Source organism: Aeromonas sp. Prich7-2 (genome assembly GCF_017939255.1).
Taxonomy (GTDB): Bacteria; Pseudomonadota; Gammaproteobacteria; order Enterobacterales; family Aeromonadaceae; genus Aeromonas; species Aeromonas caviae.
This window is the reverse complement of the sequence record NZ_JAGKRI010000005.1, coordinates 55779-111575: the sequence shown is the minus strand read 5'-3', so window position 1 is coordinate 111575 and position 55797 is coordinate 55779. Positions and strand designations below refer to the sequence as shown.

Annotated in this window: 55 protein-coding genes, 2 tRNA genes and 1 pseudogene (2 of these 58 running past the window's edge); 32 read left to right on the top strand and 26 right to left on the bottom strand. The window is 61.2% G+C overall.

What is annotated here, in order from left to right; genetic code table 11:
* The 4 genes from J9892_RS01600 to J9892_RS01585 all read left to right on the top strand — a co-directional run.
* Nucleotides 1–1235, top strand: partial view of an ABC transporter ATP-binding protein gene (locus J9892_RS01600; RefSeq protein ID WP_010675387.1) — the 3' portion only. The gene continues 490 nt to the left of window position 1, outside the view; only the last 1235 of its 1725 coding nucleotides appear in the window; its start codon lies off the left edge, out of view; it ends in the stop codon at nt 1233–1235.
* A 58-nt stretch (nt 1236–1293) separates the two neighbouring features.
* Complete coding sequence (locus tag J9892_RS01595; protein WP_161469848.1) at nt 1294–2850, top strand: ABC transporter substrate-binding protein; 1557 nt, start codon at nt 1294–1296, stop codon at nt 2848–2850.
* 96 nt (nt 2851–2946) lie between these two features.
* The gene (locus J9892_RS01590) at nt 2947–3921 is read left to right on the top strand and encodes an ABC transporter permease (RefSeq protein WP_039040297.1); all 975 of its coding nucleotides are present in this window, start codon (nt 2947–2949) and stop codon (nt 3919–3921) included.
* Nucleotides 3922–3924: 3 nt separating this feature from the next.
* Nucleotides 3925–4866, top strand: coding sequence for an ABC transporter permease (locus tag J9892_RS01585; protein ID WP_029314771.1), 942 nt, complete (start codon nt 3925–3927; stop codon nt 4864–4866).
* Between the two features lie 230 nt (nt 4867–5096).
* Here the strand turns inward: J9892_RS01585 and dxs are convergent, their stop codons facing one another.
* From dxs to xseB, 3 genes are read right to left on the bottom strand one after another with little or no spacing between them, the layout of a single operon-like run.
* A complete protein-coding gene (dxs, locus tag J9892_RS01580) occupies nt 5097–6962 on the bottom strand; it encodes a 1-deoxy-D-xylulose-5-phosphate synthase (protein ID WP_161469849.1) in 1866 nt (621 codons plus the stop codon).
* Between the two features lie 21 nt (nt 6963–6983).
* On the bottom strand, nt 6984–7874 hold the full coding sequence (gene ispA, locus J9892_RS01575) for a (2E,6E)-farnesyl diphosphate synthase (protein WP_041215676.1): 891 nt from the start codon (nt 7872–7874) through the stop codon (nt 6984–6986).
* Nucleotides 7875–8126 (bottom strand): exodeoxyribonuclease VII small subunit, encoded by a 252-nt coding sequence (gene xseB / locus J9892_RS01570; protein WP_010675381.1) that lies wholly within the window; start codon nt 8124–8126, stop codon nt 7875–7877.
* A gap of 234 nt (nt 8127–8360) precedes the next feature.
* On the opposite strand from xseB, the gene pomA reads away from it, so the two are divergent.
* The 3 genes from pomA (at nt 8361) to greA (ending at nt 10645) form a co-directional block, all read left to right on the top strand.
* Nucleotides 8361–9119: a flagellar motor protein PomA gene (pomA, locus tag J9892_RS01565; RefSeq protein WP_029314770.1), complete on the top strand. Its 759-nt coding sequence runs from the start codon at nt 8361–8363 to the stop codon at nt 9117–9119.
* 10 nt (nt 9120–9129) lie between these two features.
* Complete coding sequence (locus J9892_RS01560; protein WP_042878323.1) at nt 9130–10023, top strand: flagellar motor protein MotB; 894 nt, start codon at nt 9130–9132, stop codon at nt 10021–10023.
* 145 nt (nt 10024–10168) lie between these two features.
* A complete protein-coding gene (gene greA, locus J9892_RS01555; protein WP_010675378.1) occupies nt 10169–10645 on the top strand; it encodes a transcription elongation factor GreA in 477 nt (158 codons plus the stop codon).
* Between the two features lie 47 nt (nt 10646–10692).
* Here the strand turns inward: greA and J9892_RS01550 are convergent, their stop codons facing one another.
* Together J9892_RS01550 and yhbY are read right to left on the bottom strand one after the other, a co-directional pair.
* Nucleotides 10693–11286 carry a PilZ domain-containing protein gene (locus tag J9892_RS01550; RefSeq protein ID WP_161469850.1) on the bottom strand — a complete coding sequence of 198 codons (594 nt, stop codon included), beginning with the start codon at nt 11284–11286 and terminating at the stop codon, nt 10693–10695.
* 105 nt (nt 11287–11391) lie between these two features.
* On the bottom strand, nt 11392–11688 hold the full coding sequence (gene yhbY / locus J9892_RS01545) for a ribosome assembly RNA-binding protein YhbY (protein WP_010675376.1): 297 nt from the start codon (nt 11686–11688) through the stop codon (nt 11392–11394).
* Nucleotides 11689–11785: 97 nt separating this feature from the next.
* Here yhbY and rlmE point away from each other — a divergent pair, with 97 nt between their 5' ends.
* The 16 genes from rlmE to J9892_RS01465 all read left to right on the top strand — a co-directional run bounded on the left by rlmE (nt 11786) and on the right by J9892_RS01465 (nt 28564).
* Entirely contained in the window at nt 11786–12415 is a 630-nt protein-coding gene (gene rlmE / locus J9892_RS01540; RefSeq protein ID WP_010675375.1) for a 23S rRNA (uridine(2552)-2'-O)-methyltransferase RlmE, read from the top strand.
* Nucleotides 12416–12460: 45 nt separating this feature from the next.
* A complete protein-coding gene (gene ftsH / locus J9892_RS01535; protein WP_010675374.1) occupies nt 12461–14413 on the top strand; it encodes an ATP-dependent zinc metalloprotease FtsH in 1953 nt (650 codons plus the stop codon).
* Nucleotides 14414–14497: 84 nt separating this feature from the next.
* Nucleotides 14498–15343: a dihydropteroate synthase gene (gene folP, locus J9892_RS01530; protein WP_029314768.1), complete on the top strand. Its 846-nt coding sequence runs from the start codon at nt 14498–14500 to the stop codon at nt 15341–15343.
* Nucleotides 15344–15361: 18 nt separating this feature from the next.
* Nucleotides 15362–16696, top strand: a complete 1335-nt coding sequence (glmM, locus tag J9892_RS01525; RefSeq protein WP_010675372.1) for a phosphoglucosamine mutase — start codon at nt 15362–15364, stop codon at nt 16694–16696.
* A 131-nt stretch (nt 16697–16827) separates the two neighbouring features.
* A complete protein-coding gene (gene tpiA, locus J9892_RS01520) occupies nt 16828–17592 on the top strand; it encodes a triose-phosphate isomerase (protein WP_010675371.1) in 765 nt (254 codons plus the stop codon).
* A complete protein-coding gene (gene secG, locus J9892_RS01515) occupies nt 17593–17919 on the top strand; it encodes a preprotein translocase subunit SecG (RefSeq protein WP_010633113.1) in 327 nt (108 codons plus the stop codon).
* Nucleotides 17920–17926: 7 nt separating this feature from the next.
* Nucleotides 17927–18011, top strand: a tRNA-Leu gene (locus J9892_RS01510).
* Nucleotides 18012–18102: 91 nt separating this feature from the next.
* A tRNA-Met gene (locus J9892_RS01505) sits at nt 18103–18179 on the top strand.
* Between the two features lie 166 nt (nt 18180–18345).
* Nucleotides 18346–18804, top strand: a complete 459-nt coding sequence (gene rimP, locus J9892_RS01500) for a ribosome maturation factor RimP (protein ID WP_182954849.1) — start codon at nt 18346–18348, stop codon at nt 18802–18804.
* A gap of 14 nt (nt 18805–18818) precedes the next feature.
* Nucleotides 18819–20321 (top strand): transcription termination factor NusA, encoded by a 1503-nt coding sequence (gene nusA, locus J9892_RS01495; protein ID WP_039040286.1) that lies wholly within the window; start codon nt 18819–18821, stop codon nt 20319–20321.
* Between the two features lie 20 nt (nt 20322–20341).
* Nucleotides 20342–23044 (top strand): translation initiation factor IF-2, encoded by a 2703-nt coding sequence (gene infB, locus J9892_RS01490; RefSeq protein ID WP_210537938.1) that lies wholly within the window; start codon nt 20342–20344, stop codon nt 23042–23044.
* A 55-nt stretch (nt 23045–23099) separates the two neighbouring features.
* Nucleotides 23100–23534 carry a 30S ribosome-binding factor RbfA gene (rbfA, locus tag J9892_RS01485; protein ID WP_010675366.1) on the top strand — a complete coding sequence of 145 codons (435 nt, stop codon included), beginning with the start codon at nt 23100–23102 and terminating at the stop codon, nt 23532–23534.
* Nucleotide 23535: 1 nt separating this feature from the next.
* Nucleotides 23536–24486, top strand: a complete 951-nt coding sequence (truB, locus tag J9892_RS01480) for a tRNA pseudouridine(55) synthase TruB (protein WP_010675365.1) — start codon at nt 23536–23538, stop codon at nt 24484–24486.
* A gap of 135 nt (nt 24487–24621) precedes the next feature.
* Complete coding sequence (gene rpsO / locus J9892_RS01475) at nt 24622–24891, top strand: 30S ribosomal protein S15 (protein ID WP_010675364.1); 270 nt, start codon at nt 24622–24624, stop codon at nt 24889–24891.
* A gap of 180 nt (nt 24892–25071) precedes the next feature.
* Nucleotides 25072–27210 carry a polyribonucleotide nucleotidyltransferase gene (pnp, locus tag J9892_RS01470; protein ID WP_103243615.1) on the top strand — a complete coding sequence of 713 codons (2139 nt, stop codon included), beginning with the start codon at nt 25072–25074 and terminating at the stop codon, nt 27208–27210.
* Nucleotides 27211–27352: 142 nt separating this feature from the next.
* On the top strand, nt 27353–28564 hold the full coding sequence (locus J9892_RS01465) for an MFS transporter (RefSeq protein ID WP_042880137.1): 1212 nt from the start codon (nt 27353–27355) through the stop codon (nt 28562–28564).
* A gap of 3 nt (nt 28565–28567) precedes the next feature.
* Here J9892_RS01465 and J9892_RS01460 read toward each other — a convergent pair whose 3' ends face one another.
* Entirely contained in the window at nt 28568–28921 is a 354-nt protein-coding gene (locus J9892_RS01460) for a DsrE/DsrF/TusD sulfur relay family protein (RefSeq protein ID WP_010675361.1), read from the bottom strand.
* Nucleotides 28922–29081: 160 nt separating this feature from the next.
* On the opposite strand from J9892_RS01460, the gene J9892_RS01455 reads away from it, so the two are divergent.
* The gene (locus J9892_RS01455; RefSeq protein ID WP_171864897.1) at nt 29082–29474 is read left to right on the top strand and encodes a DUF1090 domain-containing protein; all 393 of its coding nucleotides are present in this window, start codon (nt 29082–29084) and stop codon (nt 29472–29474) included.
* A 302-nt stretch (nt 29475–29776) separates the two neighbouring features.
* Here the strand turns inward: J9892_RS01455 and J9892_RS25165 are convergent.
* The 3 genes and pseudogenes from J9892_RS25165 to yegQ all read right to left on the bottom strand — a co-directional run.
* A pseudogene (locus tag J9892_RS25165) lies at nt 29777–29869 on the bottom strand (ferredoxin); the annotation flags it as partial.
* Nucleotides 29870–29890: 21 nt separating this feature from the next.
* Entirely contained in the window at nt 29891–30139 is a 249-nt protein-coding gene (locus J9892_RS01450; protein WP_041212510.1) for a YfhL family 4Fe-4S dicluster ferredoxin, read from the bottom strand.
* 1 nt (nt 30140) lies between these two features.
* Complete coding sequence (yegQ, locus tag J9892_RS01445) at nt 30141–31505, bottom strand: tRNA 5-hydroxyuridine modification protein YegQ (protein ID WP_010675357.1); 1365 nt, start codon at nt 31503–31505, stop codon at nt 30141–30143.
* Between the two features lie 443 nt (nt 31506–31948).
* On the opposite strand from yegQ, the gene J9892_RS01440 reads away from it, so the two are divergent.
* Nucleotides 31949–32875, top strand: a complete 927-nt coding sequence (locus J9892_RS01440) for a L,D-transpeptidase family protein (RefSeq protein ID WP_010673738.1) — start codon at nt 31949–31951, stop codon at nt 32873–32875.
* Nucleotides 32876–32946: 71 nt separating this feature from the next.
* Here the strand turns inward: J9892_RS01440 and J9892_RS01435 are convergent, their stop codons facing one another.
* From J9892_RS01435 to fldB, 4 genes are all read right to left on the bottom strand, one after another.
* Nucleotides 32947–33324: a VOC family protein gene (locus tag J9892_RS01435; protein ID WP_010673739.1), complete on the bottom strand. Its 378-nt coding sequence runs from the start codon at nt 33322–33324 to the stop codon at nt 32947–32949.
* A 142-nt stretch (nt 33325–33466) separates the two neighbouring features.
* Nucleotides 33467–34807 carry a metallopeptidase TldD-related protein gene (locus J9892_RS01430; protein WP_210537937.1) on the bottom strand — a complete coding sequence of 447 codons (1341 nt, stop codon included), beginning with the start codon at nt 34805–34807 and terminating at the stop codon, nt 33467–33469.
* Nucleotides 34808–34913: 106 nt separating this feature from the next.
* Nucleotides 34914–36314 (bottom strand): TldD/PmbA family protein, encoded by a 1401-nt coding sequence (locus tag J9892_RS01425; protein WP_045525639.1) that lies wholly within the window; start codon nt 36312–36314, stop codon nt 34914–34916.
* A gap of 401 nt (nt 36315–36715) precedes the next feature.
* A complete protein-coding gene (gene fldB, locus J9892_RS01420) occupies nt 36716–37234 on the bottom strand; it encodes a flavodoxin FldB (protein WP_045525638.1) in 519 nt (172 codons plus the stop codon).
* A gap of 183 nt (nt 37235–37417) precedes the next feature.
* Here fldB and xerD point away from each other — a divergent pair, with 183 nt between their 5' ends.
* Entirely contained in the window at nt 37418–38317 is a 900-nt protein-coding gene (gene xerD / locus J9892_RS01415) for a site-specific tyrosine recombinase XerD (RefSeq protein WP_042014490.1), read from the top strand.
* Nucleotides 38318–38390: 73 nt separating this feature from the next.
* On the opposite strand, the gene mscL is transcribed toward xerD, so the two are convergent.
* Nucleotides 38391–38801: a large-conductance mechanosensitive channel protein MscL gene (gene mscL / locus J9892_RS01410; protein ID WP_010673746.1), complete on the bottom strand. Its 411-nt coding sequence runs from the start codon at nt 38799–38801 to the stop codon at nt 38391–38393.
* Nucleotides 38802–39060: 259 nt separating this feature from the next.
* Here mscL and J9892_RS01405 point away from each other — a divergent pair, with 259 nt between their 5' ends.
* The 6 genes from J9892_RS01405 to nqrE all read left to right on the top strand — a co-directional run bounded on the left by J9892_RS01405 (nt 39061) and on the right by nqrE (nt 44739).
* Nucleotides 39061–39768, top strand: coding sequence for a disulfide isomerase DsbC N-terminal domain-containing protein (locus tag J9892_RS01405; RefSeq protein ID WP_210537936.1), 708 nt, complete (start codon nt 39061–39063; stop codon nt 39766–39768).
* Nucleotides 39731–41461 carry a single-stranded-DNA-specific exonuclease RecJ gene (recJ, locus tag J9892_RS01400; RefSeq protein ID WP_048207086.1) on the top strand — a complete coding sequence of 577 codons (1731 nt, stop codon included), beginning with the start codon at nt 39731–39733 and terminating at the stop codon, nt 41459–41461. The genes J9892_RS01405 and recJ overlap by 38 nt, the downstream gene beginning before the upstream one ends.
* 150 nt (nt 41462–41611) lie before the next feature.
* Entirely contained in the window at nt 41612–42793 is a 1182-nt protein-coding gene (locus J9892_RS01395; protein WP_210537935.1) for a MerR family transcriptional regulator, read from the top strand.
* A gap of 39 nt (nt 42794–42832) precedes the next feature.
* A complete protein-coding gene (locus J9892_RS01390; protein WP_210537934.1) occupies nt 42833–43336 on the top strand; it encodes an N-acetyltransferase in 504 nt (167 codons plus the stop codon).
* 306 nt (nt 43337–43642) lie between these two features.
* Nucleotides 43643–43936 (top strand): hypothetical protein, encoded by a 294-nt coding sequence (locus J9892_RS01385; protein ID WP_010673751.1) that lies wholly within the window; start codon nt 43643–43645, stop codon nt 43934–43936.
* A gap of 203 nt (nt 43937–44139) precedes the next feature.
* Complete coding sequence (nqrE, locus tag J9892_RS01380; protein ID WP_167824705.1) at nt 44140–44739, top strand: NADH:ubiquinone reductase (Na(+)-transporting) subunit E; 600 nt, start codon at nt 44140–44142, stop codon at nt 44737–44739.
* Nucleotides 44740–44772: 33 nt separating this feature from the next.
* On the opposite strand, the gene J9892_RS01375 is transcribed toward nqrE, so the two are convergent.
* From J9892_RS01375 to nadD, 12 genes are all read right to left on the bottom strand, one after another.
* On the bottom strand, nt 44773–45261 hold the full coding sequence (locus J9892_RS01375; RefSeq protein WP_210537933.1) for a GNAT family N-acetyltransferase: 489 nt from the start codon (nt 45259–45261) through the stop codon (nt 44773–44775).
* Between the two features lie 145 nt (nt 45262–45406).
* On the bottom strand, nt 45407–46372 hold the full coding sequence (lipA, locus tag J9892_RS01370; protein ID WP_210537932.1) for a lipoyl synthase: 966 nt from the start codon (nt 46370–46372) through the stop codon (nt 45407–45409).
* 85 nt (nt 46373–46457) lie between these two features.
* Nucleotides 46458–47150 (bottom strand): lipoyl(octanoyl) transferase LipB, encoded by a 693-nt coding sequence (gene lipB, locus J9892_RS01365; protein WP_010673755.1) that lies wholly within the window; start codon nt 47148–47150, stop codon nt 46458–46460.
* Between the two features lie 93 nt (nt 47151–47243).
* Nucleotides 47244–47507 (bottom strand): DUF493 family protein YbeD, encoded by a 264-nt coding sequence (ybeD, locus tag J9892_RS01360; protein WP_010673756.1) that lies wholly within the window; start codon nt 47505–47507, stop codon nt 47244–47246.
* A gap of 279 nt (nt 47508–47786) precedes the next feature.
* Nucleotides 47787–49016: a D-alanyl-D-alanine carboxypeptidase family protein gene (locus J9892_RS01355; RefSeq protein ID WP_039041110.1), complete on the bottom strand. Its 1230-nt coding sequence runs from the start codon at nt 49014–49016 to the stop codon at nt 47787–47789.
* Nucleotides 49017–49181: 165 nt separating this feature from the next.
* Nucleotides 49182–50105: a septal ring lytic transglycosylase RlpA family protein gene (locus J9892_RS01350; RefSeq protein WP_128318132.1), complete on the bottom strand. Its 924-nt coding sequence runs from the start codon at nt 50103–50105 to the stop codon at nt 49182–49184.
* Nucleotides 50047–51045, bottom strand: a complete 999-nt coding sequence (gene mltB, locus J9892_RS01345; RefSeq protein ID WP_210537931.1) for a lytic murein transglycosylase B — start codon at nt 51043–51045, stop codon at nt 50047–50049. Before mltB ends, J9892_RS01350 begins: the two co-directional genes overlap by 59 nt.
* Entirely contained in the window at nt 51045–52148 is a 1104-nt protein-coding gene (rodA, locus tag J9892_RS01340; RefSeq protein ID WP_010673760.1) for a rod shape-determining protein RodA, read from the bottom strand. Before rodA ends, mltB begins: the two co-directional genes overlap by 1 nt.
* Nucleotides 52145–54058: a penicillin-binding protein 2 gene (mrdA, locus tag J9892_RS01335; protein WP_010673761.1), complete on the bottom strand. Its 1914-nt coding sequence runs from the start codon at nt 54056–54058 to the stop codon at nt 52145–52147. Before mrdA ends, rodA begins: the two co-directional genes overlap by 4 nt.
* A 64-nt stretch (nt 54059–54122) precedes the next feature.
* Nucleotides 54123–54590 carry a 23S rRNA (pseudouridine(1915)-N(3))-methyltransferase RlmH gene (rlmH, locus tag J9892_RS01330; protein ID WP_005298242.1) on the bottom strand — a complete coding sequence of 156 codons (468 nt, stop codon included), beginning with the start codon at nt 54588–54590 and terminating at the stop codon, nt 54123–54125.
* Between the two features lie 21 nt (nt 54591–54611).
* Nucleotides 54612–54953: a ribosome silencing factor gene (gene rsfS / locus J9892_RS01325; RefSeq protein ID WP_010673762.1), complete on the bottom strand. Its 342-nt coding sequence runs from the start codon at nt 54951–54953 to the stop codon at nt 54612–54614.
* 212 nt (nt 54954–55165) lie between these two features.
* On the bottom strand, nt 55166–55797 hold the 3' portion of the coding sequence (nadD, locus tag J9892_RS01320; RefSeq protein ID WP_210537930.1) for a nicotinate-nucleotide adenylyltransferase. It continues 22 nt past the right edge of the window; only the last 632 of its 654 coding nucleotides appear in the window; its start codon lies beyond the right edge, outside the window; it ends in the stop codon at nt 55166–55168.

The window sequence follows — 55797 nt, the reverse complement described above, 5'->3', positions numbered from 1 at the left end:
TCGCCATCGCCCTCTCCGGGGATCCCGAGCTCATCATCGCCGATGAGCCGACCACGGCGCTGGACGTCTCCATCCAGGATCAGATCCTCCAGCTCATCCGCAACCTGTGCAAAGAGCGCCAGGTAGGCTGCATGCTGGTGACCCATGACATGGGGGTGGTCTCCAACGTCACCGACAAGGTGGCGGTGATGTACCGCGGCGATCTGGTGGAGTTCGGCACCACGGAACAGGTGCTGGGCCGCCCCAATCACCCCTATACCCGCAGCCTCATCTCGGCGGTGCCCCGCTCGGATGTGAAGCTGGTGCGCTTCCCCCTGGTCTCCTATATCGAGGATGCCGGTGCGGCGGATACCAGCATCGATCTCAAAACCCACTGGCTCGGCCAGAGTCAGGACGAGCGCACCTATGAAGGCGCGCTGTTGCGGGTGGAGAACGTGGATCTGAAGTTCGTCACCAAGGATTCCATCTTCCCGAGCCGCCGCCAGTACGTGCGCGCCTGCAACAACATCAGCTTCGAGATCTTCGAGGGTGAGACTTTCGGTCTGGTGGGGGAGTCGGGCTCCGGTAAATCCACCATCGCCCGTGCCATCACCGGGCTCTATCCGCCCGACACCGGCAAGATTGTCTTCGAGGGGATCGATCTCACCGCCCTGAAAGGGGAGCACGAGCGTCGCCCCCTGCGCCGCCAGATGCAGATGGTGTTCCAGAACCCGTACTCTTCGATGAACCCGCGCATGAAGGTGCGTGACATCATCGCCGAGCCGATCCGCTTCCACCGCCTCGCCGAGAGCGAGCGGCAGATAGAGCAGATCGTCGGGGACCTGCTGGATCATGTGGGCCTGGGCCGCGGCGCCGGGGTCAAGTATCCCCACGAATTCTCCGGTGGTCAGCGCCAGCGCATCTCCATTGCCCGCGCCCTGGCGACCCGCCCGCGCTTCCTCATCTGCGACGAGCCCACCTCGGCGCTGGATGTCTCGGTGCAGGCCCAGATCCTCAACCTGCTCAAAGACTTGCAACAGGAGCTTGGGCTCACCATGCTGTTCATCAGTCACGATCTGCCGGTCATCCGCCAGATGTGCGACCGCATCGGTGTGATGCAGCACGGTCATCTGGTGGAAGTGGCCGAGACCGAGAAACTGTTCACCAATGCCGAGCATGAGTACAGCCGCAAGCTGATCTCCCTTATGCCGGAATTCAAGGGAATGTCCCGCGAGGGGCTGGAAATCGCAAGCTAGGAAAGCACCGGTTCGCCGGTTTGTCTGTCAATAAAAAGCCAAAAGCATGGAGAAAGACATGAAGAAAGGATTATCCAAGATCGCCATGGCGCTGTTCGCCGCTGGTCTCGCGTTCAACGTTTCTGCTGCCGACATCAAGGTCGCCGTCGCGTCCGACGCCACCTCTCTGGACCCGCAGGAGCAGCTCTCCGGTCAGACCCTGGAGATGTCTCACCTGGTGTTCGACCCCCTGATGCGTTACACCCAGGATCTGCAGTTCGAGCCGCGTCTGGCCGAGAAGTATGAGCGCATCGACGACAAGACCGTCCGTTTCCACCTGCGCAAGGGTGTGAAGTTCCACTCCGGCAACGACTTCACCGCCGATGACGTGGTATGGACCGTCAACCGTCTGAAGGCCTCCCCGGACTTCAAGGCGATCTTCGACCCCATCGCCGAAGCCAAGAAGGTGGATGATTTCACCGTGGATCTCGTCACCGCCAAGCCGTTCCCGCTGGTGCTGCAGACCGTCACCTACATCTTCCCGATGGACTCCAAGTTCTATAGCGGCAAGACCGAGGCGGGCAAGGACAAGGCCGAGATCGTGAAGAACGGTGACTCCTTCGCCTCCACCAATGTCTCCGGTACCGGTCCGTTCAGCGTCAAGTTCCGCGAGCAGGGCGTGAAGCTGGAATACGTGCGCAACGCCAACTACTGGGACAAGGCCTCCAAGGGCAACGTCGACAACCTGACCGTGGTACCGATCAAGGAAGACGCCACCCGTGTTGCAGCCCTGCTGGGCGGCGACGTGGACATGATCTACCCGGTTGCCCCGAACGATCTGGAGCGCGTGAAGAACGGCAAGGATTCCCAGCTGGTCACCCTGTCCGGTACCCGTGCCATCATCATCGAGCTGAACCAGAACACCAACCCGGCGCTGAAAGACAAGCGCGTGCGTCAGGCGATCAACTACGCCATCAACCAGGTGGGCATCGTCGACAAGATCAACAAGGGCTTCGGTACCCCGGCCGGCCAGCTGAGCCCGAAAGGCTACGCAGGCTACAACGAGGCGCTCAAGCCCCAGTATGATCTGGCCAAGGCCAAGGAGCTGATGAAGGAAGCCGGTTACGAGAAGGGCTTCAAGATGAGCTTCATCTCCCCGGCTGCCCGCTACGTCAACGACGTCAAGATTGCCCAGGCCGTCTCCGCCATGCTGTCCAAGATCAACATCAAGGTGGATCTGAAGACCATGCCGGTGGCCCAGTACTGGCCGGAGTTTGACAAGTGCGCCGCTGACATGCAGCTGATCGGCTGGCACTCCGACACCGAAGACAGTGCGAACTTCTTCGAGTTCCTGACCTTCACCAAGGATGCCAAGACCGGCATGGGTCAGTACAACTGCGGCGGTTATGCCAACGCGGAAGCTGACAAGATGGTGATGGAAGCCAACACCGAGACCGATCCTGCCAAGCGTGCCGCCATCCTGCAGAAGGTGGAAGCCATGCTGATCGACGACGCTGCCTATGTGCCGCTGCACTGGGAAGACCTGGCCTACGGTGCCAAGAAGAACGTCGACATCAAGCCGGTGGTCAACGTGATGAACTTCCCTTATCTGGGTGACCTGGTGGTCAACAAGTAAGCGAAGCGTTTAAGGAAGGACCCGGCGGGGCACCCATGGTTGCCCCGCCATTAACAGAAGCCTGTGCCAAGACACAGGCCACGTAGAAGGACAAGCATGTTTACATTCCTGCTGAAACGGTTCTATCAGGCCGTGATAGTGATGTTCGTCATCAGCCTGGTCGCCTTCTCCATCCAGGACAACCTGGGGGATCCGCTGCGCGAGCTGGTGGGACAATCCGTCTCCGAGTCCGTGCGCCAGGAGCTGCGCGACAAGATGGGACTCAATGATCCCTTCCTCGTGAAATACAGCCGCTTCTTGAAGAACGCGGTACACGGGGATCTGGGCACTTCCTATTTCTTCAAGCGACCAGCCCTCGAGGTTATCCTCGACAAGCTGGTGGCTACCCTTGAGCTGGTGTTTGCCGCCGCGCTCATCATCGTCGTGGTCTCCATTCCGCTGGGGGTTTATTCGGCGATAAGACCGCGCAGCATCCTCACCAAGGTCATCATGGCGGTGAGCAGCATCGGCATCTCGATCCCGGTCTTCCTGACCGCCATCATGCTGATGTACCTCTTCTCCATCCAGCTGGGCTGGCTGCCGGCCTATGGCCGTGGCGAGACCTACAACCTGCTGGGCTGGGAGTCGGGCTTCTTTACCTGGGACGGTATCCTGCACCTGGTGCTGCCTGCGGTCTCCCTCTCCTCCATCATGCTGCCGCTGTTCATCCGGCTGGTGCGCTCGGAGATGCTGGAGCAGCTCTCCTCCGAGTACGTCAAGTTTGCCCGTGCCAAGGGGCTGGACAACAACAAGGTCTACTACCAGCACGCCCTGAAGAACACCATGCTGCCGGTCATCACGGTGGGCGGTGTGCAGATCGGGACCATGGTGGCCTACACCATCCTGACCGAGAGCGTGTTCCAGTGGCCGGGGACCGGCTTCCTCTTCCTTGAGGCGATCCACCGGGTCGATACGCCGCTGATCACCGCCTACGTCATCTTCGTCGGCCTCATTTTCGTGGTGACCAATACCCTGGTCGACCTGCTCTACGGGTTGATCAACCCGACCGTCAACCTGACCGCCAAGGGGTAACAGATGACTAATGCTGTAACTGCAAGCCCAAGCCGTTGGGCACGCTTCAAAAATTCCGACATCGTCTACTACTTCCTGCGGGACAAGGTAGCCATGTTCAGCTTTGCGGTGTTTGTGGTCTTCGTGCTGGCGGCCCTGCTGGCACCCTGGATCGCACCGCACAACGTCTATGACCAGACCAGCTTCGATCTGATGGATGCGGAGCTGCCCCCCTCCTGGCTGGAAGGGGGCGAGGCCCGCTTCTGGCTCGGGACCGACAACCAGGGGCGCGACATCTGGAGCACCATCCTCTATGGTGCCCGCATCTCGCTGACCATTGGTCTGTTCGCGGTGGGGCTGCAGCTGGTGCTCGGTATCGTCATCGGTCTGATGGCCGGTTACTTTGGTGGTCGCATCGACAACCTGTTGATGCGCTTTGCCGACGTGCAGCTGTCGTTCTCCACCATGATGGTGGCGATCATCATCTCCGCCATCTTCCAGGCGACCTTTGGCTCCGAGTTCTACTCGAAGTTCGCCATCCTGATGCTGGTGGTGATCATCGGTATCGCCGAGTGGCCCCAGTATGCCCGGACGGTGCGCGCCTCCGTGCTGGCGGAGAAGAAGAAGGAGTATGTGGAAGCGGCTCAGGTGATGGGGTTCCGCGCCCCGCGCATCATGTTCCGCCACATTCTGCCGAACTGCCTGTCGCCCATCCTGGTCATCTCTACCGTGCAGGTGGCGAACGCCATCATGAGCGAGGCTGCCCTCTCCTTCCTGGGTCTGGGGATGCCGGTTGATCAACCGTCCCTGGGGTCGCTCATCAGCGTGGGCTTCAACTACATCTTCTCCGGGTCCTGGTGGATCACCGCCTTCCCGGGCCTCTGCCTGGTGGTGCTGGTGCTGGTGATCAACCTGCTGGGTGACTGGCTGCGGGATGTGTTCAACCCGAAGATCTACAAGGGCTGATAAACCTCTCCACGAACTGGCTGCGAGGCCGTGATCAAGGTTCATGTGTTGCTCGCTTATGTAGAACCAAGGAGTGCTCACTTATGTCTCGGTTCCTGAGCGGCTTGTAACCTTGTTGACGGCCTTCTCGCGACAGGGCGTGAGCAGGGTTGGTCTGGCACAGTGAATAACAAAAAAGGGCGCCATCAGGCGCCCTTATTTATTGTTTGTGATTGCAGTAAGCACTTGCGTCAGGCTTGCAGCCAGGCCTCGATGCTGGCCTGAATGCCAGCGCCATCCAGCCCCAGCTGGGCATAGATCTCCTCCTGGGTGCCTTGCTCCACGAAGCGATCCGGCAGCCCCAGATTGAGCACCGGTTTGCACTGCTTGCAGCCCATCAGCAACTCGTTCACCGCAGAGCCTGCACCGCCCATGATGGCGTTGTCCTCGAGGGTGACGAACTGATCGTGGGAGGCGGCCAGAGAGAGCACCAGCGCCTCGTCCATGGGTTTGACGAAGCGCATGTCCACCAGGGTGGCATCCAGCGCCTCGGCGGCTGCTCTGGCCTGTTGCAGCAGGGTGCCGAACGCCAGGATGGCGGTCCCCTTGCCCTCGCGAACGACGCGTCCCTTGCCGAGGGGCAGGGCCTGCATCTCGCTCTCGGCCTGGATACCGGTGCCGCTGCCACGGGGGTAGCGCACCGCCACTGGCCCGTTGCACAGATAGCCGGTGTAGAGCATCTGGCGGCACTCGTTCTCGTCGGACGGGGTCATCACCACCATGTTGGGCACGGTGCGCAGGAAGCTGATGTCGAACGCCCCCTGATGGGTCGGGCCGTCGGCCCCCACCAGACCGGCCCGGTCGATGGCGAAGAGCACCGGCAGGTTCTGCAGCGCCACGTCGTGGATCAGCTGGTCATAGGCCCGTTGCAGGAAGCTCGAATAGATGGCGACCACGGGTTTCTGGTCGGCGATGGCGAGACCGGCGGCGAAGGTGACCGCATGTTGCTCGGCGATGGCCACGTCGAAGTAGCGATCCGGATATTGCTGGCTGAATTTCACCAGACCGGAGCCTTCGCGCATGGCGGGAGTGATGCCGACCACGCGCTCGTCCTTGGCGGCGATATCGCACAGCCACTGACCGAAGATGGCGGAGAAGGTGGGTTTGCCACCGGCACTCTTGGGCAGGGCACAGTCATCCGGGTTGAATTTGGGGACGGCGTGATAGCCGATGGGATCTTTTTCCGCCGGCTCGTAGCCCTTGCCCTTCTTGGTCTTGACGTGCAGCAGCTGGGGACCCTTGAGATTGCGCATGTTGCGCAGGGTTTCGACCAGGGCATGGATGTCGTGACCGTCGATGGGGCCGATGTAGTTGAAGCCGAACTCCTCGAACAAGGTACCCGGTACCACCATGCCCTTGAGGTGCTCCTCGGCCCGCTTGGCGAGCTCCTTGACCGGCGGCAGCCCCGCCAGCACCTTCTTGCCCCCCTCGCGAATGGTGGTGTAGAGCTTGCCGGACATCAGCCTGGCGAGGTGATTGTTCAGGGCCCCCACGTTCTCGGAGATGGACATCTCGTTGTCGTTGAGCACCACCAGCATGTCCTTGTGGACGTCGCCGGCGTGATTGAGGGCCTCGAAGGCCATGCCGGCGGTGATGGCGCCATCACCGATGACCGCGACCACCTTGCGGCCAAGCCCTTCGCTCTCGGCCGCCACCGCCATGCCGAGTGCCGCCCCGATGGAGGTACTGGAGTGGCCCACGCTGAGCACGTCGTACTCGCTCTCTTCCCGCCAGGGGAAGGGGTGCAGGCCATCTTTCTGGCGAATGGTGTGAATGCGCTCCCGTCGTCCGGTCAGGATCTTGTGGGGATAGGCCTGGTGGCCTACGTCCCACACCAGCCGATCGAAGGGGGTGTTGTAGACATAGTGCAGGGCGACCGTCAGCTCGACGGTGCCAAGGCCGGAGGCGAAGTGGCCGCTGGAGCGGCTCACCGAGCGCAGCAGATACTCGCGCAGCTCGTTGCACACCACGGGCAGCCGCTCGAAGGGGAGGGATCGCAAATCGACCGGCGTGTCCGCGAGGGCCAGGTTGGGGAAATCGCTAATATCAACGCTCATATTGTTACTGTTATCCAGCGTTTAGTGGGTTCGCTCGATGATGTAATCGGCAAACGCTTCCAGAATGTCGGTATTGTAGGGCAAGGATTGCAGGGCTGTTAAGGCCTTGTCATGCAGTTCGCGAGCCAGCTCACGGGCATTGTCGAGTCCGAGCAGGGCCGGATAGGTACTCTTTTCCAGCGCCAGATCCGAGCCTTGCGGCTTGCCCAGGGTGGCGGTATCGCCCGTGATGTCGAGGATGTCGTCCTGCACCTGGAAGGCGAGTCCGATGGCGGCGGCATAGGTTTGCAGGGCGGTGAGGGTGGCGGGTTCCACGTCAGCCTTGCACAGGGCGCCGAGGGTCACGGCGCACTCGATGAGGGCCCCTGTCTTGTGGCGGTGCACCTGCTCCAGCTCGGCGAGGCTGATCCGGCGCCCTTCGGCGTCCAGATCCAGTGCCTGACCGCCGCACATGCCTAGATAGCCGGACGCGCGGGCCAGGGCACTCAGCATCCGCACCCGGTTGGCCATCAATGTATCGGGCATGGGGTGGTCGGCCAGAATGGAAAACGCCAGGGTCTGCAGGGCATCGCCCGCCAGGATGGCTGTGCCTTCATCGAAGGCCTTGTGTACGGTGGGCTGACCACGACGCAGGTCGTCGTCATCCATGGCGGGCAGGTCGTCGTGCAGGAGGGAGTATGCGTGAATGCACTCCACGGCGGCGGCGGGGCCATCCAGCAGTTCGCTCTTGACGCCCAGCATCTCGCCGACGGCATAGACCAGGAAGGGGCGCACCCGTTTCCCACCGAGCAGCAGGCCGTATTTCATCGCGTCCCGCAGACGTGGCGCCATGGCGGGCAGGGCGTCAAGCTGTGCCGAGAGGCAGTCGTCGATGCGGCGCCGATGCAGGCGGGAGAAATCGTCCAGGGTCACTCACTCCTCTCCTTGTTCTGCTCGAAAGGGGACCGCTTGCTCGCTGCCATCGGCCTGGGTCAGGAGGATCTGGATCTTCTGCTCGGCCTGTTCCAGCTTCTGCTGGCCGGCGCGCACCAGATGGATGCCCTGTTCGAATTGTTTGAGTGCCTCCTCGAGGGGGAGCGAGCCCTGTTCGAGTTGATGCACTATGGTTTCCAGCTCTTCCAGGGTGGCATCAAAACTCAGACGGTCGATTTTTTTACTGGCCATGTCCATCCTCGGGGATTGAAAAAAACGGCTCATCTTAACATCGACCGGCCACAGGGGGGAGGCAGAAAAACGCGGCGTCCTCAAACTATCCTGACCATGGCCGATAAGAACGGGCATGCAACCACGCATTGCCGATCGGCGATTGCGGTGTACCGGGCTTGCTGCCGGGGGCGCAATAGCAGAAAATTCAACGCAATATAATTAGACGGCACGTTCGGCGACAGGAGTAGGGATGTGGATTTAGGGAGTCTGATAGGCTTAGTGCTGGGGTTCGGGGTCGTGGTGTACGGCATGTTGCTGGGCGGCCCCATGAGCATGTATGTGGACATGCCATCGGTCTACATCACCATACTGGGGTCCGTGTTCATCTGCATGATGAAGTTCAACCTCGGTCAGTTTCTGATGGCCTTCAAGGTCGCGGGCAAGGCCTTCATGTACAAGGGGGACAAGCTCGACGATCTCATCACCAAGGCGGTGGAACTGGCGGATGCGGCCCGCAAGGGGGGCTTTCTGGCTCTGGAGGCGGCGGAGATCCCCAATACCTTCATGAAGAAGGGCATCGACATGCTGGTGGACGGCCATGATGCCGACGTGGTGCGTGCGGTGATGGAGAAGGACATCGAACTGACGTCCGAGCGTCACGCCACGGCCATCAAGGTGTTCCGCTCCCTGGGGGATCTCGGTCCGGCCATGGGCATGATCGGTACCCTGGTGGGGTTGGTGGCCATGCTGGCCAACATGAGCGACCCCAAATCCATCGGTCCGGCCATGGCGGTGGCCTTGCTGACGACCCTGTATGGCGCAATCGAGGCCAACATGATTGCCATCCCCATCGCGGACAAGCTGGAACTGCGCAGTGGCGAGGAACAGTTGAGTCGCACCCTGATCCTCGACGCCATCATGGGGATCCAGGATGGACAGAACCCGAGGGTGATCCAGGCCATGTTGCAGAACTACCTGAATCAGTCCAAACGCAACAACGGGACCGAATAGGAGCGCACAGATGGCAAAGTGCAAGTGCCCGCCTCCCGGATTGCCCGGTTACATGGGAACCTTCGCGGATCTCATGTCTCTGCTGATGTGCTTCTTCGTGCTTTTGCTCTCCTTTGCCGAGATGGATGTGCAGAAGTTCAAGCAGATCGCCGGTTCCATGGAGAAGGCGTTCGGGGTGCAGAACATCCTGGAGGTCAAGGATATCCCCAAGGGAACCTCGGTCATCGCCCAGGAGTTTCGTCCTGGTCGCCCCGAGCCGACGCCTATTGACACCATCATGCAGCAGACCATCGACATGACCCAGACCGAGCTGGATTTCCAGCCTGGGGATGCGGACAAGGCGGGTGGACATGACAAGACCGAAGGCCAGCAGAGCGGTGGCGATACCGCCCAGGAGGCCCAGAAGGCGCAGGAACAGTCCAACACCCTGGCCAAGGCACTGGCGGAGCAGATGCAGGCCCAGATCCAGGATGGGGCCATCGAGATAGAGGCGCTGGGTCAGCAGATCATCATTCGCATTCGCGAGAAAGCGGCGTTCCCGGCGGGATCCGCCTTCCTGCAACCCCAGTTCTGGCCGGTGATCCGCAAGGTGGCTGCGCTGCTCAAGGATGTGCCGGGGGAGATCACCGTCTCCGGCCACACCGACAATGTGGCCACCGAGGACGAGTTGTTCCAGTCCAACTGGGAGCTTTCGTCCCAGCGGGCGGTGGCGGTTGCCCACCAGATGATCAAGGTGCCCGGTTTTGACGGCAATCGTCTGGTGGTGCAAGGGATGGCGGATTCCCAGCCGCTGGTGCCCAACAACAGCCCGGAGAATCGGCGCATGAATCGACGTGTCGAGATCGCCATCATGCAGGGCAAACCGACGGTGTCGGCTCCGCTTGGCGTCTCGGAATCCAAGTAACGCTGGCCCAAAGCGGGATCCCGCTCGCAGGGGCTGACATGGATTTTGTGGCGGCTTCATATTAAGATGCCCCATCCGAACCGACAGCTGCGGCTCTCTTTTGATTGCCGCAGCTTCTCTTTATAAAGCAACCCAGGTTTCGACTATGAATCATACTCCGATGACTGTTCGCGGCGCTGAAAAGCTGCGTCAAGAGCTCGATTATCTCAAGACCGAGCTGCGTCCCCAGATTATCGAAGCGATTGCTGATGCCCGTGAACATGGCGATCTGAAAGAAAATGCCGAATACCATGCCGCCCGCGAGCAGCAGGGTTTCTGTGAAGGCCGCATTCAGGAAATTGAAGGCAAGCTCTCCAATGCCCAGATTATCGATGTCACCAAGATTGCCAACAATGGCCGCGTCATCTTCGGCGCAACCGTGACCCTGCTCAAAAGTGAAACGGAAGAGGAAGTGGTCTACCGCATCGTGGGAGACGACGAGGCGGACATCAAGCAGAACATGATCTCTGTGAACTCCCCCATTGCCCGTGCCCTGATCGGCAAGGAAGTGGATGACGTTGCCATCGTCAAGACGCCGGGTGGCGATGTGGAGTACGAGATCCTGGAAGTTGCCTATCTCTGATTGAACGTCGGGGAAAGAGACAGGGGAGCCGGGCTCCCCTGTTGTCTTTAGTCACCCTGATAGGCCTGGACGAAGGCGTCCTGGTGGCGCTGGAAGAGCCAGTCCCGCAATTGTTCCTGATCCTCCTTGCCCAGCCGGAACTGGACGGCCCAGTCATGGTGATGTTGATTGGCATCCACGTGCCTGACGAGGGTGCCTGTCATGGCCAAGGGAGGGAGATCCTCGATGCGAAGGTATCCGCCAAGTGGATCTCCCTTGGCAAAGGCGTCCGGCAAGCCGGCCACGATGAGACCTCCAAGGGAGAGGCTGTATACCTCGTACTCCGCGTCTTCGGTGCAGAGCACGGCCTTTTCGTCGAGTCGCCAGGCGCGCAGATGGGGCGAACCCAGCTCGGTAATGGTCGGCGCGGCGATGCGCAGCTCGGCGTGGCCCTCCTCTGCCTGGGTGCAGTGGAGCGGGAAACGCAATTGGTAGCCGGCGATGCGGGCTTCGAGTGTCAGAGGCTTGGCTCGCTGCAACAGGCTTTGGAGAGGAAGGGGCAGGGTGCCGCGCAGGTATTGGCTGGTGGCAATGTCTTCATCGTTTCCCAGGTCCCGCAGCATGGCCAGTTCTTCATCGGTGAGGAGCTGATGCTTGTCCATAGTGGGTGTCCACGGCTATTCATCGCAGGTTAAGGGCCTGGCAACTATTTTGGCAAGCGACTTGGGAAGAAGGGAAATGAAGGAAAGAGCGAATGCTCTTTCCTGTTACTTGCGCGGCAACTGGATCTTGGGCTCTTTGGCCTGACGGTAGATGGTCAGTACATGGCCCATGCTCTGTACCTTGATGGCGCCGGTCTCGCGAACGATGGCATCCATCACCAGCTGTTTCATCTCACGATCTTCAGACGCAACCTTAACCTTGATCAGCTCGTGGTGGTTCAGGGCCAGATCGATCTCGGCCAGCACCCCTTCGGTCAGACCGTGTTGTCCCAGCAGGACGACCGGCTTCAGACTGTGGGCCAGGCCCTTGAGGTACTGTTTCTGTTTATTGTTGAGAATCATGGCAATTTCTTCATAAGTCAGGGTTGAAAGGGGCGTATTCTACCCCCACTTAGCCCTTAATACTAATAACCCTTGTGGTTTTTTAAAGTCGACAATCATGACCCAGAAAAAACGTTCCCCCAGTTCAACCCGCTGGTTAAAAGAACATTTCGACGACCAATACGTCAAGAAAGCCCAGAAGTTGGGACTGCGCTCTCGCGCCGTTTTCAAGATCGATGAGATCCAGGGCAAAGACCGGCTGCTCAAGCCGGGGATGACGGTAGTGGACCTGGGGGCTGCTCCCGGTGGCTGGTCCCAATTTGCCATCGACCAGGTTGGTGACAAGGGGCGCGTCATTGCGTGTGATATTTTGCCGATGGATTCCATTGCCGGTGTCGATTTCCTGCAAGGGGACTTTCGGGAGGAAACTGTACTCGGCGCCTTGCTGGAGCGAGTCGGCCCCGACAAGGTGGATGTCGTCATGTCCGACATGGCGCCCAACATGAGCGGTACCCAGCAGGTGGATCAAGCCCGTGCCATGTACCTGGTGGAACTGGCGCTGGACATGTGCAATCAGGTCCTGAGCAGTAATGGCAGTTTTGTAGTCAAGGTGTTCCAGGGGGAAGGGTTTGATGCCTATCTCAATGAAATACGTAGACTTTTCTCTGTCGTCAAGATTCGAAAACCAGACTCGTCCCGTGCTCGTTCACGAGAAGTCTACATTGTGGCTACCGGTTTTAAACTGTAGTACCCTAACCCTCATCGTTAACTGTCAGTCTGCGAGGTCATTGATTTGAGTGACATGGCGAAAAACCTAATCCTGTGGCTGGTCATCGCCGTCGTGCTGATGTCGGTGTTCAATAGCTTCAGCCCCAGCGATACCACCAGTCGCCAGCTGGACTATTCCAGCTTCGTGAAAGAAGTGACCCAGGAGCAGATCCGTGAAGTGCGGATGGATGGCAAGGTCATCAATGGCGTCAAGCGCACCGGTGAACGTTTCACCACCATCATTCCTGCGCCGGATCCCCAACTGCTCAACGACATGCTCAACCATAACGTCAAAGTGATGGGTGAGAAGCCGGAAGAACCATCTCTGATCACGTCCATCTTCATCTCCTGGTTCCCGATGCTGTTGCTGATCGGTGTCTGGGTCTTCTTCATGCGTCAGATGCAGGGCGGCGGCGGCAAGGGTGCCATGTCGTTCGGCAAGAGCAAGGCTCGCCTGATGAGCGAAGATCAGATCAAGACTACCTTCGCCGACGTAGCTGGTTGTGACGAGGCAAAGGAAGAGGTCAAGGAGCTGGTCGACTATCTGCGTGACCCGACCAAATTCCAGAAGCTGGGTGGCAAGATCCCGACCGGCGTCCTGTTGGTAGGTCCTCCCGGTACCGGTAAGACCCTGCTGGCCAAAGCCATTGCAGGCGAGGCCAAGGTGCCGTTCTTCACCATTTCAGGTTCGGACTTCGTGGAAATGTTCGTGGGTGTCGGTGCCTCCCGTGTGCGTGACATGTTCGAACAGGCCAAGAAATCCTCCCCCTGCATCATCTTCATTGATGAGATCGATGCGGTCGGTCGCCAGCGTGGCGCCGGTCTGGGAGGTGGTCACGATGAACGTGAGCAGACCCTGAACCAGATGCTGGTTGAAATGGATGGTTTTGAAGGCAATGAGGGCATCATCGTCATCGCCGCCACCAACCGTCCCGACGTACTGGATCCTGCGCTGCTGCGTCCGGGTCGTTTCGACCGCCAGGTCGTGGTCGGCTTGCCGGATGTTCGCGGTCGTGAGCAGATCTTGAAAGTGCATATGCGCAAGGTACCGTTGGCGGATGATGTCAATCCGGCGCTGATTGCCCGTGGTACCCCTGGTTTCTCCGGTGCTGATCTGGCCAACCTGGTGAACGAGGCTGCCCTCTTCTCTGCTCGCGAGAGCCGCCGAGTGGTCTCCATGCTGGAGTTCGAAAAGGCGAAGGACAAGATCATGATGGGGGCGGAACGTCGCTCCATGGTGATGAAAGAGTCCGAGAAGGAGATGACGGCCTATCACGAAGCGGGTCACGCCATCATTGGTCGCGTGGTGCCGGATCATGACCCTGTCTACAAGGTCTCCATCATTCCGCGCGGCCGTGCGCTGGGTGTTACCATGTACCTGCCGGAGCAGGACCGCTGGAGCCACTCCAAGCAGCATCTTGAGTCCATGATCTCCAGCCTGTATGGCGGTCGTCTGGCGGAAGAGTTGATCTACGGTGCCGAGAAGGTATCGACCGGTGCATCCAACGACATCGAACGTGCGACCGACATCGCCCGCAAGATGGTCACCCAGTGGGGCATGTCCGAGCGTCTCGGCCCCATGCTCTACGCAGAAGAGGATGGTGAAGTATTCCTCGGCCGCAGCATGGCCAAGGCCAAGCACATGTCTGACGATACCGCCCGCATTATCGATGCAGAGGTCAAGCAGGTCATCGATCGCAACTATGATCGTGCCAAGCAGATCCTGCTGGACAACATGGATGTGCTGCACACCATGAAAGATGCATTGATGAAGTACGAGACCATCGATGCCAAGCAGATCGATGATCTGATGGCGCGTCGCGAGGTCCGTGCTCCCAGCAACTGGCATGATGAGCACGGTGACACCCCGCAAGGTGGTGCCAGCGTGAACAACGGGCCGGAGGCCACGGCGCCGGCTGAAGAGGGCAGTGCACCTCTGAGTGACATCGACAAGGCGAACGATGTCCCGGCCAAATAAGTTGCCATGATACAAACCCCGGGCTTGCCCGGGGTTTTTCTTTGCACGAAGAGTTTGCAGCTCTTGTTGGAGGTAGTTGAAGCAATGCAGTTAATCAGCAAGGGACGTCCCCTTTCTCTCGACCGTCCCCATGTCATGGGCATTCTCAATGTGACGCCGGACTCCTTTTCAGATGGTGGCCGCTTCAAGCAGATCGATCTGGCGTTGGGTCATGCCCGCGACATGGTGGCCGATGGGGCCACCCTTATCGATATAGGTGGCGAGTCGACCCGCCCGGGCGCCCCCGACGTGAGCGAGCAGGAGGAGCTGGACAGGGTCATCCCCGTGGTGGAGCGCATGGTCGCCGAGCTGGATGTGATGATCTCCCTCGATACCTCCAAGGCGATTGTCATGCGGGAGGGTTGTGCTGCAGGTGGTCACCTCATCAATGATGTCCGCGCCCTGCAAGAGCCGGGAGCGCTGGGCGCGGCGGCCGAGGCTGGCGTACCGGTATGCCTCATGCACATGCAGGGGCAGCCCCGTACCATGCAGGTGGAGCCGCACTATGACGATTTGCTGGGGGAGGTGAGAGCCTTCTTTGACGAGCGGATTGCCGCTTGTCTGGGGGCCGGTATCCCGCGTGAGCATCTGGTACTGGATCCAGGCTATGGCTTTGGCAAGACGCTGGCGCACAACTATCAGCTGCTGGCACAGCAGGCGTCACTGCTCGATTACCAACTTCCGCTCTTGGTGGGCATGTCACGAAAGTCTATGATAGGCAACCTGCTTGACCGCCCGGTAGCCGAGCGGTTGGCTGGTAGTCTGGCCTGTGCCCTGATCGGGTTGCAACATGGCGCCAGGATCATCCGGGTGCACGACGTGCGGGCCACCATGGATGTCTTGCGTACAGGCTGGATGACCATGACGGGACAAGATTTCATATCCAAATAGAAAAACGAGAAACAGACAATGACCAGAAAGTACTTCGGCACCGACGGCGTGCGCGGCAAGGTGGGTGAATACCCGATCACCCCGGATTTCGTCATGAAACTGGGCTGGGCCGCCGGCAAGGTGCTCTCCAAGAAAGGGACCAAGAAGGTGCTGATCGGCAAGGATACCCGTATCTCCGGTTATATGCTGGAGTCGGCACTGGAGGCGGGGCTCTCCGCCGCCGGTCTCAAAGCCATACTGATGGGACCCATGCCCACCCCGGCGGTTGCCTACCTGACTCGCACCTTCCGTGCCGAAGCCGGCATCGTCATCAGTGCATCCCACAACCCCTATTACGACAACGGCATCAAGTTCTTCTCCGCCGACGGCACCAAGCTGCCCGATGATGTCGAGCTGGCCATCGAAGCCGAGCTCGACAACGAACTCAAGTGCGTGGAGTCCGCGGAGCTTGGCAAGGCGCAGCGCATCGATGATGCGGCTGGTCGCTACATCGAATTCTGCAAGAGCACCTTCCCCTCCAATCTGAGCCTGGAAGGGCTGAAAATGGTGGTGGATTGCGGTCATGGTGCCACCTACCACATCGCCCCTTCCGTCTTCCGCGAGCTGGGTGCCGAAGTCATCGCCATCGGCTGCAGCCCGGATGGGCTCAACATCAATGACGGTGTCGGTTCCACCGCACCGGAGGCGCTGGCCGCCAAGGTTCAGGAATGCAAGGCAGATCTCGGCGTCGCCTTCGACGGTGACGGCGACCGTCTGGTGATGGTGGACAGCACTGGTTACATCATCGACGGGGATGAGATCCTCTACATCATCGCCCGGGATGCCCTGCGCCATGGCCGCCTCAAGGGCGGTGTGGTGGGCACCCTGATGGCCAACATGGGGCTGGAGCTGGCGCTTCAGACCCTGGGCATCCCCTTTGCCCGTGCCAAGGTGGGTGACCGCTACGTGCTTGAGATGATGAACGAGAAGGGCTGGCGCATCGGGGGCGAAAACTCCGGTCACATCATCTGCCTGGATCAGACCACCACGGGGGATGGTATCGTCGCCGCCCTGCAGGTGCTGACGGCCATGCGCAGTGCCGAGATGCCGCTGGCCAAATTGCGTTCGGGCATGAGCAAGTTCCCGCAAGTGCTGGTCAATGTGCGCTTCGCCGAAGGCAAGGATCCGCTGACCTCCAGTGTCGTTCAGCAGGAAGTGGCGGCAGTGGAGCAGGAACTGGCCGGCCGTGGCCGGGTGCTGCTGCGCAAATCTGGCACCGAGCCCCTGATCCGGGTCATGGTCGAAGGTGAACACGAACAGCAGGTGCGCGATATGGCAGAGCGCATCGCCAAACAGGTCGAATCGGCGTTTTAATGAACAAACAAGGCGGCTTTTTAGTCGCCTTGGTTGTATCTTGTTCAAACGATTCGAAAATTTGAAAATAGCACTTGTCAGCTGAGCATCCTCTGGATATTATCAGCCCCGCTTTCGCAAGGGAGTTGCCGATGGGACATCGCAAGCCGTTTGTAGCAGCCAACTGGAAGTTACACGGTAGTAGGTCGCAGTTAGAGCAGTTTACGAGTCAGTGCGCAGAGCGCATTGATGAAGACGTAGATGTGGTCTTGTGTCCATCCCATGTGCATCTCGGTTTCACGGCCGAACTGCTCGGTGAGCAGGGAAGAGTGAAGCTGGGGGCTCAGAACGTGAGCCAGCACAGACAAGGCGCTTATACGGGTGAAATCTCGTGTGAGATGCTAGTCGAGGCAGGTTGCCGATATGTACTTGTTGGCCACTCCGAGCGCAGGCGTCTCTTTGGTGAGACCAGTTTTATAGTCGCAGAGAAGTTTGCGGCAGTCAGAGCAGCAGGTCTGATACCCATACTTTGTCTTGGTGAGTCAGGCGCGGCGAGGCAGGCAAGAAGAACCTTTGAGGTGATTGCCGAGGAACTGGACATCGTCATAGAGAAAAATGGCGCGATGGCTTTCGATAATGCTATCATCGCCTACGAGCCAATCTGGGCTGTAGGTACAGGTAAATGCGCCACACCCGAGCAGGCACAAGAGGTTCATTCCTTTATTCGCAGTCGCTTGGCGGAGGATACTCCGGTAATAGGTGAGAAAGTCAGAATCATCTATGGTGGGAGCGTGACACCGGCCAATGCACAAGATTTGTTTGCGCAGTCCGATATTGATGGCGGTCTGATAGGCAGGGCAAGTCTTGATGGCGAGGCGTTTTTAGGAATAGTTGAAGCGGCAAAGGGTGCAAGTTAAATGTACGAGATTCTTTTGGTCGTTTATCTGCTGGTATCGCTGGCTCTGATTGGTCTGGTGATGATTCAGCAAGGTAAAGGGGCTGATATGGGCGCCTCCTTCGGCGCAGGGGCATCGAATACTGTGTTCGGCTCCGGTGGTTCAGGCAGTTTCCTGACCCGCACAACAGCGATTTTGGCTACTCTGTTTTTCTTGATTAGTCTGGTTCTGGGTTCCATGTCCAGCAACAAGGTCAAACAGGGTAGTGAATGGGAAAATCTGCAACAGACTCAACAAGTTGAGCAGAGCAAAGCGCCAGTGAAGAAAGATACTGACGTTCCCGAATAAGAGTTTTGCCGTGGTGGTGGAATTGGTAGACACGCTATCTTGAGGGGGTAGTGCTCTAGGGTGTGCGGGTTCGAGTCCCGCCCACGGCACCAATTAAGCAGTGAACCCGGGTAACCGGGATGTTATAGCCACTGAGTCTTGTCTCACGAGAGTGAAGTGGCTATAATCTCGCACGATTTCGGACGCGGGGTGGAGCAGCATGGTAGCTCGTCGGGCTCATAACCCGAAGGTCGTCGGTTCAAATCCGGCCCCCGCAACCAAATTTCACGCATTTCCTACGCTCAGGAAGGCGGTCGCTGCGAGGCGACAATCAGGGTAAAGCGCCAAGCCCCGATTTGACATCGGGGCTTTTTGTTATGTGCAATTTACTCTGAATCTATTTCTATCTGGGCTATATGCCCTTTTTTCGTTTTTCGGAGGGTGACTTTGGCTACGTTGGAACAACGTTTGACCGATCTGCTCGAGGCTCCGGTCGTTGCCTTGGGTTTTGAACTGTGGGGTATCGAGTTTATCCGTGCGGGTAAGCACTCGACCCTGCGCGTTTTCATCGACTCGGAGCAAGGCGTGACGGTGGAAGACTGTGCCGAGGTGAGCCGCCAGGTCGGCGCCATCATGGATGTCGAAGATCCCATCTCCGAGGAGTACTACCTTGAGGTGTCTTCCCCGGGTCTGGATCGTCCACTGTTCAAGGTCGCCCAGTTCGAAAAATACGTTGGCCAGGAGGCGGCGGTAACGCTTCGGATGGCAACAAACAACCGCCGCAAGTTCAAAGGCGTAATCAAAGCCGTGCAGGGGGACATGATCACTCTGACGGTAGATGGTAAGGACGAGGTGTTGGCTTTCACCAATATCCAAAAAGCGAACATAGTGCCGAACTTTGGTTAACGAGGCTATCGGATATGAATAAAGAGATTTTGCTGGTCGTTGACGCTGTGTCCAACGAGAAGGCTGTCCCCCGCGAGAAGATTTTCCAGGCTCTGGAGACTGCGCTGGCGACTGCGACCAAGAAAAAATACGAAGGCGAGATTGAAGTGCGTGTCGAGATCGATCGCAAGACCGGTGACTACGACACCTATCGCCGTTGGGTCGTGGTGGCCGATCAGGCTTCCATGGAGAACCCGTACGGGGAAATCACCCTCGAAGCCGCTCAGATCGAGCAGCCGGATATCCAGATCGGCGACTATGTTGAAGACCAGATTGACTCTGTGACCTTCGACCGTATCACCACCCAGACCGCCAAGCAGGTCATCGTGCAGAAAGTGCGCGAGGCTGAGCGTTCCCAGGTCGTTGACCAGTTCAAGGACAAGGAAGGCACCATCATCAGCGGCGTGGTCAAGAAGAGCAACCGCGACAACGTGATCCTGGATCTGGGCAGCAATGCCGAAGCCGTGATCTTCCGTGACGACATGCTGCCCCGTGAGACCTTCCGTCCCGGCGACCGTATCCGTGGCCTGCTCTACGCCGTGCGTCCGGAAGCCCGTGGTTCCCAGCTGTTCGTCAGCCGCTCCAGCCCGGACTTCCTGAAAGAGCTGTTCCGCATCGAAGTGCCGGAAATCGGCGAAGAGATGATCGAAATCATGGGCGCCGCCCGTGATCCGGGTTCCCGCGCCAAGATCGCGGTCAAGACCAACGATCGTCGTATCGACCCGATCGGTGCCTGTATCGGCATGCGTGGTGCCCGCGTTCAGGCCGTCTCCGCCGAGCTGAGCGGTGAGCGTGCTGACATCGTGCTGTACGATGACAACCCGGCCCAATACGTGATCAACGCCATGGCGCCAGCCGATGTGGCCTCCATCATCGTCGATGAAGACAACCACACCATGGACATCGCCGTGGAAGCCGCCAACCTGGCCCAGGCCATCGGCCGCAACGGTCAGAACGTGCGTCTGGCCTCCCAGCTGACCGGTTGGGAACTGAACGTGATGACCGTCGAGGACATGCGTGCCAAGCACCAGGCCGAGAACGACCGCATCCTGACGCTGTTCACCAGCACCCTCGATATCGACGACGATTTCGCCGGCCTGCTGATGGAAGAGGGCTTCTCCACCCTGGAAGAGATTGCCTTCGTCCCGGTCAACGAGCTGCTGGCCATCGACGGTCTGGATGAAGACATGGTCGAAGAGCTGCGCAAGCGTGCCAAGGATGCCCTGACCACCAAGGCCCTGGCCAAAGAAGAATCCTTTGAAGGCGTCGAGCCTTCCGAAGAACTGCTCAATCTCTCCGGCCTCGGCCGTGAAATGGCCTATGCCCTGGCCGCTCGCGGTGTCGGCACCCTGGAAGATTTGGCAGAGCAAGGTATCGATGACCTTGCCGACATCGAAGAGTTGACCGCCGAGAAGGCTGGTGAGCTCATTATGGCTGCTCGCAATATCTGTTGGTTCGGAGAAGAGCAGTCTGAATAAGGTCAAACGGAGGAAAATGAATGGCAGAAGTATCAGTTAAGCAACTTGCCACTGACATCGACACGCCGGTTGATCGTCTTCTCCAGCAGTTTGTCGATGCCGGCATCGTGAAGAGCAAGGCCGACGACATGGTCAGCGAGTCTGAGAAACAGACTCTGCTGGCACATCTGAAGAAACAGCATGGAGGTGACGAGGTCACCGCACCTGCTCGCATGACCTTGCAGCGCAAGACCAAGAGCACCCTGAGTGTTCAGGGGACTGGTGGCAAGAACAAGGAAGTGCAGGTAGAAGTGCGCAAGTCTCGCACCTATGTAAGACGCTCGGCGCTGGAAGATGAACAGCGCCAGGCGGAAGCCGAGGAAACAGCGCGTTTGGAAGCAGAAGAAAAAGCTCGTCGCGAGGCCGAAGAGAAGGCCCGCCTCGACGCTGAAGAGAAGGCTCGCCGTGAGGCTGAGCAGGCTCGTCGTGAAGCTGAGGAAAAGGCGCGGATCGAGGCACAACAGAAGGCTCGACAGGCTCAACAGCCCGCCAAAGCAGCCGGTAGCACAGCTCAGCAAGAGGCAGAAAAGATGGCCAAGCGCGAAGCAGAAGAACTGAAGCGCCAACAGGAACAGACAGCTTTGCAAAAAGCTGAAGAACTCGCCGCGAAGAAAGCCGAAGAGGCTCGCATCATGGCGGAACAGAATGCGGCCCGCTGGGCTGAAGAAGAAGCGGCTCGCGCCAAAGAGAGCAGCGATTACCATCTGACCACCAACAAGCACGCGCAAGCGGCCGAAGATGAGTTGGATCGTAAGGAAGAGACCAGCCGTCGCACGGCTGCCGCTGCCAAGGCGCCGAAGAAAGTCGGCCGTCGCGAAGACGACCGCAATGACCGCAACTCCCGCGATCCCCGTGCCCGCAAAGGCAAGCGTGGCAAGATGGCCATGCCGAACGCCATGAAACACGGCTTCAACAAGCCGGCTGTTGTGGTCAACCGTGACGTCGTCATCGGCGAGACCATCACAGTGGCGGAGCTCGCCAACAAGATGGCCGTCAAGGGCGTTGAAGTCATCAAGGTGATGATGAAGATGGGTGCCATGGCCACCATCAACCAGGTGATCGACCAGGAGACCGCTCAGCTGGTCGCCGAGGAGATGGGTCACAAGGTAGTGCTGCGCCGTGAGAACGAGCTGGAAGAGGCGGTACTTAGCGATCGTGACGAGACCTCCGAAGCCAAGCCGCGTGCGCCGGTCGTGACCATCATGGGTCACGTCGACCACGGCAAGACCTCGCTGCTGGACTACATCCGTAAAGCCAAGGTCGCGGCGGGCGAAGCCGGTGGCATTACCCAGCACATCGGTGCGTACCATGTACAGACCGACAGCGGGATGATCACCTTCCTGGATACCCCGGGTCACGCGGCGTTTACCTCCATGCGTGCTCGCGGTGCCAAGGCGACCGACATCGTTGTGCTGGTTGTTGCAGCTGACGACGGTGTGATGCCGCAAACCATCGAAGCTATCCAGCATGCCAAGGCGGCCGGTGTGCCGCTGGTTGTTGCGGTGAACAAGATCGACAAGCCTGAAGCGGATCCGGATCGCGTCAAGACCGAGCTGGCCCGTTACAACGTCATGTCCGAAGACTGGGGTGGCGATTGCCAGTTCGTGCACGTCTCCGCCAAGTCTGGCGAAGGCATCGACGACCTGCTGGAAGCCATCCTGATCCAGGCCGAAGTCCTGGAGCTGAAAGCGGTGGTTGACGGCATGGCCAACGGCGTCGTGATCGAATCCTTCCTGGATAAAGGTCGTGGTCCGGTTGCCACCGTGCTGGTACAGGAAGGTACTCTGCGTCAGGGCGACATCGTTCTGTGTGGTCTTGAGTACGGCCGGGTTCGCGCCATGCGTGACGAACTGGGTCGCGAGATCAAGGAAGCCGGTCCCTCTCTGCCAGTGGAAATTCTGGGTCTGTCCGGCGTTCCCTCTGCCGGTGACGAAGCCACGGTCGTGCGTGACGAGAAGAAAGCCCGTGAAGTGGCGCTCTACCGTCAGGGCAAGTTCCGCGAAGTCAAGCTGGCTCGCCAGCAGAAGGCCAAGCTGGAAAACATGTTTGCCAACATGACCGAGGGCGAAGTGTCCGAAGTGAACGTGGTGATCAAGGCCGATGTACAAGGCTCTGTGGAAGCGATCTGCGATGCGCTGGTCAAACTCTCCACCGACGAAGTGAAGGTGAAGATCGTGGGTTCCGGCGTAGGTGGCATCACCGAAACCGACGCGACCCTGGCCGCGGCTTCCAGCGCCATCCTGGTGGGCTTCAACGTCCGTGCCGACGCTTCTGCGCGCAAGGTCATCGAATCCGAGAGCCTGGATCTGCGTTACTACTCCGTGATCTATGACCTGATCGACGAAGTGAAGCAGGCCATGAGCGGCAAGCTGGCCCCCGAGTATCGTCAGGAGATCATCGGTCTGGCTGAAGTGCGTAGCGTCTTCAAGTCGCCGAAGTTCGGCGCCGTTGCTGGCTGTATGGTTACCGAAGGTGTGGTCAAGCGTTCCAACCGCATTCGCGTTCTGCGTGACAACGTGGTTATCTATGAAGGCGAGCTGGAATCCCTGCGCCGCTTCAAGGATGACGTCAACGAAGTTCGCAACGGCTACGAGTGTGGTATCGCGGTCAAGAACTACAACGACGTGCGCGAAGGCGACCAGATCGAGGTGTACGAGACTGTTGAAATTCAACGGACTCTGTAAGCCGAGCGTTAGACAAAATAGGGGGCCGCGGCCCCCTTTTATCGCAGGATAGAATATGGCCAGAGAATTCAGCCGGACCCGTCGGGTCGGACAGCAGATCCAGCGTGAAATCGCGCTGATCCTGCAGCGCGAGGTGAAAGACCCGCGCATCGGCATGGTGACCGTCTCCGACGTGGAGGTCTCCAAGGACCTCAACTATGCCAAGGTTTATGTCACCTTCTTGCAACTGGAGAATGACGCCGAGCGCATCAAGGAAGGGCTCAAGGGCCTGACCGAGGCTGCCGGTTACATCCGCAGCCTTCTGGGTAGCGCCATGCGTCTGCGGGTGGTGCCCGAGCTGCGTTTCTACTACGACCAGACCCTGGTCGAGGGGATGCGCCTCTCCAACCTGGTGACCAACACTGTGCGTGAAGACAAGCGTCGCATGACTGAAGCCGGTCGTGACGAAGAGCAATCCGCACCGGATGACACGACTGAGGATAACGCCTGAGATGTCTCGTAGACGTCGTTTCAAAGGCCGTGACGTACACGGCATCCTGCTGCTGGACAAACCGACCGGCCTGACTTCCAACGATGTGTTGCAGAAGGTCAAGCGGATCTACAACGCCGCCAAGGCTGGCCATACCGGCGCCCTGGACCCCCTGGCCACCGGCATGTTGCCGATCTGCCTCGGGGAGGCCACCAAGTTCTCCCAGTATCTGCTGGAAGCGGACAAGCGCTATGAGGTGACCGCCAAGCTGGGCGAGCGCACTAATACCAGCGACTCCGACGGCGAGGTGGTCTCCACCCGTCCGGTGAACGTGGCCGTGGGCACCCTGATCGAGGCGCTGGACCAGTTCCGCGGCCCCATCATGCAGGTGCCGTCCATGTACTCCGCCCTCAAGCACAACGGCCGCCCGCTCTACGAATATGCCCGTGAAGGGATCGAGATCGAGCGGGAAGCCCGTCCCATCACCATCTTCGAACTCAAGCTGCTCGGCTTCGAGGGGGACGAGGTGAAGCTGGAAGTGCATTGCAGCAAGGGTACCTATATCCGCTCCCTGGTGGACGATCTGGGGGAAGTGCTGGGCTGTGGCGCTCACGTCACCCAGCTGCGTCGCACCCAGGTGGCGAGCTACCCCTACGAGCGGATGCTGACCCTGGAGCAGCTCGAGTGTATCTTCGAGCAGGCCAAGGCCGAAAGCATTCCGCCACGGGAGCAGCTGGATCCCCTGTTGCTGCCGATGGACACCGCCGTGGCCTCCCTGCCCGAGGTGAACATGCTGGTCGCCGTGGCCGCCTATGTGAACCAGGGTCAGGCCGTGCAGGTGGCAGGTAGCCCCCAAAGTGGCCAGGTCCGCATGACAGTTGGCCCGGAGCGCGAATTCATCGGGGTTGGCGAGATCGATGACGAGGGGCGCGTGGCGCCCAAGCGTCTGGTTCGCTACCACGACGAGGAGTGATCCTCAGGCGGTATCGGTCTGTCACGCGTCTTTCCCGTTGCGAAAAGGGGCGGGGACGATTATGATACTGCCCTCATTTCACGGCTGAATTAGAGATTGGCTGTGAACCTTTAAACACTCTACTGGAGTAATACCATGTCTCTAAATGCTGAGATCAAAGCTCAAATCGTTGCCGACAACGCTCGTGGCGCCAACGACACCGGTTCCCCCGAAGTGCAAGTTGCCCTGCTGACTGCCCAGATCAACCATCTGCAAGGTCACTTCAAGGAGCACGCCAAGGATCACCACGGTCGTCGCGGTCTGCTGCGCATGGTTTCCCAGCGTCGTAAGCTGCTGGACTACCTGAAGCGTAAAGACGTTCAGCGCTACGCTGCTCTGATCGCCAAGCTGGGTCTGCGTCGTTAATCGACCATCAGATTTCGCAAAAAAGGGGAACCGCGAGGTTCCCCTTTTTTATTGCCAGTTTCAAACAGGATGCAGGCCGTTGCCTGCCTCACAGAATTGACGTCCGCGCTTACCTTTTGATGCGAATCAAGTATACTTGCACGCGAATTTAAAGCGCCAAATTGTTAAAAGGAAATTCACGTGAATCCTATTGTAAAGTCATTCCAGTACGGTCAACACACCGTCACACTGGAAACCGGTGTGATGGCCCGTCAAGCCACTGCGGCCGTCATGGTCAGCATGGACGATACCTGTGTCTTCGTGACTGTCGTTGGCAAGAAAGAGGCCGATCACGGCCGTGATTTCTTCCCGCTGACCGTCAACTATCAGGAGCGTACCTATGCTGCTGGTCGTATCCCGGGTGGTTTCTTCCGTCGTGAAGGCCGTCCGAGCGAGGGTGAGACCCTCATCTCCCGTCTGATCGACCGTCCCATCCGTCCGCTGTTCCCGGAAGGCTTCCTCAATGAGGTTCAGGTGGTTGCCACCGTCATGTCCGTGAACCCGGCCGTTTCTCCCGACATCGTTGCAATGATCGGTGCCTCCGCGGCCCTGGCCATCTCCGGCATCCCGTTCGGCGGCCCGATCGGTGCAGCCCGCGTGGGTTACATGAACGGCCAGTACGTGCTGAACCCGACCACCACCGAACTGCCCCAGAGCGATCTGGATCTGGTGGTTGCCGGTACTGCCAATGCGGTGCTGATGGTGGAATCCGAAGCGGCCATCCTCTCCGAAGAGGTGATGCTGGGCGCCGTGGTCTACGGTCACGAGCAGATGCAGACCGTGATCAGCGCCATCAATGAATTCGCTGCCGACGTCGGTACCAAGCCCTGGGACTGGACCCCGCCTGCCGTCAACGAAGCGCTGAAAGCCAAAGTTGCCGAACTGGCCACAGCTGAGCTGGGTGAAGCCTACCGCATCACCGAGAAGGCTGTTCGCTACGAAACCATCGCTGCCATCAAGGGCCGCGTGGTCGAGCAAGTCATCGCATCCGGCGTGGAAGAAGATGCCAAGAAGATCGGCGAAGAGTTCCACAGCCTGGAGAGCCGCATCGTCCGTGGTCGCGTCGTACGTGGTGAGCCGCGTATCGACGGTCGCGATCCGGAAATGATCCGCGCCCTCTCCGTCGGTACCGGCATCCTGCCCCGTGCCCACGGTTCTGCCCTGTTCACCCGTGGTGAAACCCAGGCCATCGTGGTGGCCACGCTGGGTACCGAGCGTGACGCCCAGAACATCGACGAGCTGACCGGCAACCGCGCCGATCGCTTCATGCTGCACTACAACTTCCCGCCCTACTGCGTCGGCGAGACCGGCATGATGGGCAGCCCGAAGCGTCGTGAAATCGGTCACGGCCGTCTGGCCAAGCGTGGCGTTGCTGCCGTGATGCCGAGCGCCGCCGAGTTCCCGTACGTGGTGCGCGTGGTCTCTGAAATCACCGAATCCAACGGCTCCTCCTCCATGGCGTCTGTCTGTGGTTCCTCCCTGGCGCTGATGGATGCCGGTGTGCCGATCAAGGCCTCCGTTGCCGGTATCGCCATGGGTCTGGTGAAGGAAGAAGAAGGTTTCGTCGTGCTGTCCGACATCCTGGGTGACGAAGATCACCTGGGCGACATGGACTTCAAGGTAGCCGGTACCAGCGAAGGTGTGACCGCGCTGCAAATGGACATCAAGATCGAAGGCATCACCAAAGAGATCATGGAGATTGCCCTGAAGCAAGCTCGTGGCGCTCGTCTGCACATCCTGAAAGTGATGGACGAAGCTATCCAGGCTCCCCGTGCTCAGATCTCCGATTTCGCACCGCGTATCCACACCATCAAGATCAATCCTGAGAAGATCAAGGACGTGATCGGCAAGGGTGGTTCCGTGATCCGTGCACTGACCGAAGAGACCGGCACCAACATCGAGCTGGATGATGACGGTACCGTTCGCATCTCCGCCGTGGCCAACGAAGCCGCCATGGAAGCGATCCGCCGCATCGAGGCCATCACCGCCGAGATCGAAGTGAACCGCATCTACGAAGGCAAGGTCGTGCGCCTGGCTGACTTCGGCGCCTTCGTCAACATCCTGCCGGGTAAAGACGGTCTGGTGCACATCTCCCAGATCACCGATGCCCGCGTGCAGAACGTGGCCGACTTCCTGAAAATCGGTGACGTGGTGAAGGTGAAGGTACTGGAAGTGGACCGTCAGGGCCGTGTGCGTCTCTCCATCAAGGAAGCGAACGCACCGACCGAAGCGGCTGCTGCTCCTGCTGCCGTTGCCGTCGAAGAGCCGGCTGCCGAATAAGGCTGCCGTATGTGAAAGAGCCGACCCTTGGGTCGGCTTTTTTGTGCCTGTCGCCCGGCATGGCGCAGATTGTCTCCTTGTTCCTTTTGGCGCCCCTTGATATAAGGGACGACCCCGCTTCGTTGGCAAAAGGAATTGCAGCATGTCATGGGCCTACCTCAGGCAGTTTCCTTCCCTGGTCTGGATCGTCATCCTGGGCACTTTCATGGTGCGTACCACCTTCTTCATGGTCTGGCCCTTTCTCTCCATCCTGCTCTACCGTGACTACGGACTTTCGGCGACCCTGATAGGCGCCATCCTGGGGGCCACGGCGGCGCTTTCCACTCTTGTCAGCTTCTATGGCGGCTGGCTCTCGGACAAATGGGGGCGGCGCAACATCCTGCTGTTCGGCTGCCTGGTTTCCGCCGCCAGCGTGGCCCTGCTCGGCCTCTCCCACCAGGTGGGCTGGCTGGCACTCGGGGTGATCGGCAGCGGACTCTCCTACGGTCTCATCGACTCACCGGGCAAGGCACTGATGGCCGACAATCTGGCCGAGCCCAAAGCCCGTGAGCTGGCGCTGCACCTGCGTTATTTTCTGCTCAACCTGGGGGCGGCCATCGGTCCTCTGCTCGGCGTCACCTATGGCCTGAGCGCGCGTCAGGAGACCTTCCTGTTGCTCAGTGCCAGCTATCTGCTGCTTGGCATCGTCTTTGTCATCGGGTTCAGGCTGGCAGGTTGCCACACCAGCCAAGCGGCCGGGCCCGGCATGCGTGCCGTGCTGCGGGTGCTCTGGCAGGACAGGGGGTTTCTGCTGCTGATCATGGCCAATCTGCTGCTGATGCTGGTCTATGCCCAGTTCGAGTCGCCCCTCATCCAGTATCTGACCCGCGCGGGGACGCCGGAGGTGGAGCGGCTCATCGGCTGGCTGGTGACGACCAATGCGCTGACCATAGTGATGCTGCAGTTCCCCCTGCTGCACCTGACTGCCCGCTGGTCCACGCGGCGCAAGCTGCAACTCGGGGTGGCGCTCTTTCTCGGCGCCCAGTTGCAGTTTGCGCTGGGGGATACCGCCATCTGGTGGCACTGGATAGTGGCGGTGATCCTCCTGAGCGTCGGGGAGTGCATCCTCTTCCCCTTGCTCAATGTGCTGATCGATCAGATGGCACCTGGTCATTTGAAGGGGAGCTATTTCGGGGCGGCCTCCATCTCCGGACTCGGGGTGGCCATGGGGGCCTTGCTGGGAGGCTGGGTGCTGGCCCATTGGGGCGGGAGCTGGCTTTACGCCCTGATGGCGCTGCTCTGCCTGGTGATCCTGATGCTCTATGGTCTGAGTACCCGGACCTCGCGCCCAGCACTGGTCCGGGCCGGGCCCTGACGGCTAGAAGGTCAGCACCTTGTCGGCGGCCAGAGTCCATTGGGCCAGCAAGGGGAGGGTGCCTATCTCTATGCCCTCGACAAGGGGTAGCGGGGTGATGCCGCGCGCATCGGTGCAGCTCTTGCAAAGCCGGATCCGGGTGCCCTGAGCCAGCAGTATCTCCAGCATCTGGCGCAGGTTGTAGCCCTCGGCCGGAGCCTGCCCGGCCAGAGCCGCAGTGACGGCATCCGACATCAGGAAGAGGTTGAGGTCTACCTTTCCCTCCTCTTTGAGGGCGATGCCGAGGCGCAGGGCATTGAACAGGGACTCGCTGCCATAGGGGGCGCCGTTGGCAATGATGAGAATGTGTTGGGTCATGTGGCTCTCCTGATTGAAAGGGCCATTGTAGCTTTGGCGAAAGCGGCCCGGCATGATGCAGAGCACACTCTGTCGTAGCCCGGCCCCGTGTGTCTTGACCTCACACAGGGAGTCAGGTCTCATGGACGGCCATCCAGTATGACAGAACAAAGAGGTTGTTATGTGGAAGATCGCCGGAATAGGCTTATTGTTGTTGGCCGGACAAGCCTATGGTAGTGAAAACATCGGCTGCAAGGCCAGACAGCAGGCCGTGACGGATCAGCTTGCGTTCGCCAGGGCGCACAACAACCAGGAGCAGGTAGCCGGCCTTGAGCGGGCACTGCGCAACCTGGAGGCCCATTGTACCGATGCCGGGCTCCTTGAGGAGCAGCAACGCAAGGTGGTCAAGCAGAGGGAAGAAGTGGAAGAGCGGCTGGCCGAGTTGCAGAGTGCACGGGTATCGGGCAAGCCGGACAAGATTGCCAAGAAGCAGTCCAAGCTGGAGGAGTCCCAGGCCGAGTTGCTGGAAGCCCAGCGCGAACTCGAGGCGCTGCAAAAACTGGTCAAATCCTGAGGGAAGGGCAGCGCAATAGAAAAAGCCGGGCATGCCCGCAATGCTGTTCACTTAAGAGAATTTGAGTTCCAGTCCACGTAGTATCAGGACAAAAAATCGAGGGAGGCATGATGCCTCCCTCTTTCTATTGCAAGCCCCGCTGGATAAAGGCTGGAGGAAGATCGACTGGACACAGCCTTGCCCCCTCAACTCAAATCCAATTTATGAATAATCAGTCAAAAAAGTGCTTATCTGAACAGCATTGGGGCATGCCCGGCTTTTTCTATTTCTGGATAATGCACACCACGAGTGTCAGACGCTGACTGCCTGTGCATCCGCACAAACTTCTCCATCCGCTGATCTTCGGTTTCCACCCTATGGACGGGATTCCGGAGGATGCAGTCGATAGGGCGCAGACGCTGATGCAGGTGCTACAGCTACTGCCTGTGCATCCGCACGAACTTTTCCATCAACTGATCTTCGGTCTCCACATGGGCGGGATCCCAGATGATGCAGTCGATAGGGCAGACGCTGATGCAGGTGGGCTTCTCATAGTGGCCGACGCATTCGGTGCAGCGATCCGGGTCTATCTCGTAGATCTTGCTTCCCAGGGCGATGGCCTGGTTCGGACACTCCGGATCGCACATGTCACAGTTGATGCACTTGTCGGTGATGAGCAGTGCCATCTCAGGCCGCCGAGTGAGGTTGACGGGTATCCTCGCGCTCGCCGAGGTTGCGCAGCAGGATGCCGTAATTCACGTCGATCTCCTTGGGAACCGGCACGTAAACCACATGGCCGTTGCCCGGCGCGGTGTCGATGAGCTCACCCTTGCGGTTTTGCATCTGCTCCAGGTTGAAGCTGAGGTTGCCCTGGGGGGTCATCAGCTCCAGGCTGTTGCCCAGCAGGAACTTGTTCTTCACCTCGACCTCGACCATGTCACCGTTGCGACCTGTGATCTCGCCGACGAACTGCTGGGTGTCGGAGACGGAGTAACCGTAGTCGTAGTTCTGGTATTCGCTGTGGTTGTGACGGCGCAGGAAGCCCTCGGTGTAGCCGCGGTGGGCCAGGTTCTCGAGGGTGCCCATCAGGGTCGGATCGAATGGACGGCCAGCCACCGCATCGTCGATGGCCTTGCGATAGACCTGGGCGGTACGGGCGCAATAGTAGAAGGACTTGGTACGGCCTTCGATTTTCAGCGAATGAACGCCCATTTTGGTCAGGCGCTCGACGTGCTCGACGGCGCGCAGATCCTTGGAGTTCATGATGTAGGTGCCGTGCTCGTCTTCAAACGCGGTCATGAACTCGCCCGGGCGGTTGGACTCTTCCAGCAGCACCAGGGCATCGGTCGGCTTGCCTGCGCCCAGGGTCGGATCCACCTTTTGCACGGCGATGGGCTCCTGGCGGTGGACGATCTGGCCCACGTCATCTTCCTTGCCCTCGTGCACCTTGTACTCCCAGCGGCAGGAGTTGGTGCAGGTGCCCTGATTGGGGTCACGCTTGTTGATGTAGCCGGAGAGCAGGCAGCGGCCGGAGTAGGCCATGCACAGCGCCCCGTGGACGAAGACCTCCAGTTCCATCTCCGGCACCTGCATGCGGATCTCCTCGATCTCGTCGAGAGACAGCTCGCGGGAGAGGATGGCACGGGTCAGGCCCATCTGATGCCAGAACTTCACCGTGGCCCAGTTGACCGCGTTGGCCTGCACCGAGAGGTGGATAGGCATGTCGGGGAAGGCTTCGCGCATCATCATGATGAGGCCGGGGTCGGACATGATGAGTGCATCCGGCTTCATATCCACCACGGGGCGCATGTCGCGGATGAAGGTCTTGAGCTTGGAGTTGTGGGGCTGGATGTTGGCCACCACATAGAACTGCTTGCCGAGGGCATGGGCCTCGTTGATGCCGAGCTGCAGATTCTCGTGATCGAATTCGTTGTTGCGCACCCGCAGGCTGTAGCGCGGCTGGCCCGCATAGACGGCGTCTGCGCCATAGGCATAGGCGTAGCGCATGTTCTTGAGGGTCCCGGCAGGGGAGAGCAATTCTGGTCTGAACATGTTGGACTCTTTTATCTGATTGCAAATCAGGACGGCGCCACCTGATGGCGTCGTGTGGGTTCATCGGTGGCGCGACCGTCTTCGACGCACGGCCATCCGATGGGGGTACATCGGAGCAGGAGGTGACTCGATACTCCGGATATACGGGGTGCGAGATTGTACTCGTGACCGCCTCGTCATGCAATTTGGGACGGCCTTGACATGCCTGCGCCATGTTCATTTTACGCTCAGACTGGGGTTGCTAGAGTGCAAGGGGTGAAAGATGCCCCCGAGTTGGCAGTGAAATGGATCTTTTCGGCGAAAAAGACCATCTCCAAGTTGAAATTTTGCCCTGCTCGGGAAAGAATGCGCGCTCGGTTGTTGGTCCCCGGTGACGGGCCCACAAGAGACCGATGATGAGCAGGGCAAAGGCCCACAGGAACAGGAAACCATACAGGAATTTTATGAATCCCCTTCGCATTGCCGCTTCGGCTCTTTTATGTACGCTGGCGCTGGTCAGCCAGCAGGCCGCCGCCGTTGAATACCCGCTGCCTGCAGCCAACAGCCGCCTGATCGGTGAGAACCAGGAATACGTGGTGCCCGCAGACAACCGTCCGCTGGAGCAGATCGCCTCCGACTTCCAGCTGGGTCTGACCAACATCATGGAAGCCAACCCGGGCGTCGACCCCTACTTGCCCAAGGCGGGCAGCACGCTGATCATTCCCCATCAGCTGATCCTGCCCAACGCTCCCCGCGAAGGGATCGTCATCAACGTGGCGGAGATGCGTCTCTACTACTACCCGAAGGGCAAGAACGTGGTGCATGTGCTGCCCATCGGCATCGGCCAGCTCGGGGTCAACACCCCGGAGAACTGGATCACCAAGGTTGAGCGCAAGCGTGCCAACCCGACCTGGACCCCGACCGAGAATATCCGTCGCCGCTACGCCGCCCAGGGCAAGACCCTGCCCGCGGTCTGGCCGGCCGGCCCGGACAACCCCATGGGCCTGCACGCGCTCTACATCGGCAACCTGTACGCCATCCACGGCACCAACGCCACCTTCGGCATCGGTTTGCGGGTGAGCAGCGGCTGCGTGCGCCTGCGCGCCGACGACATCAAGTACCTGTTCGATCACGTGCCGGTCGGCACCCGCGTCCAGTTCGTCAACCAGCCGGTCAAGACCACGGTCGAGCCGGATGGCGGTCGCTACATGGAAGTGCACGAGCCGCTGTCGCGCACCGAGGAAGAGTTCAACTCCACCGCCTCCGTGCCGCTGCCCATGACCCCGGCTACCACCCGCTTCATCGCCCATGCTGACAGCGATTCCAACGTGGTCAAGCAGGTGCTGGAACAGCGTACCGGCATCCCGACCCGCCTCAATCCAGAGGCGTAATGGCCGGCAAGTGCAGTTAAACAACAACGGCGACCATCAGGTCGCCGTTGTTGTTTCTGTGTATCCGGACGTCAGCTGGCTGGTGGGGCATAGAGGGCCAGCCAGTTGCCTTCGGTATCCTCGATGATGACCCGGGAGCCATGACCGCTGCCGATGCTGTGCAGAGGCTCCAGCACCCGCCCGCCGAGCCGGGGGACCAGCAGCTCCGCCTCCTGCAGCCTGTCACCGAGGGAGAGATAGATGAGGGGACCGGCACCGCCGGGCTGGTGATATTTGTCCATGGGGCCGAGACAGGCCGCCGCGTTGCTGCCGTCGTGGCGCAGCATGGCAAAGCGCATGGTCTCTTCCTGGATGGGGGTGACCTGCACATCGAGCAGGGCCGAGTAAAAGTCCATGGCGCGATCCAGATCCCGTGTCGGAATATCGGCCCAGACCAGGGTGTTGTCCATCGTCGTATTCTCCAGAGTTCCCGGCCAACGCGGTCGGTGGCTCTTTGAGGTTAGAAGTGGCTGTCGGGGGGCGCCATGGATAAAAAAAGCGGCGCCTGATGGCGCCGCTTGAAGGGGGAGGAGCCGAGTAAGGCTCCCCCTCTTATTTGCCGGCAATGCTGAGCCCGCCAAAGCGGATCAGCGGGGCATAGAAGTCCTTGCCATCGTCGTGATGCAGCTGGTTGCCGACCGCTTCCAGCTCCCCGAGCAGACGATAGAAGTTGCCCGCCACCGTGATGCCGCGTACCGGTGCCACGCGCTCGCCATTTCGGCAGAGGAAGCCGGAGGCGCCGAACGAGAAGTCGCCGCTCACCGCATCGGCCCCGGAGTGCAGGCCGTCCAGCTTGACCAGCTCCAGGTACTCACCGCTTTGTACCTCGGCCTCGCCGTGGGGGCCGAGCCCGAACACCAGGTGACGAGGGGCCACGTCCAGGGCACTGCGGGCACTGCGGGCGGCTGCACCGTTGCTTGTCACGCCGAAGTGGCGGGCGGTGGCGCTGTTGTGCAGCAGGGTCTTGAGCTCCCCCTCGCCGATGAGCAGGAGATCCGAAGTGGCGGCCCCTTCGCCGTCAAACGCCTTGATCTTCATGCCCCCCGGCATATAGGCACGACTCTCCAGGGTGAGCCAGCGAGAAGCCACGCTTTGGCCCAGCTTGTCGCGCCAGGGGTTGATCCCCTGCTGGGCCCACTTGCCAGACAGTGCGGACTGGAAGCAGCCAAACAGGCTGGCAAAGCAGTGGGTGCTGAAGATGACGCTGTAGCGACCGCTTGGCACCGCCTCACCCATCAGCAGGCCATCGGCCACGGCGTGGATCTGGCGGATGAGAGGCTGGCTCTCCAACTCGTCGAAGCGCCGTGCGTACTGTCCCTGGTAGTGCATGGACTGGCGGCCCTCCCGCTCGATGAGAGCGGAGCTGTGGCAGCCGACGCTGAATTCCTGATGTTCACAGATGCTGCCCTGGCTGTTGGCAAGCCAGAGGCGGCTCTCCCCCTCGAAGAAGCCGTTGTAGGGGGCGCCGGTCACGTCCGGCAGGGCCAGCATGTCGGACTCGAGGCGCAGGGTCAGGGCGATCTTCTCTTCCACCGCCGTGGTGTCGGCCTGATGTATCTCGGCGCAGTCGGTGATGAGCCTGCTCTGCTGCACTGTGATGCGCTGATCCGGGTCCACCTTGGCGAAGCGGCTCGCATCGAGCGCATCCTGCACCATTGCGTCCAGGGCCGACGCGTCGAGGGACTCGGAATAGGCGATGCCGACCCGGCCCTCTTTTATCAGCCGAATGCCGATCTGCTGGCTGCTGGTGACCTTGTATTCACTGAGTTCGCCCTTGTCGGCCTTGAGGGAGAAGGCCTTCTCCTGATTGGCAATGACGTCTGCCTCGGCACCCAGATCGGCGACCTGGTCCAGCAGACGGACAAGCAGTTGGTTCATGTCGAGTTGGCTCATCAGGCGTTCCCTCCGACCAGGATATTGTCAACCTTGAGCGGCGGCTGGCCGACTGAAACGCGAATGAGGCGGGAGATGGAACCGCATAGAGTGTCATGGATGTTCATCAGGCGTTCCCTCCGACCAGAATGCTGTCAACCTTGAGCGGTGGCTGGCCGACCGAGGCGGGAATGGATCCGGAGACCGAGCCGCACATGCCGGCGGAGAGGGCCAGATCGCGCCCCACCATGGAGATCTCCTTCAATACCTGCGGGCCGGTGCCGATCAGGGTGGCCGACTTGAGGGGCCGGGTGATCCTGCCCCCCTCGATGAGGTAGGCCTCCTGCACGTTGAAGTTGAACTCGCCGGTACCGGGCTGCACAGAGCCACCCCCCATCCGCTTGGCATAGATGCCGTGCTCCACGGTTGCCAGCATGTCGTCAAGGCTGTAGTTGCCCGGTTCGATATAGGTGTTGCGCATGCGGGAGGCGGGGGCGAACTTGTAGGATTCCCGGCGCCCGGAACCGGTGCGGGCGTAGCCGGTGCGAAGGGCCCCCATTCTGTCCACCAGGAAGCCGGTCAGCACGCCGTCCTTGATGAGCTGGGTGTGCTGGGTCGCCATCCCCTCGTCATCGACGTTGATGGAGCCCCAGGCGTTGCCCTGCAAGCCCTCGTCCACCGCGCTGACCGCGGGGTTGGCGATGAGCTGGCCCATCTTGTCGTGGAACACGGATGCCTTCTTGGCCACCGAGGTGGTCTCCAGCAGGTGACCGCACGCCTCGTGGAAGATGACGCCGCCAAAGCCGCTCTCCATGATGACCGGCAGCTTGCCGCTCGGGCAGGGGGCGGCTCCCAGTTTCACCAGTGCCTGGCGGGTGGCGGTGAGAGCCAGCTCGCGGGGATCGATGCTCTCGGCATGCTCCCATCCCTTCATGGCACCGGGGGCTTCATAACCTACGCTCTGCTCGCCCCCGTCCAGGGCGATGGTCTGGGCCATGATGCGGTTGTAGTGGCGGCGATCGCTCACCTGCACCCCTTCGCTGTTGAAGATCTCCACCTCCTGCTCCCAGCCGAGCACGTTGCCCGAGAACTGGCTCACCTTGTCGCTCTCGGCGCGGGCCGCAGCGTCCATGGCATGCAGGTAGGCGATCTTCTGCTCCAGCAGCTTGTCGGCCGACAGCGGCAGAGCGATCGGGTTGCGGTCGGTCAGGCGGGTGAAGTCAAAGGCAGTGGCGGTGACCACGGGGTCACGCCTGTCCTTGGCCGCCAGCAGGGTAACGATGCGCAAGAGCTCGTTGCGATCGGCCAGGTTGGTGTAGCCGTAGAGCACCTTGTGGCCGTAGCACAGGCGAACGCCGATACCGAAGTCGAGACCACCGCTGATGTTCTCTATCTGGCTGGAGAGCAGGCTGAGCTGGCTGCGGCGCTTGCGCTCCACAAACAGCTCGGCGAAATCGGCCCCGAGTGCCAGCGCGTGATCGAGCACGTCGCGGGCGATGGCGGGGGCCAACAGGGAGAATGAAGTCATAGAATATCCTTTTCTGGTCTGTCCGTTTGCTTCCGACACCCGGCGTTGTGTTGTTATGGGGTGTCGACCTCATTGTTGCAGACCAGAAGCAAAAAGTCGCTATAGCGTCAGCCGATGATACCGAACGAGAAAATCGGTGCGATTTATGCGCCCGGCAGCCCGAGCGCAGGCTACCGACAGGGGAGGTTGGCGCCGCTCATGGCGCTCGCTTGATATGAGGTCGACCCACTGCTCGATGCGGGTCGATCTGGTCGTCCATTGGCTGGCGTCGTCGAACATCCAGGCGATCAAGGTCAGAGCAGTTCGTGGATCTCGCTCAGGATCTGGTGGACCCACTGCTCGATACGGGGTCGGTCTGGTCGCCCATTGGCTGGCGTCGTCGAACATCCAGGCGGCCAGGGTCAGAGCAGTTCGTGGATCTCGCTCAGGATCTGGTCGACCCACTGCTCGATACGGGATTCGGTCTGGTCGTACTGGTTGGCGTCATCGAGGGCCAGCCCGACGAAGTGGCGGCCATCGTCGATGAGCGCCTTGGAGGCGTCAAACTCGTACCCCTCGTTGGGCCAGTAGCCCACCAGCTTGACCTCCTTGGGGACCAGCTGATCGTGCAGCAGGCCGAGGGCATCCTGATACCACTCCCCATAGCCAAGCTGATCGCCCATGCCAAACAGGGCGATGATGCGTCCCTCCAGATGCAGGTCGGCGATGTCTTCCCAGCGGGATTCCCAGTCCTCCTGCAGCTCGCCGAAGTCCCAGGTGGAGATGCCCAGGATCAGGATGTCGTACTCCTGCATGCGGGCGAGGGGCACATCCTTGATGTTGTGGAGATCGACCAGCTCGGGGCCGATGAGGGCGCGGATCTTCTCGGCGGCCATCTCGGTGTAGCAGGTGGTGGAGCCATAAAACAAACCTATCTTCATCGCTCTTCTCTTGATCGCAGTCGGCAAGGGGCGTGACCGGCACAGCGGCGCCCGGGGGGAGGGCGCCAGTCTAGCAGATTGCGCCGGGCTCTTCACCGCCTGAGGGGATGTGCAGCCTTGCCTTGCGGCCCGGGTGGGTCGGCACGTTACAATGGCGACCTGTTTCCCTGAGCGCGGCGCACCATGAGCAAAGCAGAATCCCATCCCCTGATCGAGCCGTTTCTCGACGCCCTCTGGCTGGAGCGGGGGCTCTCCGACAACACGGTCAGCTCCTATCGCACCGACCTGGAAAAATTTGCCCTCTGGCTCGATGAGCAAGGCGGTTCCCTGCTGCTGGCGGGGCTGGACGACATCCAGCACTACCTCGCCTGGCGGGTGGACCATCAGTTCGCGGCCAGCAGCACGGCCCGTTTCCTCTCGGCCCTGCGCCGCTTCTACCAGTACCTCAATCGCGAGAAGCTGCGCAGCGACGATCCCACCGTGCTGCTGGAGGGGCCAAAGCTCCCCAAAAAACTGCCATCGGATCTGAGCGAAGCCGAGGTGGAGGCGCTGCTGCAAGCGCCCCTGGTGGACGACCCGCTGGAGCTGCGGGACAAGGCAATGCTTGAGCTGCTCTACGCCACCGGGCTGCGGGTGTCCGAGCTGGTGGGGCTGACCGCCGAACACGTCAGCCTGCGCCAGGGGCTGGTGCGGGTGGTGGGCAAGGGCAACAAGGAGCGCCTGGTGCCCATGGGGGAGGAGGCGGTGCACTGGCTGGAGCGCTACTACCGGGAGGGGCGCACCCTGCTGCTGGGTGGCACCAGCTCGGACGTGGTGTTCCCCTCCAAGCGGGCCCGGATGATGACCCGCCAGACCTTTTGGCACCGCATCAAGCTCTATGCCCTGAGAGCCGGCATCAGGGGGGAACTCTCCCCCCACACCCTGCGTCACGCCTTCGCCACCCACCTGCTCAATCACGGCGCCGATCTGCGAGTGGTGCAGATGCTGCTGGGCCACGCGGATCTCTCCACCACCCAGATTTATACCCACGTGGCCAACGAGCGGCTCAAGGCACTGCACGGCCAGCACCACCCCAGAGCCTGATCGCCTCACCTGCCTTGCAACAAAAAACCGCCCGAAGGCGGTTTTTTTTCAGCACACGACAGGGAGGAAACGGTTATTTCCCCTGCTGGGATTTCAGCAAGTCGCGGATCTCGGTCAGCAGCTCCTGATCCTTGGTGGGGCCGGCCGGGGCAGCGGCTTCCTCTTCCTGCTTCTTCTTCAGGGTGTTGATGGCCTTGAGCCCCATGAAGATGGCGAAGGAGATGATCAGGAAGTCGATACAGGTCTGGATGAACTTGCCGTAGGCGATGACCACGGCAGGGGCATCCCCTTCGGCGGCCTTCAGGGTCACGGCGAGATCGCTGAAATCCACGCCCCCCAGGATCAGCCCGATGGGGGGCATGATCACGTCTCCCACGAAGGAGGAGACAATCTTGCCAAAGGCGGCACCTATGATGATACCGACCGCCATGTCGATCACATTGCCCCTGGATGCAAAGGCCTTGAACTCTTGAATCAGACTCATTTTTCCCCCTAGAAATGGACGACGTGCCACCTGAGCGTACGTCGATTTGAATAATAAAACATCAGCAAAACAGAGGGATGACTAAAGATGTCTCCCGTCGTCCTGATTAGCTTGCGGGGCTCAAGCCCGATTGGCAACCTGTCATCCCGTGATTTTTTCTTGCGGACGTTATTAATCGATCACTAATTAAGGTCTTTGGGAGAGGGAATTGTCTGGGTTACCTTATGAGACCCTTCAATCATGCCAAGTGAATGAGCTGATGCGATATTTACTGCTGGGAATGATGCTGCTGTGCGCTTTTGCGGCCAGCGCGGGGATGGACCCCCATGTGTTGAAACAGACCATAGAGCAGCGCCTCGGTGTGCAGGTCTACCTGGTGGACGAGACCCCCATGCCGGGCCTCTATCTGCTGGGCACGGCCCAGGGACTGCTCTACAGCGATGCCAGGGGAGACTATGTGCTGCAGGGCTCCATGCTGGATCTGGCCCACGACATGAGAAACCTCACCCGGCTCAGCCAGCAGCAGCAACGCAGGTTGGCGCTCTCCCAGATAGGGGAGGCCCGGCTCTGGCTCAAGGCCACCCCTGAACGCCACCGCCTCACCCTGTTTACCGATCTCGCCTGCGGTCCTTGCCGCATCGCGCTGGAGGAATTGCCCCGCTTGCAGGCGAGGGGCGTGAGCGTGCAACTGCTGCCTGCGCCTGTCGCCGCCTCGGATCAGGCTAGCTGGTGCGATCCCGGGCTGCTGCGCGAACTCAACTTCAGCGATCGTTTGCCTGAGAGCGGCTGTAATGCGATCCTTGCCCATCATATCGGCCTGAGCCAATGGCTCGGGATCAAGGCGTCACCGAGCTGGGTCCTGCCAAATGGCGACCTGGTGCGCGGTTACCAGAGCCCTGAACAACTGCTCAAGATACTGGATCACATCAATGCCCCTGCTAATCCGTCGTCGTCCGCGCGTGGATGATTCCCATCTGCCCGCCACCCTGCACCCGCTGCTTCGCCAGATCTTCGCCAGCCGCGGGGTCGAAGACCCTGCCCTGCTGGAGCGCAGCGCCAACCAGCTGCTGCCGCCCCAACGTCTGTTCGGCATGGCGCAGGCGGTGCCGCTGCTGGCCGAGGCGCTGACGGCGCAAAAACGCATTCTCATCGTCGGTGACTTTGACTGCGACGGCGCCACCAGCTCGGCCCTGTGCGTGCTGGCTTTGCGCGCCATGGGTGGTCGTCACATCGATTTTCTGGTGCCCAACCGCTTCGAGTTCGGCTATGGCCTCACCCCGGAGATCGTCGAGCTGGCGGTGGCCCGTGGCGCCGAGTTCCTGATCACGGTGGACAACGGCATCTCCAGCATCGCAGGGGTGGCGGCGGCCAAGGCGGCAGGCATGCAGGTACTGGTTACCGATCACCATTTGCCGGGTCAGGAGCTGCCTGACGCTGACGCGATAGTGAACCCCAACCAGCATGGCTGCGACTTCCCCTCCAAGTCCCTGGCCGGGGTCGGGGTCGCCTTCTATCTGATGGCGGCCCTCAACACCCATCTGCGACAGAGCGGCTGGTATGAGCGCCAGGGGCTGCGCGCCCCCAACGTGGCGGATTACCTGGATCTGGTGGCCCTCGGCACCGTGGCCGACGTGGTGGCGCTGGATGGCAACAACCGCATCCTGGTTCATCAGGGTTTGCAGCGGATCCGGGCCGGCCGTTGTCGCCCCGGCATCCAGGCGCTGGTGGATGTGTCGGGCCGCGACGGTCGTCGCCTGTGCGCTGCCGATCTCGGCTTTGCGCTGGGGCCGCGCCTCAACGCGGTGGGCCGGCTCGATGACATGTCCCTCGGGGTCGCCTGTCTGCTCTGTGACGACATCAACCTGGCGCGCCAGTTCGCCTCCGAAATGGACAGCCTCAACCAGGAGCGCAAGGAGATCGAGCAGGGGATGCAGCAGGAGGCGCTCGCCACTTTGGAGCAGATCCGTTTTCGTGACGGCGAGGTGCCCTCCGGCATCGTGCTGCACCGAAACGAGTGGCATCAGGGGGTGGTGGGGCTGGTGGCCTCCAAGGTGAAGGAGAAGTACTACCGCCCGGTCATCGCCTTTGCCGAGAGCAGCGAGACCGAGCTCAAGGGATCCGGGCGCTCCATCCCGGGGGTGCACCTGCGCGATGCGCTGGAACTGCTCGATACCCGCCACCCCGGCTTGATGGGCAAGTTTGGCGGCCACGCCATGGCGGCCGGGTTGACCCTGCCCAAGGCCAATATCGAGGCCTTCGGACGGGCTTTTGAGGCGGTCATCGGCGAGCTGGTGACCCCTGAGCTCTTGACCGGGGTGCTGCTCACCGATGGCGAACTGCTGCCGGACGAGCTCACCCTCGAGCTGGCGGAGCTTATTCGCGCCTCCGGCCCCTGGGGTCAGGCCTTCCCCGAGCCGCTGTTTGACGGCGAGTTCGTGCTGGTGCAGCAGCGGCTGGTGGGGGAGAAGCACCTCAAGATGATGCTGACCACGGATTCCGGCCACGCGGTGGATGCCATCGCCTTTGGCGTCGACTTGCAGCGCTGGCCCGATGCTTCGGTGAAGCGGGTGCGGCTGGTCTACCGGCTCGACGTCAACGAGTGGCGTGGCAACCGCAGCGTGCAGTTGTTGGTGGAGCATCTGGAAGCCGCCGGCCTCTGATCCCGCGAGTCTCTCTTGCTGTCGATGACGGCCACCTCAGGGTGGCCGTTTTTTTATGGTGTGAACCCGGATGTTGTCGTTGACCCGTCTATTGCTTCACAGTTTAAGCTTCCTTTCATCGGGTCACGGACCCCTCAGCGAGTGGTTGTCATGAAAATATCCGAACTGGCCCGGCGCTGCGGCCTGGCCCGCTCCACCCTGCTCTATTACGAGAAGCTGGGGGTGATTGCGGGCACAAGGGGCGCCAACGGCTATCGCCACTACGACGATGACGATCTGCAGCGGCTGCGGATGGTACAGGCCCTGCAGGCCGGCGGGCTCAGCCTCAAGCAGTGCCTCGCCTGTCTGGCGGGCGAGCTGGAGCAGGCAACGCTGGAAACCCGGGTCAGGGAGCTGGATGAAGAGCTGGCGCGGATGCAACGCGCCCGGGATCTGCTGGCGGATCTCGCCGGTTTGCGTGCGCACTCCGGCGACGAGTTCAAGGCCTGGCAGCGGCAACTGCAGCATCAAGCCCCGCAGGCTTACTTTGCCTGGGTGATGAAGCAGGGATTCAGTGAAAAAGCGCGTTACCACCTGCAGTGGCTCAGCAAAGACATGAATGAACATGAGCGCTACATCCGGGATTTCAAGCTGCTGCTGGATGGCATGAGCTATTGGGGGCCGGGCGATAGCCTCTTCACCCAGCAGCAATTTGCCGCGCTGCCCAGCCAGCCTCGCCGGATCCTCGACATGGGCTGTGGGCGCGGCGCCGCCACTCTGGCGCTGGCACAGGTGACGGACGCCACCATCGTGGCCATCGATCTGGACGAGGAGGCGCTGGCCGCCGTGGCGAGATCGGCCAGCGCGGCGGGGCTGAGTCAGGTCACTACTCTGTGCGCCAACATGGCGGCGCTGCCGGCAGATCTTGCCCCCGCCGATCTCATCTGGGCCGAGGGGAGCGCGTACACCATAGGGGTGGCCAATGCGCTCAAAGCCTGGCGGGCGTACCTTGCCGATCCTAATGCCTGCCTGGTGCTGAGCGACCTGGTGTGGCTGACGGACACGCCCCCAGAGGAGGCGCTGGCGTTCTGGCAGCGGGATTATCCCGCCATGCAGACCCTGGCGGGCCTGCTCAAAGCGGTGCAGGAGGCGGGTTATCGCTGCCTGTGGCACACCGAGTTGCCGCAAAGGGCCTGGCACAACTATCTGGATCCCATCGAGCGCAATCTGGCGCGCCACAGTGCCGAGCTGGGGGATAGCCCAGCCTGGCAGGACTTGAGCCGGGAAGTGGCCATCCACCGCCAATACCTGGGCAGCTACGGCTATGTGATCTGCTGCCTGCAGGCAGTCTGATCAGGCCATCCATTGCAAGATAACAAACGGAGAAAACCAATGAACATCATCATTCGGCCCGAAGCAGGCGCCGATCACGACGCCATTGAAGCGCTGACCGTGGCCGCGTTCCTCAATGCCCCCCATACCGATCACAACGAGCAGTTGATCGTGCGTGACCTGCGCCAGGCCGGGGCACTCAGCCTGTCGCTGGTGGCGGAGCTGGCGGGGCAAGTGGTCGGCCACCTCTGCTTCTCGCCGGTCACCATCAGCGATGGCAGCCCGCACTGGTATGGCCTTGGCCCCATTTCCGTCTCCCCTGCGCTTCAGGGCAGGGGGCTGGGGTCACGGCTGATGGACGCGGGTCTGGCCGAGCTCAAGGGGATGGGAGCGGCCGGCTGCGTGGTGCTGGGGGATCCCGGCTTCTACGGCCGTTTTGGTTTCGTGTCCGAGCCGGGGTTGACGCTGCCCGGCGTGCCGCCCGAGTACTTCATGACCCGCTCGTTCGGCGCTGCCATGCCCAGTGGTGAAGTGCGCTATCACCCGGCCTTCGAGCAGGGGTGAGCCCTCACCTTGAGGAAGATGCAAGTCGCTTTCTCAAGGTGGTGCAACCTTGCCGGTTTTAGGGAATGGGGCGGTGTTTAATATCGCTCCTGTTAATATCTCATGGTGGAAAATGCAATAAGTGACGGTATTGTGATATATTCCACCTGTAATTTTTCTTGACGGACAGCCCCCTTGTCATCCTCTCGCCGCCCCTCGTCATGGCCGATGGTGCTTGCCATCGCCTGCCTTCTCTGGCTTGCCGCTGCGGCGGCGGCAGGGGTCGTTGCAACTAGGGGAATGGAGACGCAAGGGCAGGAGCGGCCGATGCTGTTCCATGAGCCAGCGAACCCGGGGCTTGCCGACAACGTCAGCCTGCCGCCCGCCTCCCAGTGGCGGCTCGGTTTCGAGCAGGGACGGCGACTGGAAGGGGCTGCTCATGCCGAGCTCTACCAGATGCTGCTGGCCTGGTTCCAGCACGAGATCCTCGGCCTGCTCTGCGGCCTGCTGTTTTTCCTGCCTCTCATCTATCTCAGGCAGCGGCCCGACTACTTCGGCGCTCTGCACACACGGCGGCTTCGCTGCCACCACCTGCAATATCGCTTCTGCCAGGGCGACTAGGTTCACCAGCCGGGCGCCCGCCCGTTTGATCCCCGTCATTGAGTACCGCTGACCGGGCTGCTCGGCAGTCTGGCGGCTGCCGTGGTCATTACCGGGTGCTGCGCCAGCTCTCTCTGTAAACGTCATCCGTGACGTCATCTTCGCGACTGGCCGTTGGCCGGGCGCGGACGTGCTCTTATTGCAACCAAGTGGTGAACTCATTCATGGACTATTACGTCAATCTCTTCATCCAGTCGATTTTTGTGGAAAACCTGGCGCTGGCCTTCTTCCTTGGCATGTGCACCTTCCTGGCCGTTTCCAAGAACATCAACACCGCCTTCGGTTTGGGCATGACGGTGCTGGTGGTCATGGTGATCGCCATCCCCCTCAACAACCTGATCTACCGCCATATCCTGCGTCCCGAGAGTACCTTCCTCGGGGAGTTTGATCTGGGCTTTCTCGATTTCATCGTCTACATCGGGGTGCTGGCGGCGCTGGTGCAGGTGATGGAGATGGTGCTCGACAAACATTTCCCGGCGCTCCATCACGCGCTCGGCATCTACCTGCCGCTGCTGACGGTGCACTGCGCCATCTTCGGCGGGGTGATGTTCATGGCCCAGCGGGATTACGACTTCATCGAATCCGTGGTCTACGGGGCGGGCTCAGGGCTGGGCTGGCTGCTGGCCATCGTCGCCATTGCGGGGTTGCGCCAGAAGATGAAGTATTCGGATGTGCCCGAGGGGCTGCGGGATATCGGCATTACCTTCATCGTGGCCGGGCTGATGTCCCTCGGCTTCATGTCCTTTTCCGGCATCTCGCTCTGAGCCATGGGCCGGGTGGTGGCCCAATGAAGGTGCTCAATCCAGACGCTTTGCCATGTTGTAGCCGGTGATGGTGAAGCCCAGCGCCTGATAGAGCGCCAGTGCCCTCGGGTTGTCATGGGCCACCCTCAGCTTGATCTGGTGGATGCCTAGGGGGGCGAGCTGCGCCTCCAGGGCGGCCATGGCTGCCTTGCCGAGGCCGCGACCACGATGGGGCGGTGTCACATAGAAGTCGTAGATGAAGGTGGTGCCGGCGGCGCCGTCGATGGCGTGCCAGAGATAGCCCAGAGGCTCGCTCGGCGCGTTCGAGGCTTCAGGTACCATGGCGAGCAGGTGATGACCCGGGGTGGCGACACCCAGTGGCAGGAGCTGCTGCAACGAGGTGTCGGCCTGACGGTGGGCGTCAGGCTGCGCCATCCCGTGGTTGCTGGCAAGATCCTGGGCGTAATCCTCGATGAAGTAGTCGCGATAGGCGGGAAAGTCTGCGTCACGCAGGGGGATCAGGCGAACGGTGAGAGTCGGCATCCGGCACAGCACTCCAGAGAAGGGGAGTGGCCACGTTACGCCAGAACGGCGCCAATCACAAAGGGACAACCGCTGCCTGCGAGGTGACGGCGATAAAAAAAGAGCGCCCAGGGGCGCTCTTTTTTCTGCCAGCAGGAAAAGAGGCTTATTTGACCTCTTCCCCCTTGGCTTGCAGGTCCGCGTGGTAGGAGGAACGCACGAAGGGACCGCAGGCGGCGTGGCTGAAGCCGAGATCCATGGCCACATCTTTGAGTTCGTCGAACTCTGCGGGCGGCACATAACGCTTCACCGGCAGGTGGTGGCGGCTCGGTTGCAGATACTGGCCCAGGGTCAGCATGTTGACGCCGTGCTCGCGCAAGTCCTTGAGCACCTCGACGATCTCCTCGTTGGTCTCGCCAAGGCCCATCATCAGACCGGACTTGGTCGGCACGTGGGGGTGCATCTCCTTGATGCGGCGCAGCAGCTCCAGGGACCACTTGTAGTCGGCGCCCGGACGGGCAACCCGGTACATGCGCGGGGCGGTTTCCAGGTTGTGGTTGAAGACGTCAGGCGGGGTCTCGCGGAACACCTCCAGCGCCTGCTCCATCCGGCCACGGAAGTCCGGGGTCAGGATCTCGATACGGGTCTGGGGGCTGTGCTTGCGGATCTCGCGGATGCAGTCGGCGAAGTGCTGGGCACCGCCGTCCCGCAGATCGTCGCGGTCCACCGAGGTGATCACCACGTACTTGAGGTTCATCTCCTTGATGGTGAGTGCCAGCTTCTTCGGTTCCTCCGGATCCAGCGGCAACGGACGGCCGTGGGCCACGTCGCAGAAGGGGCATCGGCGGGTACAGATGGCGCCCATGATCATGAAGGTCGCGGTGCCGTGGTTGAAGCACTCCGCCAGGTTGGGGCAGGAAGCCTCTTCACACACAGAGTGCAGCTTGTTTTTGCGCAGGGTGCTCTTGATGTGCTCGATCTTCTGGCTCGACGGCGGCAGCTTGATCCGCATCCACTCCGGCTTGCGCAGCACTTCCTCGTTGGGATCCGGCATGAATTTCACCGGGATCAGGGCCATCTTGTCGCCATCGCGCAGCTTGACGCCCGGCTCCATACGAACGGGTTTGCTCATGATTCACTCTCGGTGTTTGTTATTGTCTGGTTGACGGTCACCAGGGGCCTTGCGGCTCCCTCGTGACCACGGGGCATGGGGTTGCTCATGCCGCCTCTTCGGTATTCGTGATCTCTTGGTAGCCAATCAGGCGGGCCAGCTCCGTCACCAGCAGGGACTGTGCCTCGGCGACGCTCTGCGGGCCGCCCAGGGCGCTGGTCTGGGTCATGGCCATGCCCGCATAGCCGCACGGATTGATGCGCAGGAAGGGAGTCATGTCCATGTTGACGTTGAGGGCCAACCCGTGGAACGAGCACCCCTTGCGAATGCGCAAACCCAGGGACGCCAGCTTGGCTTCCATACCCAGATCGCTCTTCACGTAGACGCCCGGGGCATCGGCCTTGGCGTAGGCCTCGATATTGCTTTTGGCGAGCGTGTTGATGATGGCGGTTTCGAGGCAGGTCACCAGCTCCCGTACAGAGAGCTTGCTGCGGCGCACATCCACCAGCACGTAGAGCACCAGCTGGCCCGGGCCGTGATAGGTCACCTGGCCGCCGCGATCACTCTGCACCACCGGGATGTTGCCGGGGGCGAGCAGGTGTTCGGCCTTGCCGGCCTGACCCTGGGTGTAGACGGGGTCATGCTCCACCACCCAGAACTCGTCCGGGGTGTCGGGGGTGCGATTGTCGGTGAACGCCTTCATGGCGTCCCACACCGGCTGGTAGGGGCGACGGCCCAGCTGTCTGACGAGCAGTTGGCCGGCTGACGGTTGTGGCTCGGCGGGCGTTTCGAGTGACATCTTTCCTCACTGGCGGCGCGGTGTCGGTACGGTCGCCGCTGCGACCGGGCGGCAAATAATCAGTCGCCCCGGTGGCGGGGCGAGAGAGGCAACTTACAGGACGTAACGAACCAGCTCGATCTTGCCAAGGGCGGTATACATGGCCTCGATGTGTTCCTTGCTCTGGGCGGTGACCGTCACCCGTACCGAGTGATAGTTGCCCTTGGAGCTAGGTTGAACGGTCGGGCTGTAGGTGCCGGGAGCATGTTGCTGCAGCACTTCCACCACCATGTCGGGCAGGGCGGGATCGGCCACGCCAAGCACCTTGAACGGGAACTTGCAGGGGAACTCCAGCAGTTCATCAAACTTGGTATTCATCTACTTCACCTTTCTGGGTCGCCGGGAAGCGACGTCATCTTTACGTCTTTGAGGGCCGCCGAAACGGTCCCCTCATCTGCCCCCAGGGGGCAGTTCCCAGTCTATATGGGCATGAGCCGCCTCGGGATCAAGACCCGGCGGTGTGGCAAGACGTGGAAATGCTGCTTTTTACCACAAATCGTCAGTCGGCGGAACCTGCAGATTACAGGGTTATTGACTGGACAGACCGCAAAAGACAGCAGCGGCGCCTGTTGGCACCGCTGCTTGAGGAAGGGTCTGTTACTTGAACCAGCTGGAGACCAGCATCACCAGGTAATCCCACAGGCGGCTCATCAGGCCACCTTCCTGCACCTCTTCCAGGGCAACCAGGGGAACCTGCTTGATCTCCTTGTCCCCTTGCTTGAGGTACACGGTGCCGACGCGCTGGCCCTTGGCCAGGGGCGCCTTCAGCTCGCTCTCCAGCTGGAAGTCCGCCTTGAGGTTATTGCCCTGGCCACGGGTGACCAGCACGGAGACGTCCTTGTCGACCCCCAGCTTCACTTCAGACTTGTCGCCCATCCAGATCTTCTGGGTGACCAGTTCGGTGCCCGCCTTGTAGGGGGTCAGGCTCTGGAAGAAGCGGAAGCCGTAGGTGAGCAGCTTCTTGCTCTCGGCGGCGCGGGAAGCCTCGCTATTGGCCCCCATGACCACGGCGATCAGGCGCATGCCTTCGTTGTTGGTGGCGGAAGAGACCAGGTTGTAGCCGACCTGGCTGACGTGACCTGTCTTGATGCCGTCAACCTGCAGGGATTGGTCCCACAGCAGGCGGTTGCGGTTGTGCTGGGTGATGCCGTTGAACACGAAGGACTTCTGGGAGTAGATCTTGTACTCCTCCGGCTGATCGTGGATCAGGGCCTGACCCAGGCGGGCCATGTCGCGGGCGGTACTGTAGTGGCCCTCTTCATCCAGGCCGTGGGGGTTCTTGAACTGGGAGTCCTTCATGCCGAGCTTGGCGGCCCAGGCGTTCATCAGGCTGGCGAAGGAGTCGGTGCTGCCCGCCAGGTGCTCGGCCATGGCGACGCAGGCGTCGTTGCCGGACTGGATGATGATGCCCTTGTTGAGATCATCGACGGAGACCTGCTTGCCCACCTCGATGAACATCTTGGAGGAGTCGGAGTAGTTCTTGGACCAGGCGTTCTGGCTGATGGTCACCATGTCGGTGCCCTTGATGTTCCCCTTGTGCAGCTCGTCGCCGACGATGTAGGAGGTCATCATCTTGGTCAGGCTGGCGGGTGGCAGACGCTCGTCGGCGTTCTGCTCGGCCAGCACCTGGCCGGAGAAGTAGTCGATCAGGATGTGGGCCTTGGCGGAGATCTCGGGCGCGGCAGGCACCACCATGGGGGCGCTGTTCAAAGTGGGGACCGGCTGGGCACTCGGCAGGGCCGAATCCGGGGTCGGAACAGGCTGGTTGGCCTGAGCGGTGGCGCTTAACAGGGAGGCCAGAATAACGGAGCGGGCAAATTTGGACATCTTGAAATTCCTGGTGCCTGGATGGGTTGTACCCAAGTTGAAAAAAAGCGGGCCCCACTATACCAGATGTGCGTGTCGGTCATAGTCCGAGATGCGACCTGGACGGGATTTTATGGGATGGTCCCCGACCTCGCGTCGTATCCCGGCGCGAGGTCGGGGCGGGTATCAGGGCACGATGAAGGCCTGCTCCAACCCACCCTGGCGGATCTGCTCGAGCAGGGGGGCCTGCTTGTCGCTGGCCACGGGTCCGAGCAGGACGCGGAAGACGGCGCCATGTGCCACCACCTGGTACGGCACGCCATAGCGCTGGGTCATCACCTTGCCCATGGCCTCGGCCCGCGCCTGCGAGCCGCTGGCGAGCACCTGGATCATCTTGCCCTGGGTCGCACCGGCCTTGGGAGGGGAGACGGTGGTGGTTGCCGTGGCGGCAGGAGCAGGCGCGGCCTTGGCCGGTGTACTGGGGGCCGGCGTCTCGTTCGCGAAGGAATTGGCTGCTGGCGCCGCAGGCTCCATGGGCGTCATCGGGGTCATGGGCACCATCTCTACCATCTGATCCGGCTGATCGGTGATGAGTTCGAGGCGCACCCGGGCCTCACCCCCTTCCACCATCTCCAGCTGCGCGGCGGCGGCGTGGGAGAGATCTATGAGGCGATCGCTGCCGAAGGGGCCGCGATCATTGACGCGTACTATGGTCTCCAGACCGTTGTCCAGATTGGTGACCCGCACGTAGCTTGGCAGGGGCAGGTTGCGGTGGGCGGCGCTGAACAGGGTGCTGTCCTGCACGTCGCCGTTGGCAGTCTTGTTGCCGTCCAGATCCCGGGAGAGCCAGCTGGCAGTGCCTTCCTCGCTGTAGTGCTTGATGTCGCGCCACACCTCAAACTTCTGCTTGCCGATCCAGTAGTCCCGGTTGCCGCTCTCGCTCATGGGTTCGGGGCGGGGAATGGCGCCGGTCGCCTGGGGGATCTCGATGACCTGGGGCTTCTCCTGGGGGACGGGCTCCGGGGGCAGCGGCTGGGGTTCGGGTTGGCTGCTACAGGCGGCCAGCAACAAGGTCAGGCTGAGGGGAAGAAGTTTGTGGCTGTAATGCATAAGCGTCCTGGATTGCTTGACTGAGTTGATGCACCGCCATCGCATAGAGAGGGCTGCGATTGTAGCGGGTGATCACGTAAAAATTGTGGCGCGCGACCCAGTATTCCGGTCCTTCGGCCTGCTCCATCGCCAGCAGTTTTACCGGCGTCTCGGGTGACGGCGGTGTGGCGACTTCAATGCCCGCAGCGGCCAGCTCTGCCCAGCGGTGTCTTAGCTCGGGCTCGGGTGCAAGCAGGGTACCTACTGGCGCCAATCCGATCAAGGCGGGCTCCACCACCGGCTCGCCCCAGCGCCAGTGGTGCAGGGCGAAGTAGTTGGCCACGCTGCCGATGGCATCTGCCGGGTTGGCGAAGAGATCCCGCTTGCCGTCTCCGTCGAAGTCGACCGCGTAGTGGCGGTAGCTGGAGGGCATGAACTGGCCCATGCCCATGGCGCCGGCATAGGAGCCCTTGAGGGTGGTGAGCGGCCACTTCTCTTCCCGGGCAAGCAGCACCAGCTGGGCAAACTCCTTGGCGAAGAAATCCGCCCGTTCGGGGTAGTGGAATCCCAGGGTGTAAAGGCTGTCGAGCACCGGATGGCGCCCCATCTGTCGACCGTAAAAGGTCTCGATGCCGATGATGGCGACGATGAGGGAGGCGGGGACCTGGTAGGTCTGCTCGGCCCGTGCCAGGGTGGCGGCATGGCGCTGCCAGAATCCCACTCCGTCCCGGATGCGCTCCGGGGTGACGAACAGCGGCCTGTAGCGGTGCCAGGGCTTGGCTTCCCAGGGGCGGCGGATGGTGTCCAGCACCTCCTGGCGCAGGCTGGCCTGGGCGGCGGCGGCCTGCAACTCTGCCAGCGGCACCTGCTGCTGCTCGGCCAGCAGGCTGAGCCGGGCCGGCGAGACGGCAGCACCCGCCATCAGGGTGCACAGAGATAGAGCCAGCCAGCCGAGCCGCATCAGGCGAGCAGCCGCCTGTGGGTCTGGATGGACATCAGAACGCCGAAGCCCGCCATCAGGGTTACCATGGAGGTGCCGCCGTAGCTCACCAGTGGCAGGGGAACCCCTACCACTGGCAGGATGCCGCTTACCATGCCCATGTTGACGAACACATAGACGAAGAAGGTCAGGGTCAGGGCGCCCCCCAGCAGGCGTTCGAAGCTGTTCTGGGCCTGCATGGAGATAAACAGGCAGCGGCTGATGATGTAGAGGTAGATGACCAGCAAGAGGGCCACTCCCACCAGACCGAACTCCTCGCTGAAGACGGCGAAGATGAAGTCGGTGTGGCGCTCTGGCAGGAATTCGAGCTGGGACTGGGTGCCTTGCAGCCACCCCTTGCCGAACACGCCGCCGGAGCCGATCGCAATCTTGGACTGGATGATGTGATAGCCGCGACCGAGGGGGTCCTTCTCCGGGTCCAGCAGCATTAGCACCCGCTGGCGCTGGTAGTCGTGCATCAGGAAGAACCAGAGTACCGGCATGAAGGCGCAGATGAGCAAGACCGCGAGCCCGATGAGCCACCAGCTGATCCCCGCCAGGAAGATGACGAAGAAGCCGGAAGCGGCCACCAGGATGGAGGTGCCGAGATCGGGTTGGGCCGCGATCAGCAGGGTGGGCAGCAGCACCATCACCAGGGCGATCATCACATGGCTGAACTTTGGCGGCAGGGAGTGCCGGCTGAGCCAGGCGGCCACCATGATGGGCATGGAGAGTTTCATCACCTCGGAGGGCTGGAACTTCATGAAGCCGAGATCGAGCCAGCGCTGGGCCCCCTTGCCGATATGGCCGAACACGTCCACCGCGATGAGCAGCAGCACCACCACCGCAAACAGGGGCACCGACCAGCGGGCATAGAGGGAGGGCGGCAGCTGGGCCATGCCGATCATCAGACCGAAGGCCAGGGCGCCGCGCACCAGCTGGCGCACGATGGAGTCGAGATCCTGGCCCGAGGCGGAGTAGAGCACCACCATGGAGAGGGCCATCAGGGTCAGCAGGCCGAGCAGCAGCGGCAGGTCGATGTGCAGCTTGTACCAGATGCTCTGCTGGCGGGCAGAATTACTCATTGGGAAACGACCTCACTCGGTTGGGACGGCTTTTCCGGTGCCGGTGGCAACTGGGGTTCCGGCGGCAGCAGATAGGCATCCAGCATGTGGCGGGCGACCGGTGCCGCCATGGCGCTGCCGCCCCCGGCGTTCTCCAGCACCAGGGCGACCACCGCCTTGGGTGCCTCGAAGGGGGCGAAGGCGACGAACAGGGCGTTGTCGCGGTGCTCCACCTTGGTGGTGGCCGCGTTGTAGACCTGGTTCTCTTTCAGGCCCACCACCTGGGCGGTGCCGGACTTGCCCGCCGCCTTGTAGGGGGTATTGGCGAAGGCGCGGCGCCCCGTCCCTTCGTGGCCGTTGATGACGCGCCACATGCCGTCCTTGGCCACCTGCCAGTAGGTATCGCTCTTGGCGGCGATGGCCACGTTCGGGTTGATGGGGGCGTTGACCACGCCATCGGAGGAGGCGGTGCTCTTGAGCAGGTGTGGCGTCACGTCGTGACCGTTCTGGGTCAGGATGCTGATGGCCTTGGCGAGCTGGATCGGGGTGGCGCTCCAGTAGCCCTGGCCGATGCCGATGGAGATGGTGTCCCCCTGGTACCAGGGTTGACGCCAGCGGGCCATCTTCCAGTCCCGGGAGGGCATGACGCCCCGGGTCTCTTCATAGAGGTCCACGCCGCTGTACTGGCCGAAGCCGAACTTGGTCATGTAGCTGTTGATCTTGTCGATGCCGACCCGGTAGGCGAGATCGTAGAAATAAGTGTCCGCCGACACTTCGATGGCGCGATAGACGTCGAGCCAGCCGTGGCCCCAGCGGCGCCAGTCCCGGAACTTCTTGGTGGTGCCCGGGATGGAGAAGCTGGGCCCGCCGAAGTAGCGGTAATTGGGGGTGATCGCCCCCTCGTTGAGCCCCATCACCGCCATCATGGGCTTGACGGTGGAGGCGGGGGCATAGATGCCCTGGGTGGTGCGGTTGACCAGCGGCCGGGCGGGATCGTTGAGCAGCGCCGAGTAGTTGGCGCTGGAGATGCCGGTCACGAACAGGTTGGGGTCGTAGCTCGGGCTTGACTCCATGGCCAGGATGGCGCCGGTGTTGGGTTCCATCATCACGATGGCGCCCCGGCGGCCGGCCAGCAGCTCCTGGGCCTTCAACTGCAGGCGGATGTCGATGTTGAGGTAGATGTCCTTGCCGGGCTCGGGGGGCTGGAATTTCAGGGTGCGCACCACCCGGCCGCGGTTGTTCACCTCGACCTCCTGATAGCCCGCCACGCCGTGCAGCTGATCCTCGTAGTACTTCTCCACCCCTTGTTTGCCGATGTCCTTGGTGGCGGCATAGTTGGCGAGCTTCTCCTCCTTCTCGAGGCGCTCCACGTCACGGGTGTTGATCTTGGCCACGTAGCCCAGGGCATGGGTCAGGGTGTCGCCGAACGGGTAGTAGCGCTTGAGGTAGGCCTCGATGCTGGCCCCCGGGTAGTTGTGCTGGTTGACCGAGAAGAGGGCGACCTGGTATTCGGTCAGCTTCTCGAACAGGGGCACGGGCTTGAAGCGGCGCTGACGTTTGACCTCGGCCAGGAACTTCTCCTTGGTCCCCTCCGGCAGGGCCAGCAGGGTGATGAGGTCGTCCGCGGTCTTCTCCAGGTTCTCGGTCTCTTCGGGCACGATCTCCAGGCTGTAGACAGGGCGGTTTTCCGCCAGCAGGACACCGTTGGCGTCGTAGATGAGGCCACGGGGCGGCGCCACCGGTACCACACGGATGCGGTTGTCGTTGGATCGGGTCTGATAAGTTTCGTAAGACTCTACTTGCAGGTAGTAGAGGTTAGCCAGCAGCACCAGCATGAGGGTGACCATGCCGATGTAGGCGACCAAGGTGCGCCGGAAGAACAGACGTCCCTCGGCACTGTGATCGCGCATTTCAATGCGATTCTTCAGCATGCCGTTACCTTGTGGCTGACGTGCGGGTGAGAGAGGAGAAATGCATGCTCAGGGTCGGCATGGGTCACTCTCTGTGATAAGGGTGATTGGTGGTGATGCTCCAGGCGCGATAGAGGCTCTCGGCCACCAGTACCCGCACCAGGGGATGGGGCAGGGTCAGGGGCGAGAGCGACCAGCTCTGCTCCGCAGCAGCCTTGCACTCGGGGGAGAGCCCCTCCGGGCCACCCACCAGCAGCGCCACGTCCCGGCCATCCAGCTTCCAGGCTTCCAGTTGCACGGCGAGCTGCTCCGTGGTCCAGGGCTTGCCCGGAATGTCCAGGGTCACGATACGGGAGCGGCCGGCGGCGGCCAGCATGGCTTCCCCTTCCTTTTGCAGGATGCGGGGAATGTCGGCATTCTTGCCGCGCTTGCCTGCGCCGATCTCGACCAGCTCGAACGGCATGTCTTTGGGGAAGCGGCGACGGTACTCTTCGAAGCCATGCTCTACCCAGGCAGGCATCTTGGTGCCCACGGCAATCAACTGGATCTTCATCTTTGGTTACGCTGTCGCCCTTTATTGCGAATTGACCTGGGCGGCGCCGCTCCAGAGTTTTTCCAGCTGGTAGAAGTCGCGGTACTCATCCTGCATCACGTGGACGATGACCGACCCCATGTCCACCAGCACCCACTCACCGGTGAGTTCCCCCTCCACGCTCAGCAGGTCGAGCCCCGCATGACGGGCCTCACTGGCGAGGTTGTGGGCGATGGCACTGACGTGACGATTGGAGTTGCCGGAGCAGATGATCATGGTGTCCGTGATGCTGGATTTGCCGCGCACATCGAGGGTGATGATGTCGCGGCCTTTCATGTCATCGATCTTGTCGACGATAAAGGCGAGCAATTCTTGGCCTTGCAATGTCTTCTCCTATCTTCCGGCGCCAGAGGGCGGCGGATTATATCATGGTCACTCCCGTTTCCCAGCCTGGCAAAGGGAGCATCGCCCGGGGAGCCGTCCCGTGGGGGAGGGGCCCCTTGACGATCACTATAGTGTGCAACCCGGCCTGGCAATAGTCAGGGCCGGGCCCGGTGCGCCCGGACGTGTCGGCTGACCCGCCTGCGTGGCGCCGTTTACTGCGTTGCCGATGAGCGGTAGAGCCCGTGGCGCCGAATATAGTCAGCGACCGGGTTGGGCAGCAGGTATTTGGGATCCTGGCCTGCCGCGAGCAGGGCACGCAGGCGTGTGGCCGACAGCTCGACGGGCAGGTTGTCACAAAGCCAGACATGACCGTGGCGCTGGCGATGGAGATCCTGAATATCCCGGGTCTGGTGGCGGGCCAGCAGCGCGGCCACCTGGACGGGATAATCCGGTTGCCAGCCTGGGCGGCAGCTCACCACCAGATGGGCGTAATCGAGCAACTCCTGCCAGCGGTGCCAGCCCGGCAGGCCGAGCAGGGAATCCATCCCCATCAAAAAGCAGAGCGGGGTGTCCGGCAGCTCGCTCCTCAACTCGACAAGGGTGTCGATGGTCCAGGAGGGGGTGTCGCGCCTGAGCTCCCGCTCATCCACCACGAATCCCGGGTTGTCCGCCGCAGCGAGCCGGACCATGGCGAGCCGCTGCTCGCTGGAGCAGAGCGGATTGGCCCGGTGGGGCGGGATATGGTTCGGGAGCAGGCGCACCTCGGCCAGACCCAGGGCGTCCCGGGCCTCGATGGCGGGCCTCAGGTGGCCGATGTGAATGGGATCGAAGGTGCCGCCGAGGA

What these genes read in the sequence shown, in the direction of transcription:
- J9892_RS01425 (WP_045525639.1), bottom strand. Translation starts at nt 36,314, where the DNA reads ATGACTTCATTCTCCCTGTTGGCCCCCGCCATCGCCCGCGACGTGCTC.
- folP (WP_029314768.1), top strand. Translation starts at nt 14,498, where the DNA reads ATGCAGTTAATCAGCAAGGGACGTCCCCTTTCTCTCGACCGTCCCCAT.
- xseB (WP_010675381.1), bottom strand. Translation starts at nt 8,126, where the DNA reads ATGGCCAGTAAAAAAATCGACCGTCTGAGTTTTGATGCCACCCTGGAA.
- J9892_RS01405 (WP_210537936.1), top strand. Translation starts at nt 39,061, where the DNA reads ATGCGATATTTACTGCTGGGAATGATGCTGCTGTGCGCTTTTGCGGCC.
- ybeD (WP_010673756.1), bottom strand. Translation starts at nt 47,507, where the DNA reads ATGAATACCAAGTTTGATGAACTGCTGGAGTTCCCCTGCAAGTTCCCG.
- J9892_RS01460 (WP_010675361.1), bottom strand. Translation starts at nt 28,921, where the DNA reads ATGACCCAACACATTCTCATCATTGCCAACGGCGCCCCCTATGGCAGC.
- J9892_RS01375 (WP_210537933.1), bottom strand. Translation starts at nt 45,261, where the DNA reads ATGCCGACTCTCACCGTTCGCCTGATCCCCCTGCGTGACGCAGACTTT.
- recJ (WP_048207086.1), top strand. Translation starts at nt 39,731, where the DNA reads ATGCCCCTGCTAATCCGTCGTCGTCCGCGCGTGGATGATTCCCATCTG.
- J9892_RS01465 (WP_042880137.1), top strand. Translation starts at nt 27,353, where the DNA reads ATGTCATGGGCCTACCTCAGGCAGTTTCCTTCCCTGGTCTGGATCGTC.
- J9892_RS01350 (WP_128318132.1), bottom strand. Translation starts at nt 50,105, where the DNA reads ATGCATTACAGCCACAAACTTCTTCCCCTCAGCCTGACCTTGTTGCTG.
- yegQ (WP_010675357.1), bottom strand. Translation starts at nt 31,505, where the DNA reads ATGTTCAGACCAGAATTGCTCTCCCCTGCCGGGACCCTCAAGAACATG.
- J9892_RS01390 (WP_210537934.1), top strand. Translation starts at nt 42,833, where the DNA reads ATGAACATCATCATTCGGCCCGAAGCAGGCGCCGATCACGACGCCATT.
- J9892_RS01395 (WP_210537935.1), top strand. Translation starts at nt 41,612, where the DNA reads ATGAAAATATCCGAACTGGCCCGGCGCTGCGGCCTGGCCCGCTCCACC.
- rpsO (WP_010675364.1), top strand. Translation starts at nt 24,622, where the DNA reads ATGTCTCTAAATGCTGAGATCAAAGCTCAAATCGTTGCCGACAACGCT.
- nqrE (WP_167824705.1), top strand. Translation starts at nt 44,140, where the DNA reads ATGGACTATTACGTCAATCTCTTCATCCAGTCGATTTTTGTGGAAAAC.
- J9892_RS01450 (WP_041212510.1), bottom strand. Translation starts at nt 30,139, where the DNA reads ATGGCACTGCTCATCACCGACAAGTGCATCAACTGTGACATGTGCGAT.
- rodA (WP_010673760.1), bottom strand. Translation starts at nt 52,148, where the DNA reads ATGAGTAATTCTGCCCGCCAGCAGAGCATCTGGTACAAGCTGCACATC.
- rlmH (WP_005298242.1), bottom strand. Translation starts at nt 54,590, where the DNA reads ATGAAGATCCAGTTGATTGCCGTGGGCACCAAGATGCCTGCCTGGGTA.
- J9892_RS01440 (WP_010673738.1), top strand. Translation starts at nt 31,949, where the DNA reads ATGAATCCCCTTCGCATTGCCGCTTCGGCTCTTTTATGTACGCTGGCG.
- rbfA (WP_010675366.1), top strand. Translation starts at nt 23,100, where the DNA reads ATGGCCAGAGAATTCAGCCGGACCCGTCGGGTCGGACAGCAGATCCAG.
- mrdA (WP_010673761.1), bottom strand. Translation starts at nt 54,058, where the DNA reads ATGCTGAAGAATCGCATTGAAATGCGCGATCACAGTGCCGAGGGACGT.
- truB (WP_010675365.1), top strand. Translation starts at nt 23,536, where the DNA reads ATGTCTCGTAGACGTCGTTTCAAAGGCCGTGACGTACACGGCATCCTG.
- dxs (WP_161469849.1), bottom strand. Translation starts at nt 6,962, where the DNA reads ATGAGCGTTGATATTAGCGATTTCCCCAACCTGGCCCTCGCGGACACG.
- tpiA (WP_010675371.1), top strand. Translation starts at nt 16,828, where the DNA reads ATGGGACATCGCAAGCCGTTTGTAGCAGCCAACTGGAAGTTACACGGT.
- rlmE (WP_010675375.1), top strand. Translation starts at nt 11,786, where the DNA reads ATGACCCAGAAAAAACGTTCCCCCAGTTCAACCCGCTGGTTAAAAGAA.
- J9892_RS01355 (WP_039041110.1), bottom strand. Translation starts at nt 49,016, where the DNA reads ATGTCCAAATTTGCCCGCTCCGTTATTCTGGCCTCCCTGTTAAGCGCC.
- J9892_RS01435 (WP_010673739.1), bottom strand. Translation starts at nt 33,324, where the DNA reads ATGGACAACACCCTGGTCTGGGCCGATATTCCGACACGGGATCTGGAT.
- lipA (WP_210537932.1), bottom strand. Translation starts at nt 46,372, where the DNA reads ATGAGCAAACCCGTTCGTATGGAGCCGGGCGTCAAGCTGCGCGATGGC.
- infB (WP_210537938.1), top strand. Translation starts at nt 20,342, where the DNA reads ATGGCAGAAGTATCAGTTAAGCAACTTGCCACTGACATCGACACGCCG.
- nusA (WP_039040286.1), top strand. Translation starts at nt 18,819, where the DNA reads ATGAATAAAGAGATTTTGCTGGTCGTTGACGCTGTGTCCAACGAGAAG.
- J9892_RS01455 (WP_171864897.1), top strand. Translation starts at nt 29,082, where the DNA reads ATGTGGAAGATCGCCGGAATAGGCTTATTGTTGTTGGCCGGACAAGCC.
- J9892_RS01430 (WP_210537937.1), bottom strand. Translation starts at nt 34,807, where the DNA reads ATGAGCCAACTCGACATGAACCAACTGCTTGTCCGTCTGCTGGACCAG.
- J9892_RS01385 (WP_010673751.1), top strand. Translation starts at nt 43,643, where the DNA reads ATGCTGTTCCATGAGCCAGCGAACCCGGGGCTTGCCGACAACGTCAGC.
- lipB (WP_010673755.1), bottom strand. Translation starts at nt 47,150, where the DNA reads ATGTCACTCGAAACGCCCGCCGAGCCACAACCGTCAGCCGGCCAACTG.
- J9892_RS01560 (WP_042878323.1), top strand. Translation starts at nt 9,130, where the DNA reads ATGGCAAAGTGCAAGTGCCCGCCTCCCGGATTGCCCGGTTACATGGGA.
- yhbY (WP_010675376.1), bottom strand. Translation starts at nt 11,688, where the DNA reads ATGATTCTCAACAATAAACAGAAACAGTACCTCAAGGGCCTGGCCCAC.
- xerD (WP_042014490.1), top strand. Translation starts at nt 37,418, where the DNA reads ATGAGCAAAGCAGAATCCCATCCCCTGATCGAGCCGTTTCTCGACGCC.
- fldB (WP_045525638.1), bottom strand. Translation starts at nt 37,234, where the DNA reads ATGAAGATAGGTTTGTTTTATGGCTCCACCACCTGCTACACCGAGATG.
- glmM (WP_010675372.1), top strand. Translation starts at nt 15,362, where the DNA reads ATGACCAGAAAGTACTTCGGCACCGACGGCGTGCGCGGCAAGGTGGGT.
- J9892_RS01595 (WP_161469848.1), top strand. Translation starts at nt 1,294, where the DNA reads ATGAAGAAAGGATTATCCAAGATCGCCATGGCGCTGTTCGCCGCTGGT.
- mscL (WP_010673746.1), bottom strand. Translation starts at nt 38,801, where the DNA reads ATGAGTCTGATTCAAGAGTTCAAGGCCTTTGCATCCAGGGGCAATGTG.
- J9892_RS01585 (WP_029314771.1), top strand. Translation starts at nt 3,925, where the DNA reads ATGACTAATGCTGTAACTGCAAGCCCAAGCCGTTGGGCACGCTTCAAA.
- J9892_RS01590 (WP_039040297.1), top strand. Translation starts at nt 2,947, where the DNA reads ATGTTTACATTCCTGCTGAAACGGTTCTATCAGGCCGTGATAGTGATG.
- greA (WP_010675378.1), top strand. Translation starts at nt 10,169, where the DNA reads ATGAATCATACTCCGATGACTGTTCGCGGCGCTGAAAAGCTGCGTCAA.
- J9892_RS01550 (WP_161469850.1), bottom strand. Translation starts at nt 11,286, where the DNA reads ATGGACAAGCATCAGCTCCTCACCGATGAAGAACTGGCCATGCTGCGG.
- secG (WP_010633113.1), top strand. Translation starts at nt 17,593, where the DNA reads ATGTACGAGATTCTTTTGGTCGTTTATCTGCTGGTATCGCTGGCTCTG.
- mltB (WP_210537931.1), bottom strand. Translation starts at nt 51,045, where the DNA reads ATGCGGCTCGGCTGGCTGGCTCTATCTCTGTGCACCCTGATGGCGGGT.